The 57,671-nt window shown below is 41.9% G+C and carries 54 protein-coding genes (2 of these 54 running past the window's edge); 41 read left to right on the forward strand and 13 right to left on the reverse strand.

Annotated elements, in window-relative coordinates; translation table 11 throughout:
* Window positions 1–360: the 3' portion of a VOC family protein gene (locus ACNURT_RS07780; RefSeq protein WP_419701250.1), read on the forward strand. The gene continues 132 nt to the left of window position 1, outside the view; the window shows 360 of its 492 coding nt (coding positions 133–492); the start codon falls outside the window, past its left edge; its stop codon occupies window positions 358–360.
* A gap of 123 nt (window positions 361–483) precedes the next feature.
* On the opposite strand, the gene ACNURT_RS07785 is transcribed toward ACNURT_RS07780, so the two are convergent.
* On the reverse strand, window positions 484–1,218 hold the full coding sequence (locus ACNURT_RS07785) for a 3-keto-disaccharide hydrolase (RefSeq protein ID WP_419701251.1): 735 nt from the start codon (window positions 1,216–1,218) through the stop codon (window positions 484–486).
* A gap of 83 nt (window positions 1,219–1,301) precedes the next feature.
* Window positions 1,302–2,672, reverse strand: coding sequence for a Gfo/Idh/MocA family protein (locus ACNURT_RS07790; protein WP_370997574.1), 1,371 nt, complete (start codon window positions 2,670–2,672; stop codon window positions 1,302–1,304).
* A gap of 297 nt (window positions 2,673–2,969) precedes the next feature.
* Here ACNURT_RS07790 and ubiE point away from each other — a divergent pair, with 297 nt between their 5' ends.
* From ubiE to ACNURT_RS07930, 28 genes are all read left to right on the forward strand, one after another.
* Complete coding sequence (gene ubiE, locus ACNURT_RS07795) at window positions 2,970–3,701, forward strand: bifunctional demethylmenaquinone methyltransferase/2-methoxy-6-polyprenyl-1,4-benzoquinol methylase UbiE (RefSeq protein ID WP_419701252.1); 732 nt, start codon at window positions 2,970–2,972, stop codon at window positions 3,699–3,701.
* A 2-nt stretch (window positions 3,702–3,703) separates the two neighbouring features.
* Window positions 3,704–4,447 carry an outer membrane beta-barrel protein gene (locus ACNURT_RS07800; RefSeq protein WP_419701253.1) on the forward strand — a complete coding sequence of 248 codons (744 nt, stop codon included), beginning with the start codon at window positions 3,704–3,706 and terminating at the stop codon, window positions 4,445–4,447.
* Window positions 4,448–4,722: 275 nt separating this feature from the next.
* Complete coding sequence (locus ACNURT_RS07805) at window positions 4,723–5,481, forward strand: SDR family oxidoreductase (protein ID WP_419701254.1); 759 nt, start codon at window positions 4,723–4,725, stop codon at window positions 5,479–5,481.
* A gap of 138 nt (window positions 5,482–5,619) precedes the next feature.
* Window positions 5,620–6,069 carry a GatB/YqeY domain-containing protein gene (locus ACNURT_RS07810; protein ID WP_166089923.1) on the forward strand — a complete coding sequence of 150 codons (450 nt, stop codon included), beginning with the start codon at window positions 5,620–5,622 and terminating at the stop codon, window positions 6,067–6,069.
* A gap of 223 nt (window positions 6,070–6,292) precedes the next feature.
* The gene (locus ACNURT_RS07815) at window positions 6,293–7,054 is read left to right on the forward strand and encodes an alpha/beta fold hydrolase (protein WP_370997578.1); all 762 of its coding nucleotides are present in this window, start codon (window positions 6,293–6,295) and stop codon (window positions 7,052–7,054) included.
* A gap of 4 nt (window positions 7,055–7,058) precedes the next feature.
* The gene (locus ACNURT_RS07820) at window positions 7,059–7,721 is read left to right on the forward strand and encodes a CBS domain-containing protein (RefSeq protein WP_370997579.1); all 663 of its coding nucleotides are present in this window, start codon (window positions 7,059–7,061) and stop codon (window positions 7,719–7,721) included.
* Between the two features lie 108 nt (window positions 7,722–7,829).
* On the forward strand, window positions 7,830–8,711 hold the full coding sequence (locus ACNURT_RS07825; RefSeq protein ID WP_370997581.1) for an NAD kinase: 882 nt from the start codon (window positions 7,830–7,832) through the stop codon (window positions 8,709–8,711).
* 9 nt (window positions 8,712–8,720) lie between these two features.
* Window positions 8,721–9,500: a DUF6089 family protein gene (locus tag ACNURT_RS07830; RefSeq protein ID WP_370997582.1), complete on the forward strand. Its 780-nt coding sequence runs from the start codon at window positions 8,721–8,723 to the stop codon at window positions 9,498–9,500.
* A 131-nt stretch (window positions 9,501–9,631) separates the two neighbouring features.
* On the forward strand, window positions 9,632–10,150 hold the full coding sequence (locus ACNURT_RS07835) for an ExbD/TolR family protein (RefSeq protein ID WP_419701255.1): 519 nt from the start codon (window positions 9,632–9,634) through the stop codon (window positions 10,148–10,150).
* A gap of 391 nt (window positions 10,151–10,541) precedes the next feature.
* Window positions 10,542–11,282 (forward strand): isoprenyl transferase, encoded by a 741-nt coding sequence (locus ACNURT_RS07840; RefSeq protein ID WP_370997724.1) that lies wholly within the window; start codon window positions 10,542–10,544, stop codon window positions 11,280–11,282.
* A 63-nt stretch (window positions 11,283–11,345) separates the two neighbouring features.
* Window positions 11,346–13,898, forward strand: coding sequence for an outer membrane protein assembly factor BamA (bamA, locus tag ACNURT_RS07845; protein ID WP_419701256.1), 2,553 nt, complete (start codon window positions 11,346–11,348; stop codon window positions 13,896–13,898).
* A gap of 15 nt (window positions 13,899–13,913) precedes the next feature.
* The gene (locus ACNURT_RS07850) at window positions 13,914–14,444 is read left to right on the forward strand and encodes an OmpH family outer membrane protein (RefSeq protein WP_370997587.1); all 531 of its coding nucleotides are present in this window, start codon (window positions 13,914–13,916) and stop codon (window positions 14,442–14,444) included.
* 47 nt (window positions 14,445–14,491) lie between these two features.
* A complete protein-coding gene (locus tag ACNURT_RS07855; protein WP_419701257.1) occupies window positions 14,492–15,004 on the forward strand; it encodes an OmpH family outer membrane protein in 513 nt (170 codons plus the stop codon).
* Window positions 15,005–15,160: 156 nt separating this feature from the next.
* A complete protein-coding gene (gene murI, locus ACNURT_RS07860) occupies window positions 15,161–16,000 on the forward strand; it encodes a glutamate racemase (protein WP_419701258.1) in 840 nt (279 codons plus the stop codon).
* Between the two features lie 161 nt (window positions 16,001–16,161).
* Complete coding sequence (locus tag ACNURT_RS07865; protein ID WP_419701259.1) at window positions 16,162–16,647, forward strand: hypothetical protein; 486 nt, start codon at window positions 16,162–16,164, stop codon at window positions 16,645–16,647.
* Between the two features lie 261 nt (window positions 16,648–16,908).
* Window positions 16,909–17,979, forward strand: coding sequence for a complex I subunit 1/NuoH family protein (locus ACNURT_RS07870; protein ID WP_419701260.1), 1,071 nt, complete (start codon window positions 16,909–16,911; stop codon window positions 17,977–17,979).
* 226 nt (window positions 17,980–18,205) lie between these two features.
* Window positions 18,206–18,793 (forward strand): 4Fe-4S dicluster domain-containing protein, encoded by a 588-nt coding sequence (locus tag ACNURT_RS07875; RefSeq protein WP_370997593.1) that lies wholly within the window; start codon window positions 18,206–18,208, stop codon window positions 18,791–18,793.
* Window positions 18,790–19,338, forward strand: a complete 549-nt coding sequence (locus ACNURT_RS07880) for an NADH-quinone oxidoreductase subunit J (protein WP_419701261.1) — start codon at window positions 18,790–18,792, stop codon at window positions 19,336–19,338. The genes ACNURT_RS07875 and ACNURT_RS07880 overlap by 4 nt, the downstream gene beginning before the upstream one ends.
* Window positions 19,335–19,640, forward strand: coding sequence for an NADH-quinone oxidoreductase subunit NuoK (gene nuoK / locus ACNURT_RS07885; protein ID WP_370997596.1), 306 nt, complete (start codon window positions 19,335–19,337; stop codon window positions 19,638–19,640). The genes ACNURT_RS07880 and nuoK overlap by 4 nt, the downstream gene beginning before the upstream one ends.
* Window positions 19,641–19,827: 187 nt before the next feature.
* Window positions 19,828–21,930, forward strand: a complete 2,103-nt coding sequence (gene nuoL / locus ACNURT_RS07890) for an NADH-quinone oxidoreductase subunit L (RefSeq protein ID WP_419701262.1) — start codon at window positions 19,828–19,830, stop codon at window positions 21,928–21,930.
* 163 nt (window positions 21,931–22,093) lie between these two features.
* Entirely contained in the window at window positions 22,094–23,698 is a 1,605-nt protein-coding gene (locus ACNURT_RS07895; RefSeq protein ID WP_419701263.1) for a complex I subunit 4 family protein, read from the forward strand.
* Between the two features lie 6 nt (window positions 23,699–23,704).
* A complete protein-coding gene (locus ACNURT_RS07900) occupies window positions 23,705–25,702 on the forward strand; it encodes a mucoidy inhibitor MuiA family protein (protein ID WP_419701264.1) in 1,998 nt (665 codons plus the stop codon).
* A 352-nt stretch (window positions 25,703–26,054) separates the two neighbouring features.
* Entirely contained in the window at window positions 26,055–27,554 is a 1,500-nt protein-coding gene (locus ACNURT_RS07905) for an NADH-quinone oxidoreductase subunit N (RefSeq protein WP_419701265.1), read from the forward strand.
* Between the two features lie 104 nt (window positions 27,555–27,658).
* On the forward strand, window positions 27,659–28,966 hold the full coding sequence (locus tag ACNURT_RS07910) for an ammonium transporter (protein WP_419701266.1): 1,308 nt from the start codon (window positions 27,659–27,661) through the stop codon (window positions 28,964–28,966).
* Window positions 28,967–29,326: 360 nt separating this feature from the next.
* Complete coding sequence (locus tag ACNURT_RS07915; protein WP_419701267.1) at window positions 29,327–29,947, forward strand: alpha-ketoglutarate-dependent dioxygenase AlkB family protein; 621 nt, start codon at window positions 29,327–29,329, stop codon at window positions 29,945–29,947.
* Between the two features lie 440 nt (window positions 29,948–30,387).
* Window positions 30,388–32,364, forward strand: a complete 1,977-nt coding sequence (locus ACNURT_RS07920; RefSeq protein WP_419701268.1) for an amidohydrolase family protein — start codon at window positions 30,388–30,390, stop codon at window positions 32,362–32,364.
* Window positions 32,365–32,387: 23 nt separating this feature from the next.
* Complete coding sequence (locus tag ACNURT_RS07925; RefSeq protein ID WP_419701269.1) at window positions 32,388–32,753, forward strand: hypothetical protein; 366 nt, start codon at window positions 32,388–32,390, stop codon at window positions 32,751–32,753.
* Window positions 32,754–32,865: 112 nt separating this feature from the next.
* Window positions 32,866–34,773, forward strand: a complete 1,908-nt coding sequence (locus tag ACNURT_RS07930; protein WP_419701270.1) for an amidophosphoribosyltransferase — start codon at window positions 32,866–32,868, stop codon at window positions 34,771–34,773.
* 167 nt (window positions 34,774–34,940) lie between these two features.
* Here ACNURT_RS07930 and ACNURT_RS07935 read toward each other — a convergent pair whose 3' ends face one another.
* Entirely contained in the window at window positions 34,941–35,597 is a 657-nt protein-coding gene (locus ACNURT_RS07935; protein ID WP_370997607.1) for a LysE family translocator, read from the reverse strand.
* A gap of 170 nt (window positions 35,598–35,767) precedes the next feature.
* On the opposite strand from ACNURT_RS07935, the gene ACNURT_RS07940 reads away from it, so the two are divergent.
* The 3 genes from ACNURT_RS07940 to ACNURT_RS07950 all read left to right on the forward strand — a co-directional run bounded on the left by ACNURT_RS07940 (window position 35,768) and on the right by ACNURT_RS07950 (window position 38,343).
* The gene (locus ACNURT_RS07940) at window positions 35,768–37,438 is read left to right on the forward strand and encodes an MFS transporter (protein WP_370997608.1); all 1,671 of its coding nucleotides are present in this window, start codon (window positions 35,768–35,770) and stop codon (window positions 37,436–37,438) included.
* A 92-nt stretch (window positions 37,439–37,530) separates the two neighbouring features.
* Entirely contained in the window at window positions 37,531–37,983 is a 453-nt protein-coding gene (locus ACNURT_RS07945; protein WP_370997609.1) for a deoxycytidylate deaminase, read from the forward strand.
* Between the two features lie 18 nt (window positions 37,984–38,001).
* A complete protein-coding gene (locus ACNURT_RS07950; protein WP_370997610.1) occupies window positions 38,002–38,343 on the forward strand; it encodes a DHCW motif cupin fold protein in 342 nt (113 codons plus the stop codon).
* A 19-nt stretch (window positions 38,344–38,362) separates the two neighbouring features.
* On the opposite strand, the gene cmk is transcribed toward ACNURT_RS07950, so the two are convergent.
* Window positions 38,363–39,037 (reverse strand): (d)CMP kinase, encoded by a 675-nt coding sequence (cmk, locus tag ACNURT_RS07955; protein WP_419702119.1) that lies wholly within the window; start codon window positions 39,035–39,037, stop codon window positions 38,363–38,365.
* Between the two features lie 167 nt (window positions 39,038–39,204).
* Here cmk and arfB point away from each other — a divergent pair, with 167 nt between their 5' ends.
* Window positions 39,205–39,612, forward strand: a complete 408-nt coding sequence (gene arfB, locus ACNURT_RS07960; RefSeq protein ID WP_419701271.1) for an alternative ribosome rescue aminoacyl-tRNA hydrolase ArfB — start codon at window positions 39,205–39,207, stop codon at window positions 39,610–39,612.
* 94 nt (window positions 39,613–39,706) lie between these two features.
* On the opposite strand, the gene ACNURT_RS07965 is transcribed toward arfB, so the two are convergent.
* The 3 genes from ACNURT_RS07965 to lon all read right to left on the reverse strand — a co-directional run bounded on the left by ACNURT_RS07965 (window position 39,707) and on the right by lon (window position 43,876).
* Window positions 39,707–40,657, reverse strand: coding sequence for a lipid A deacylase LpxR family protein (locus tag ACNURT_RS07965; RefSeq protein WP_419701272.1), 951 nt, complete (start codon window positions 40,655–40,657; stop codon window positions 39,707–39,709).
* A 120-nt stretch (window positions 40,658–40,777) separates the two neighbouring features.
* Window positions 40,778–41,191: a hypothetical protein gene (locus ACNURT_RS07970; RefSeq protein ID WP_419701273.1), complete on the reverse strand. Its 414-nt coding sequence runs from the start codon at window positions 41,189–41,191 to the stop codon at window positions 40,778–40,780.
* Between the two features lie 210 nt (window positions 41,192–41,401).
* On the reverse strand, window positions 41,402–43,876 hold the full coding sequence (lon, locus tag ACNURT_RS07975; protein ID WP_419701274.1) for an endopeptidase La: 2,475 nt from the start codon (window positions 43,874–43,876) through the stop codon (window positions 41,402–41,404).
* 402 nt (window positions 43,877–44,278) lie between these two features.
* Between lon and ACNURT_RS07980 the strand changes: the two genes are divergently transcribed.
* Window positions 44,279–44,887, forward strand: coding sequence for a tetratricopeptide repeat protein (locus ACNURT_RS07980; protein ID WP_419701275.1), 609 nt, complete (start codon window positions 44,279–44,281; stop codon window positions 44,885–44,887).
* Between the two features lie 195 nt (window positions 44,888–45,082).
* Here ACNURT_RS07980 and ACNURT_RS07985 read toward each other — a convergent pair whose 3' ends face one another.
* Both ACNURT_RS07985 and gpmI read right to left on the reverse strand, forming a co-directional pair.
* Complete coding sequence (locus tag ACNURT_RS07985; protein WP_419701276.1) at window positions 45,083–45,637, reverse strand: hypothetical protein; 555 nt, start codon at window positions 45,635–45,637, stop codon at window positions 45,083–45,085.
* 1 nt (window position 45,638) lies between these two features.
* Window positions 45,639–47,162, reverse strand: coding sequence for a 2,3-bisphosphoglycerate-independent phosphoglycerate mutase (gpmI, locus tag ACNURT_RS07990; protein WP_419701277.1), 1,524 nt, complete (start codon window positions 47,160–47,162; stop codon window positions 45,639–45,641).
* A gap of 187 nt (window positions 47,163–47,349) precedes the next feature.
* Between gpmI and ACNURT_RS07995 the strand changes: the two genes are divergently transcribed.
* From ACNURT_RS07995 to ACNURT_RS08015, 5 genes are all read left to right on the forward strand, one after another.
* Window positions 47,350–47,745: a DUF4783 domain-containing protein gene (locus ACNURT_RS07995; protein WP_370997622.1), complete on the forward strand. Its 396-nt coding sequence runs from the start codon at window positions 47,350–47,352 to the stop codon at window positions 47,743–47,745.
* Window positions 47,746–47,937: 192 nt separating this feature from the next.
* Window positions 47,938–48,780, forward strand: coding sequence for a carboxylating nicotinate-nucleotide diphosphorylase (gene nadC / locus ACNURT_RS08000; protein ID WP_419701278.1), 843 nt, complete (start codon window positions 47,938–47,940; stop codon window positions 48,778–48,780).
* A gap of 130 nt (window positions 48,781–48,910) precedes the next feature.
* Window positions 48,911–49,558 carry a glycerol-3-phosphate 1-O-acyltransferase PlsY gene (gene plsY, locus ACNURT_RS08005; protein WP_076374174.1) on the forward strand — a complete coding sequence of 216 codons (648 nt, stop codon included), beginning with the start codon at window positions 48,911–48,913 and terminating at the stop codon, window positions 49,556–49,558.
* A 5-nt stretch (window positions 49,559–49,563) separates the two neighbouring features.
* Window positions 49,564–50,364 (forward strand): M48 family metallopeptidase, encoded by an 801-nt coding sequence (locus tag ACNURT_RS08010; RefSeq protein ID WP_370997625.1) that lies wholly within the window; start codon window positions 49,564–49,566, stop codon window positions 50,362–50,364.
* Between the two features lie 125 nt (window positions 50,365–50,489).
* Window positions 50,490–51,233 (forward strand): YqjF family protein, encoded by a 744-nt coding sequence (locus tag ACNURT_RS08015; protein WP_419701279.1) that lies wholly within the window; start codon window positions 50,490–50,492, stop codon window positions 51,231–51,233.
* A gap of 46 nt (window positions 51,234–51,279) precedes the next feature.
* Here the strand turns inward: ACNURT_RS08015 and ACNURT_RS08020 are convergent, their stop codons facing one another.
* Window positions 51,280–52,560, reverse strand: coding sequence for an anthranilate synthase component I family protein (locus ACNURT_RS08020; protein WP_419701280.1), 1,281 nt, complete (start codon window positions 52,558–52,560; stop codon window positions 51,280–51,282).
* An 89-nt stretch (window positions 52,561–52,649) separates the two neighbouring features.
* On the opposite strand from ACNURT_RS08020, the gene ACNURT_RS08025 reads away from it, so the two are divergent.
* The gene (locus ACNURT_RS08025; protein WP_419701281.1) at window positions 52,650–53,048 is read left to right on the forward strand and encodes a type II CAAX prenyl endopeptidase Rce1 family protein; all 399 of its coding nucleotides are present in this window, start codon (window positions 52,650–52,652) and stop codon (window positions 53,046–53,048) included.
* A 157-nt stretch (window positions 53,049–53,205) separates the two neighbouring features.
* Here the strand turns inward: ACNURT_RS08025 and ACNURT_RS08030 are convergent, their stop codons facing one another.
* The 3 genes from ACNURT_RS08030 to ACNURT_RS08040 all read right to left on the reverse strand — a co-directional run bounded on the left by ACNURT_RS08030 (window position 53,206) and on the right by ACNURT_RS08040 (window position 57,362).
* Window positions 53,206–54,483: an adenylosuccinate synthase gene (locus ACNURT_RS08030; protein WP_419701282.1), complete on the reverse strand. Its 1,278-nt coding sequence runs from the start codon at window positions 54,481–54,483 to the stop codon at window positions 53,206–53,208.
* Window positions 54,484–54,521: 38 nt separating this feature from the next.
* Window positions 54,522–54,989, reverse strand: a complete 468-nt coding sequence (locus ACNURT_RS08035) for a Fur family transcriptional regulator (RefSeq protein WP_419701283.1) — start codon at window positions 54,987–54,989, stop codon at window positions 54,522–54,524.
* A 150-nt stretch (window positions 54,990–55,139) separates the two neighbouring features.
* A complete protein-coding gene (locus tag ACNURT_RS08040; RefSeq protein WP_370997634.1) occupies window positions 55,140–57,362 on the reverse strand; it encodes a RelA/SpoT family protein in 2,223 nt (740 codons plus the stop codon).
* 107 nt (window positions 57,363–57,469) lie between these two features.
* Here ACNURT_RS08040 and ACNURT_RS08045 point away from each other — a divergent pair, with 107 nt between their 5' ends.
* On the forward strand, window positions 57,470–57,671 hold the start of the coding sequence (locus ACNURT_RS08045) for a DUF4294 domain-containing protein (protein WP_370997636.1). Its footprint extends 416 nt past the window's final position; 202 of the gene's 618 nt are visible here — the first part of the coding sequence; the start codon lies at window positions 57,470–57,472; the stop codon falls past the right edge of the window.

Consider the following 57,671-nt stretch of genomic DNA (forward strand, 5'->3'; position numbering starts at 1 on the left):
GCTGCTTTTATCTCTGCCGGCGGGTATCATCACCATATCGGCCTGAATACCTGGCAAAGCAAAGGCGCGCCGCCTGCACCCGAATATGCACCCGGATTATATCATACCGCTATTTTGTACCCGGAACGGAAAGACCTGGCCATAGCACTACAACGGTTGATAGATGCCAAATATCAGATCACCGGCGCATCAGACCATGGCGTATCAGAAGCTATTTATTTAGATGATCCCGATAAAAATGGTGTTGAACTGTATTGGGACAGACCAAAAGAACAATGGCCCATGGACGAGAACGGTAATTTGGGCATGTATACCCGCAGGCTGGATATTGAAGGGTTACTGAACACGATTAAAGGATGATTAGAGATTTACAGGATTTTAGCCGTGTCAGAATTTATTGATATAAAAAAAGAGACTGGTCCAAATAGGAACAGTCTCTTCATAATTGGGATCGTGTAAATCCTGCTTAATTCTTTAATCGTGTTATAGTTCCCTTATCTTAATATCCTTAAAATAAGCTTTGTGGCCATGGTCTTGCAAAGCTATCAGGCCGGTTTTAGCATTGCCATAATCGGGATGGTCTTTCCATTTGCCTTCGGTTTTTTTCTTTTGCCAGTCGGCATCCCAGGCGGTGAATTCTAAAATTTTAGCCCCGTTGAGCCAATGTTCTACATGCCCTTTATTAAAAACAATTTTGCTGGTATTCCATTCCCCAACCGGCATGATCTTCTTTTTATCGTTGGGCAGGTGCATGGCGTAGTCGCAACCTGTTTTTTGCCAGTCTTCCAGTTTTTCGGGCCAGCCGTTATCGTCAATGATCTGGTACTCGGGGCCGGTTTCGTAGGTGGCAGGGTATTTGGGATCTTCTACCACATGGTATAATACACCGCTGTTACTTCCTTTATCAATTTTCCATTGCCAGGAGAGTTCAAAGTTAGCGTAGCTTTTATCGGTAACAATATCGCCGCCTGTATCACCCTGGGCAGCACCCAGGCAAACCAGCGAACCATCTACGATTGTCCAGTTTTTTACCGGGCCTTTTTTGTTAAAGCCATGCCAGCCTTTGAGGCTTTTGCCGTCGAACAAACTTACCCAGCCACCTTTAGGTACAACCTTTTTTACGGGTGCAGGGCCATTTACCGGGATACCCGAAGTTTGCACACAAACCAGGCCAGCCGCGGCCAGTATCAATCCGAATTTTTTTAGTCGTTGTTTCATGTTTAGTTGATTGAGTGAGTGGTTGATTGGGTGAGTGGTTGATGAAAAAACTCAATCAACTACTCACTCAATCAACCGCTCACTTACTTTTTAATCAATTGCATTTTTTCGGGATCCCAGAACATAGGGCTGTTGTTGTAATAACTATCGTTGCACAACAGGGCTGGAGCCGCCGCGCGGTAACCAAAAATGGCATCTTCAGTTACTTTGCCGTTATTACGGATCGCATTGAAAAAATTATTCATATGATCATACGGGCCACCCTTGTACCCTTTTTCGGCATCATAAACTATCTCTTCGGGTGGTACCATTTTTTTACGTTCGGCGTAACCGCTGCCTGCTTTTTTAAGCTTATCCAGGTAAAAGGGATCATCGGAGCCAAAGGTCTTGTTCCTTTTTAGGGTTACTTTATCCCAGGTAATATCCATGGAACCTTCGCTGCCTACCAGTTTCAGGTAGGTGGTGCCGCTGGTACCATCCACAAAGTTGCAGCGTAAGGATAGATTAAAGGCCGGGTGGGCTGCTGATTTACCATAATCAAAGGTACCTAACAGTACATCAGGAACTTCGCGGCCGTCGTTCCAGAAACGGAGCCCGCCTGCTGCATAGATCTTATTAGGGCCAACAGAATCGGTTATAAAATGAAGACTGGAGAACAGGTGTACAAACAGATCACCGGCCATACCTGTGCCATAGTCGGTATAATTGCGCCAGCGGAAAAAGCGCTTGGAATCATAATCGCGTTTCTTGGTATTGCTGATGTAAGTTTCCCAATCAACCGTTTGTGCAGAGGCATCATCCGGTATTGGGTATTGCCAAACTTCCAGCGGCTCACGGCGGGCCCAGAAACCTTCGGCGTAGTTTAGCTCGCCAATGGCCCCGCTTTTTAATAGTTCGTGTGCTTTCTCGTTACCTAATGATGATACGCCCTGGCTGCCCACCTGGAAAATTTTACCGGTTTCCTTTTGAGCTTTAATTACAGCAGGGCCTTCGCTTATGCCATGTACCATAGGTTTTTCGCAATACACGTGTTTGCCAGCGTGCATGGCATCAACAGATATTTGCTGGTGCCAATGATCGGGCGTACCAATAATTACCGCGTCAATATCCTTGCGGTTCAGTATCTCTTTATACACTTTTGTGGTGAAAATATCGGCGCCCCAGCGGGTTTTGGCATCTTTAAGCCGACCATCATACAGGTCGCAAACGGCCACCAACTTTACACCCGGAATTTGCAGCGCCACAATAGCATCTTGTGTACCCATACCGCCGGCGCCAATCAACGCGATGTTGATCTGGTCGTTTAAACTGTGCCCTAATGGCCTTTTTAGTATGGAAAAAGGTTTTAGCGGATGGTCAGCAGCAAACACGCTGGTACCCGCGGCAACGGCAGCTGTGGTAGTGGCTAACTTTTTAATAAAGCTGCGGCGCGACGATTCTTGTTTTTCTTTCATAGATCAGGAAATGAATTTTATAACAATAATTAATTTAAAGAGCACTAATGAACACCGGTTATCTTTTAAGGAGAATACACCTGTTCACTTATTTTGGTAATAATTGGTTTTTAAAATTAATGAATTGAGTTAACATTTACACAACTTTAATTGGTTCATTAGTTCATTAGTTCATTTGCCAATTGGTTAATTGGTCTTAGCATAAAGTCTTATCAGGCGTTGGAAGCCACTAATGAACTAATGAACAAATGAGCCAATGAACCAACAACAATCATTATCTTTGCCCTCATTATACAAATGAGCAAAACTATAACTCCCTACCACGATCAGCAGGCCACCAAAAAAGAACAGGTGGCCGATATGTTCAACAATATATCCAAAACTTATGATTTCCTTAATCATTTCATGTCATTGGGGATCGATATCATCTGGCGTAAAAAGGCTATCAACGAATTAAAAAAGGATAAACCCAAACTGATACTGGATGTAGCCACCGGTACCGGTGATTTCGCTTTTGAGGCTTTAAAAGCGCTTAATCCCGAAAAAATAATTGGTGTTGATATTTCGCGCGGAATGCTGGATATTGCCGAGCAGAAGATACAGAAACGTAACCTTGGCGACAAATTTGAAGTAAAACTGGGTGATTCGGAAAAGCTGCCTTTTGAGGCCGATGAATTTGACGCGGTTACGGTAGCTTATGGTGTGCGTAATTTTGAAAACCTGGAAAAAGGCCTGGCCGATATACAAAGGGTGTTAAGACCCGGAGGTAAAGCAGTGGTGCTGGAATTTTCAAAACCCCGCGTGTTCCCGGTAAAACAGTTGTATAATTTTTATTTCAACTATATTACGCCTGGAATTGGTAAGCTGTTCAGTAAGGATGCAAGGGCTTATTCCTACCTGCCGGAATCGGTAGCGGCTTTTCCGGATGGAAAAAGTTTTGTTGGTTTAATGGATAAAGTTGGTTTTAAAAATACTAAACACCGGCCATTGCTGTTTGGTATATGTTCTATATATACAGGCATTAAATAAAAATGAGTTTAAAACGGTACCTGATTGTATTTATACTGATGCTTGGCAGCAATTTATTGTTTGCGCAAGATAGGGTACCTGCATGGGGTGGTGGTGCCGATCTGCAGGATTTTAGCTTTGGTTTTAGTTTTACTTATGTAAGCAGCGATTTCAAGATCGTTAAAAAACCAAACTGGCGTACTCCGTTTATCAACCCTGATAATGGCCAATATTTAACCAGTCCTTTAAACAGTATCAGCTCCAAAAGTACGCCCGGTTTTGCGGTTGGCTTTGTTACCCGTTATAGCTTAACCGACCACCTGGAAGTGCGTTTTACACCATCACTGGTTTTTGCCGACCGGGATCTGACTTATACCTATCAGGACCCCACCCAAAACCCGGATGTTACCAAGAAGGTTCAAACAACCACGGTTGATGCGCCTTTGTCGTTTAAGCTAAAATCAGACAGGTTAGGTAATTTCAGAGCCTATATGCTGGGAGGGGTTAAATACTCCCACTCCATCGCAGCAAAAAAGAATGACGCTAACTTTGACCTGATGGATAAGCTGGTTAAAAATGTGAGTGGTTATGGTTCATACGAAGCCGGTTTAGGCTGCGATATCTATTTTGAGTTTTTTAAACTTTCGCCAGAGATCAAGATATCCAATTCCTTTGGTAATGTGCTGCTCCCCGAAAATCAGCCATTCTCGGCACCTATCAGCAAATTATCCCTGCATACCATTATGTTCAGCCTATTTTTTGAATAGTTAGCCCACACACGCTTTGTATAAAAATCATGTCATTGCGAGCGAAGCATGGACAACCGACCGTAGGGAGCTCATTAATACCTAAAAAACAATTAACAACATTAATAATCTCCTCGGATTCTTATCGAGAAGAATAGCTACGAGATTGCTTCGTCGTCCCTCCTCGCAATGACATAAAGGAAAGTTAGCGATTTCCCAACCCAACATCATTACCCCTGCCCGACAATAGTTTAAAGTAAAAAACATAATTTCGCCGCAATAGTTATTTACGTACCATGACTAAAATTGCTTTGATTACAGGAGCTACCGCCGGTATTGGCGAGGCTTGCGCACATGTATTTGCCCGCGAAGGCTATAATTTGATATTGACCGGTCGCCGGCTTGACCGCCTGGAAAAGGTTGCCCATCATTTAAATGATAAATATAATGTGGAGGTTGCGGTATCGTCATTTGATGTGCGCAACCGGGAACAGGTAGTGGAAAACCTGGAAGGCTTACCTGTCGAATGGAAAAAGGTGAATGTATTGATCAACAACGCCGGATTGAGCCAGGGACTTGATCCTATACAAAATGGTAGTTATGATGATTGGGACACCATGATTGATACCAATGTGAAAGGTTTGCTTTATGTAAGTCGTGTAGTATCCAACTGGATGATCGGTAACGGCTATGGCCATATCATTAACCTGGGTTCTATAGCTGGTAAAGAAGTGTATGCCAATGGTAATGTATATTGTGCAACCAAACACGCGGTTGATGCTTTAAATAAAGGGATGCGTATTGACCTGTTGCCGCATGGTATAAAGGTTACAGCGGTACATCCGGGAGCGGTGGAAACCGAGTTTTCAGAGGTCCGTTTCAAAGGAGATAAAGACAGGGCTAAAAAAGTATACGAAGGTTTCCAACCGCTTGCAGCAGATGATATTGCCGAAACTATATGGTTTGTAGCCTCGCGCCCGGCACATGTGAACATTAACGATATGGTGATTATGCCAACCGCGCAGGCCACGGCGGGCAATATATTCAGAAAATAAGAGGTAGGGAAAGTCCGGAAGTCGAAAAGTCGGGAAGAAATAATGTACCCGATGCTTCAAAATAAATTTTAAAGTGAAACAAAACTTCCGGACATTCGGTCTTTCCGACTTCCGGACTCAAAATAAACTAATTATAAAATGTCATTAATAAATCAAATAGACCAGGATATTAAGCTGGCTATGCTGGCCAAACAGGCCGATCGTTTAAGGGGGCTTCGCGCAATAAAATCGGCTTTGCTGTTAGCTAAAACCGAAAAAGGGGCGGCTGAAGAACTTACTGCCGAAGCAGAGATCAAAGTACTTCAAAGGCTGATCAAACAACGTAAAGAATCGGCGGATATCTACAAAACTCAAAACCGCGAAGATCTTTACGAGATTGAGATGGAAGAAATGAAGGTGATTGAACCTTATTTGCCGCAACAGATGACCCGTTTTGAAATTGAAGGCTATCTGCAGGAACTGATCAGCCGGTTGGGTGCAACATCAACCAGCGATATGGGCAAAGTAATGGGAGCTGCCAATAAAGAACTTGCCGGTAAAGCCGATGGCAAAACCATATCAGAAGTAGTAAGGCAGTTGTTAGGTTAGTTTTAGTTCTGAGTGTTGAGTTTTAAGTCGCTAACATGCTTTTAAGCTCAGAACTTCAGACGCAGAACTCAAGACTCAAAACTTGTGACTCAAGACTTAGAAATTTATTGCTATAATTGTTGTAACTCATCCGTAATAAACTAATTTTATGCCGGAATAATAGAATTTATACTGAATTTGATTTCGGTATAGAAAATTTAAAAAATTAATATCAGAACATTATATGGATTTCGTGCTTAAAGAGGAACACGGGTTTAGTTATATAGATGAGGGCGAAGGTGAGGTATTGTTGTTGTTACATGGTTTAATGGGGGCGCTGAGCAATTGGGAAGATGTTGTTAAAGAGTTCAAGTCAGAATATCGTGTTATTATACCTATACTGCCAATTTATGATATGCCTCTTATAACCACGGGTGTAAAGAGTCTTTCAAAATTTGTACATAAATTTATAAAGTTTAAACAGTTAAGCAACATAACGGTACTTGGTAATTCGCTGGGCGGGCACGTGGCTTTGATTTATGTTTTAGCTCACCCTGAAAATATTAAGGCCATGGTATTAACCGGTAGTTCTGGTTTATACGAAAACGCGTTTGGGGGCTCGTTCCCAAGGCGCGAGAGCATTGATTTTGTAAGGGAAAAAGTGCAATATACTTTTTATGACCCTGTTGTGGCAACCGATGAGCTGGTTAATGACGTATATAAGTTAATTAACGACAGGCACAGTGTGGTAAGGTTGCTGGCTATGGCAAAATCGGCTATCCGTCATAACATGAAAAAGGATCTGCATAAAATGGATCTTCCGGTATGTTTGATATGGGGTAAGGATGATAAAATAACGCCGCCCGAAGTGGCTTTAGAGTTTAATGAGTTTTTGCCTAATGCCGAATTACATTGGATAGATAAATGCGGACACGCGCCAATGATGGAGCGCCCGCAGGAGTTTAACAGGTTGTTAACTGGATTTTTGGAAAAACTAAAAGTTTAATATCATGATAGCAATTGAACTGATGGCAGACACGATTCCGCCGGTACACACTTCTGATACGATACAGAAAGTACTTGACCGCATGGTAGAGTTCCGCATCAGGCATTTGCCTATTGTGAATGAAGAGCAGTTTTTGGGCCTGGTAGCCGAGGACGACCTGGTAGGGGAAAGCGATTACCAAACTGCTGTTGGCGCACTGGCCTTATCGCAGGTAAACCCGTATGTGCTCGAAGATCAGCATATATACGATGTAATACGCATGTTTTATGAGCGCCAGCTTACTGTTATACCGGTGCTTGATGCTAAGCGTAACTATCTTGGGCTGATATCCATTAATGCTATTACCGAATATTTTGCAAAGATCACAGCGGTGGCTGAGCCAGGCGGTATCATTGTATTGGAGATTGGTAATAAAAATAATTCATTGGCTCACATGGCACAAATTGTAGAGTCGGACAATGCCCAGATACTCAGTTCATACGTGCAAACTTTCCCCGATTCCACCAAGATGGAAGTGACCCTAAAAGTAAACAAACAGGATATTTCGGCTATAATAGCCACCTTTTTGCGTTACGAGTACGATGTAAAAGCTACTTTTAACAATACCGATAACAACGATAACGCGAAAGACCGGTACGACTCACTCATGAATTACCTTAATTTGTAATTAGTTCATTGATCATCGTTCATAGTTGATAATAAAAAGAATAATTTTCAACCCGTAGCTACCATGAACGATGAACCATCAACCATGAACAAACCCAAACAATCATAAATGAAGATAGCAGTTTACGGCAGACCGTTTAATGATCCGTCTGTAATACCATATATTCAGCAGGTATTTGATAACCTGGCACAGCATAATGTCGACATATATGTCCATCACCAGTTGCATGAATATCTGCAGGATAAAATAAGCAGTGTAAAATATAATGTGCTCGAAAATACCAATTCCATAAAAGGGTTTATTGATCTTTTTTTAACCCTTGGCGGAGATGGTACCCTGCTGGATATGGTAACGGTTATCCGCGATTCTGGTATTCCGGTGATCGGCATCAATTTTGGCAGGCTCGGTTTTCTGGCCAGTATCAATAAAAATGATATCACCGCGGCTATACACGCGGTGGTAAACAAAGAATTTTCTCTGGATTGCCGCGAGTTGCTGACCATTGATTCAACTATGAAAATTTTTGGCGACGATAATTTCGCGCTCAACGATGTAACTATCCATAAGCGCGATGATGCCGCTATGATCATTACCCACGTGTTTTTGAATGACGAATTTTTAAACTCCTATTGGGGCGATGGTATTATTATATCAACATCAACCGGGTCAACCGCTTATTCATTAAGTTGCGGCGGACCTATTATCTTTCCGCAATCAAACAGTATTGTGTTAACACCGGTATCGCCCCATAACCTGAATGTAAGGCCTATCATTATACCCGATAGCAGTAAATTATGTTTTGAGGTGGAGAGCCGCAGTACAAATTACCTGGTATCATGCGATTCGCGCGTGGCTGCATTGGATCAAACTGTTAAATTCCACGTTCAAAAAGCTGATTTTCAGCTGAATTTGGTACGTTTAAATAATGAAAGTTACTTAACCACGTTAAGAAACAAATTATTATGGGGCTTAGACGCCCGTAATTACTAAATTTGCTTAATGCCCAAATTTTTAACACTTCTATTTTTTTTATTGATATCCTATCAATTACAGGCTCAAACCTGGGAAGTTGGCGGTACTCTCGGCGGTGCAGGGTATATCGGCGATCTTAACCCAAACAACCCGGTTAAAATAAGCGGTATCTCAGGCGGCTTATTTGTAGCACGCAATTTCGATGGTTATTTTTCGGCAAAACTGAATTTTACCTACGGTAAGATCAGTGCCGATGACAGCAAATCAAGCAGTCAGCAGTTCCGTGACCGTAATTTGAGTTTCAATGATCCTTTAAAAGAGCTTAGTCTTGTTGGCGAGTTTAATTTTATGAATTACATCCCCGATGCAGGTCCGCATAAATACACACCCTATATATACACGGGTGTTGGTATAACCTCTTATGCCCCACGTGCTAATTATAACGGACAATCATACGGGTTAAGACAATTAAGAACAGAAAATGAACCCACATACGGTAAAAACACTATTGTAATTCCGTATGGTGTGGGTATAAAATATAATTTTAATACTAAATGGACGGTTGCCGGCGATTTGGGTTACCGCTACACTTTTACCGATTATCTGGATGATGTAAGCGGTAAGTACGCCAATCCAGGACAATTGCCAAATGATTACTCCAGAGCCCTGGCCGATCGTTCGGGTGAAGTAGGCAAGCCTCAAAACGCGATAGGCGTCCAGCGTGGAGATTTTAAGCCCCGTGATACTTATTTCTTTTTAGGCTTTACCATCTCCTATACCTTTGTTACGCAGCGCTGCTACTATTAACTTGTATGGTTTATTACATATAAAACAAAATTTAATTTTGTTTTATATGTAATATTGGAATTAAATTTTACGTTTAATCTATAAATACTAATTATAGTTGGTATTTATGTTTAACCTTAAACTTTAAGATCATGGCCGAGTTAAATCCTTCAACACCAAAAGCAGGCGGGGCACACAAACGAAAAAAAATGAACCTTCGGGTTGACCTTACCGCTATGGTTGATCTGGCGTTTCTGCTGATCACCTTTTTTATCATGACCACCACCCTGGCAAAGCCCAAAGCGATGGATTTGGCCATGCCCGTGGGCTCAGGTGATCCAGTGCCGGCAAGCCGCAGCCTTACGGTATGCCTGGGAAAAAACAACCAGTTGATGTACTACCTGGGCGAATTGAAAAGTCCGCTCATTGCGCCAACTGTTACGGGCTTTAATAAAGAGGGTATCCGTAAAGTACTGCTCGAGACCGGTAAATCAGTATATGACAAAACAGGTAAAGGTATGATCGTACTGGTAAAACCATCCGATCATGCAGTATATAATAACCTGGTTAATGTTTTAGATGAGCTTACTATAACCAATGTGTCTACCTATGCTATTGTGGATATTGATCCGCACGACACCGACATGCTCAAACAAAAAGGAATTTATTAGCACCATCCGTTTTACGACCTAAAATAAGCAGATTTAAAGGCCGGGCATCATGATCATCCGATGATTTTTGATGCCCGGCTTTTAAATTTGAGGTTTAAATAAGTGTAATAAATCCCCACTTAACCTGTTATTTGTGTGCTTTTTGTATCATTTTAGTACATTATTGATAATAACATTTTCTTTTCCTGCTGCATACTAAAAAAATACAAAGTAAGTTTTACCTTTGTACCCTGAAAAAACCGGCAATTTGAATTTTTACAATTGTGTGGTCAGGTGCTATTTTTGAGTATTTGCGTTAAACAACTATTTAGTTAGTCACAGTATTGATAAAATTGAAACATCAGTATGTCTTTTGCAGACATTCACAGAGTAGCTTTTGATAATGAACAGTATGGGATATTTGGATCAGATTGATTTGTTAAGGCTACCAAAGCATGTTGCCATTATTATGGATGGTAATGGTCGTTGGGCAAAAGAAAAAGGCAAATTAAGAGTATTTGGCCATCATAATGGTGTAACATCTGTTAGGGATGTTGTTGAAGGCGCTGATAAATTAGGTATAAAATACATTACGCTCTATACATTTTCATCCGAAAACTGGAACCGGCCCAAGCTGGAGGTTATGGCCATTATGGAATTAATGGTAAGTACTATTCATAAAGAAATAGCCGGGTTCATGAAAAATAACATTAAACTAAATGCCATAGGTGATCTGGATATGTTACCCGAAAAATGCATTAGGGAACTTAACAGTGCAATGGAAAAAACGGCGGGAAATACAGGCGTAGTGCTTACGCTGGCACTAAGCTATAGTTCGCGCCGCGAAATTGTACGTGCAGCCAAAAATATAGCCGTAAAGGTGCAAAACGGCGAATTGGAGATTGCTGATATCAATGAAGATGTTTTTGAGGATAACCTCTTTACCGGTGACATGCCCGATCCTGAATTATTGATCAGGACAAGCGGCGAATACCGCATAAGTAATTATTTATTATGGCAAATTGCCTACGCTGAGCTGTATTTTACACCTAAGTTTTGGCCCGACTTTAGAAAGGAAGATTTGTATGAAGCTATACTTGATTATCAGAAACGGGAGCGCCGTTTTGGGAAGACAAGTGAGCAAGTTAACTAAATTTTTTCTTTTAACACTTTTTAACAACTGTATAAATTAATTTTAGCCCACTAAAATATTCGAATGTATAAATTTCTTTTTGCTATTCTTTTCTCTGTTTTTGTTACCTCCGCGTTTGCCCAGGTTTCCAATCCTCAGAGAGCACCATTGACAAAATCGATACCGGCTGATAGTTTAAGTTATCTTAATCCCCGGGATTATATTATTGGAGGTATTTCTGTGAGTGGGGCAAAATATCTGGATAAGGATATTTTGATACAGCTTTCAAAATTAACCAAAGGCGATCGTATCAACCTGCCGGGCGAACGTAATGCCGAAGTTATAAAAACATTATACTCCCAGGGCTTATTTGATGATGTGCAGTTAAACATTACCAAAATTAACATGGATACCATTTACCTGGAGATAGCTGTTTCTGAGCGGCCGCGTTTATCGCGCCTGCATATTACAGGTATACGTAAAGGTGAAATTGAAGATGTACAGAAAAAGCTGAATGATCGTACCGGGAAAATCGTTAACGAAAATTTAATAAATACAACAACCGCCATCATTAAAAAACATTTTGGCGAAAAAGGTTTCCTGAACACAACTGTAAAACTTACCCAGCGTAAGGATCCGGGAGATGCCAATAGCGTAATATTGGATGTGGCTATTGATAAGAAAACCAAAGTGAAAATAAATCAGGTTGTTTTTGAAGGCAACAAGGCATTTTCATCAAAAAAGCTGAAGGGTTTTCTGAAAAAAACACGGGAGCGCAAATGGTATAATCTGTTTGGTTCTAAAAAATTCAAGCAGGATAAATACGAAGAAGACAAGCAAAGCCTGGTGGAATCAATGCAGGGCAAGGGTTACCGCGACGCGGAGATCGTGAGCGATTCTGTATGGAGCCATGATGCAACCACAGTTAACGTAAAAATTAAGGTTTACGAAGGTCCTAAATATTACTTTGGTAATGTAAAATGGTCTGGTAATGCCAAATACTCTACCGACTTATTAAACAGGATACTACACGTTAAAAAAGGTGATGTATTTAGCGAAGATGAGCTGAACAAAAGATTGGTAGGCCCAACCCCAAGCAACGATGATGTTTCATCATTATATCTTAATGATGGCTACTTAACCTACACTGCCGATCCGGTGCAGGTTAAAGTTTATAATGATACGGTTGATCTGGACATTCGGGTTTATGAAGGCCCGCAATACACCATTAACCGTGTAAGCTTAAAAGGTAACGATGTAACCAATGATAAAGTGGTTATGCGCGAAATTCAAACCAAGCCAGGTCAAAAATTCAACAAGGAATTATTGATCCGCAGCTCACGCGAAATCGGTCAGCTGGGTAACTTTGATGAGCAAAAAACAGAACCGAAACCGGTTAACATCAATCCGCAGGATGGTACGGTTGATTTGGTTTACAATGTAGTTGAAAAACCATCAGATCAGATCGAGTTATCGGGCGGTTTCGGTGGCGGCCAGCTGGTAGGTACGCTGGGTTTAACTTTCAATAACTTCTCGTTAAGAAACATCTTCAACCTCAAAGCATACAAGCCACTGCCAAAAGGCGATGGTCAAAAGCTGAGCTTACGTGGGCAGTCAAGCGGTCGTACCTATCAAAACTTCTCGTTCACCTTCTCTGAGCCTTGGTTAGGTGGTAAAAAGCCTATTTATTTTGCCTTATCAGCTTATACACAAGGTAGCTCAACCGGGCAATATTATGCTAAAACAGATCCAAGGTATAACAACCTGCGTATTAACGGTATTGGTGTAACATTGGGTAAACGTTTAAAATGGCCCGATAACTACTTCCAGTTAAACTACTCGTTAAATGTTGACCATTACAACCTGGATAACTATACCGGCTATTTATTTACCAATGGTACCTCATACAATATTAAATTAACCCAGGAATTAAGCCGCAATTCTATTGATGTGCCTATTTTTCCAACACAGGGTTCAAATATGAAGCTTACCATACAGGCAACACCGCCATACTCATTGTTTAATAATATCAACTACAAAATAGCAACTCCCGAAGAGCGCTATCATTTTGTGGAATATTATAAATTTAAGTATGATGCGCAATGGTTCTCCAAACTGGTTGGTAAATTCGTACTGATGTCGCAGGTAAGGTTTGGCTTCCTGGGCATGTATAATAAAGATGTAGGCCCTTCGCCGTTTGAGCGCTTTAAATTAGGTGGTGATGGTATGCAAAGCTACCAGTTTTTACAGGGTAGCGAGATCATCGGCTTAAGAGGTTATCAAAACTTCTCGATTGTACCGGAAGGTTCAACTGAAAATGACAACACTAACACAGGTAGTACCATCTACAATAAATACACAATGGAGTTGCGTCACCCGGTAATTGCCAGCCAGTCGGCCACAATATTCTTACTGGCTTTTGCCGAAGGTGGTAACGTTTGGAATAACTTTAGTCAGTTCAATCCGTTTAACGTAAGGCGTTCAGTGGGTGTTGGAGCAAGGATATTTTTACCTATATTTGGCTTGCTTGGATTAGATTATGGCTACGGATTTGATAAAATACCAGGGCAGCCTGACGCAAACAGGGGCCAATTCCATTTTACAATTTCTCAAAGTTTATCCGGCGGATTTAATTAATTTGCACAGCGATATATGAAGAAGATAATTTTAATAGCGTTTTTAACGTTAACAGCAATTACGGGAGCTTATGCGCAACGTTTTGCTTACGTTGATTCGGAGTATATATTAAAACATATGCCCGAATACGCCTCATCACAAAAACAGCTGGCAGCATTATCTGATCAATGGCAAAAAGAAGTTGACAGCCGTTTTCAGGAAATTGACCGTCTGTACAAAGCCTACCAGGCCGATCAGGTTTTAATGACGGCGGATATGAAAAAGCGCCGTGAGGCCGAAATTGTTGATAAAGAAAAAGCCGCTAAGGATTTTCAACGTCAAAAATTCGGACCCGATGGGGAACTTTCACAAAAGAGTAACGCTTTGATTAAACCAATCCAGGATCGGGTGTCTAAAGCTGTACAAGCAATTGCCGAAGGCGATAACCTGGATATGATATTTGATAAAAACAGCGAAGTAATTATGCTGTACGCTAACCCTCGCTACAACAGGAGCGATGATGTAATAACCAAATTGGGGCTTAAACCCGGAGTATTTGCTAAATAAATTTTTGATTAAATAAACAGACTATTATTAAACACAGGACAAGAAAAATGAAAAAACTATTTAAAGTTGCTTTAGTTGCAGTAGGTATGTTATTTGCGGGCAACTTTGCCAATGCGCAGACTAAGATCGGGCATATTAATTTTAATAAATTAATTGATATGATGCCTGAAACTAAAACTATACAAACCACAATGGAGGCTTATCAAAAAACTTTTATTGATCAGTTAACCACCATGAACAATGAATTGACTACAAAAGGCAATGATTTCCAAAAAAATCAAGCTACTATGACAGATGCGGTGCGTAGCGCAAAAGGAACTGAAATACAGGATATACAAAAACGTATGCAGGATTATCAAAATGATGCCCGTCAGAAAGTTGAGCAAAAACAACAGGAACTGACTAAACCATTAATTGATAAAGCCACTACTGCTATTACTGCTGTTGCCAAAGAAAAAGGATACGCTTACGTATTGGATTCTTCACAAGTAAGTTTATTAGTATCTCCGGATGCTGACGACCTGCTGGCCGCTGTAAAATTGAAATTAGGATTAAAATAAATATCAATTATTAGTCATTTAAAAAAAGCGTCGCGTATTTACGTGGCGCTTTTTTTATTTTTGTGTATGTCTGAATCAGAATTTTAGAATTTTAAAATAATTCTGATCATTTTAAAATGCTGCAAATTCGATTCAGATAAATAAATCACTAATTGGATGCGTCAACCTATAGGTATTTTCGATTCGGGCTTTGGCGGCCTTACTGTTTTTAAATCAATTATTGAACAGCTTCCGGAGTATGACTATATATACCTGGGCGATAATGCCCGGGCTCCGTATGGTAACCGCTCGTTTACCACTATTCACCAGTATACCTGGGAATGTGTACAATGGCTTTTTGAACAGGGCTGCCCACTCATCATCGTAGCATGTAATACCGCTTCGGCTAAGGCCCTGCGCACTATACAGCAGCAAGACCTTAAAACTGTTGATCCTTCCAAAAGAATACTGGGTGTGATACGCCCAACTGCCGAGGTTATAGGCAATTACAGCAGCACTAAAGAAATTGGCGTACTGGGCACTAAAGGCACTGTGCAATCTGGCTCTTATCTTTTGGAGATCCAACACTTTTTTCCGGATATTAAAGTTCATCAGCAGGTCTGCCCGCTTTGGGTTCCGCTGATCGAGAACGGGGAGTATGATCAGCCCGGAGCCGATTATTTTGTGAAATTGTACCTGGATCAGATCATGGCACAATCACCTCAAATTGATACCATTTTACTGGCCTGTACCCATTACCCCCTTATCCAACAAAAAATAGAGGCTAACCTGCCCGCTCATGTTAAAGTGGTGGCCCAGGGCGATATCGTTGCTAAAAGTCTGGTTGATTATCTACAGCGCCATCCTGAAATGGAAAGTAAGTTAACACGGAACAAAAACCAGGCGTTTTTTACCACTACAGATGATACCGCCGATTTTGATCATCATGCCTCCGTATTTTTCTCGGCCCCGGTAAAATCAACTTTTATATCAGCCAATGACCTGGTGAAATGCTAGTAGTTGACTTTGTCTGAACCGGAATTAAACGAATTTAAGGATTACTATTTTCTGGTTTTAAATCAAATCGTGAAAATCCTTTATCCCATAAATCCCGGTTCAATCAATCATTCCCCACTGGCGGAAGTATATCGGGTATGAATCGTTTAATAAACTAAATTATGACAATTAAGTATTTGATTCAACTAAATAATTATCCATCTATAATAGGTTTCGCAATTACTAAAACTTTGGAACCGATTTCAATGGAAGAAATCATCAGTCTAGAGAATAGCTATAATAATAGACATCCATTTCCTATAGCACTACGGGAATTACTTTTTCTGGCTGGTAAATACTGTTATGTTCTGGACTATGGCTTAACTGAATCGCAGCAGGAAATGCAGGAGTGGGCCAGGAGAGGGCTTACAAAATATAACCGAAACCTTAGTATAAGTCGCCCGTTTTTTGTAATTGATATTTATAACGCCAATGATCAGTTTGTTTTTGTTTACTTAGATGATGGAGAAAATCCTATGGTTTATGAGGCTTTACTTTTTGAGCTTAAACCGGATGAAGGCCCATGGATTCATAGCTTAGGTAAGAGGCTATCTGAGTATATTGACTCTGGAATAGCAAAGCTATTAAAAGGTATTAACCCATTTTAAACATTATTGTAAATAAAAGTACTTCAGAATCGCATTAGCCCAATATAAAGATCATATACCAAATTGTACCCCGAAGATACTATCTGTGCTGGCGCAAGTATGTAGCAAGAGGGGGTGCAGCGAATACTTGTGACAACAAATACTTACTGCTTTTAAGAAAAGGTTTAGTGTCACCCAACTTAGCCTATCAACTTAATATAACTTACCGGCCTAAAATATTATAACATTTAGTAAGTTTGCGGTTTAAGCAAAACAGGCCTCTTGAATACTTATCTCATATATTTTATTGTAGCTATTGGGTTGTTTAGTTTTTCGGCCTTTTTTGCGCTGTTTGGTGTTTACGCCGAGCGTAAAATTTCGGCATTTATACAAGACAGGCTGGGGCCAACGGAAACCGGTAAATTTGGCTCGCTCCAAACGCTGGCCGATATATTAAAAATGATCCAGAAGGAGCTCATCATTCCGGCTGCTGCCGATAAGTGGTTGTTTATGCTGGCGCCGGCAGTGATTTTTATTGCTGTTTATATGGGTTTTGCCGCCCTGCCCTGGGCTCCGGGTCTTATCCCCTCCAAAATAAATCTGGGTATATATTACATTTTTGCCATTATCTCTGTGGAAACATTGGGCATCCTGATGGCGGGTTGGGGATCAAACAACAAATATTCTATTTTGGGCGCTATGCGCTCTGCCGCGCAGATCATCTCGTATGAAATACCTGCAGGCTTTGCCATTATATCGGTGGTAATGATAGCGCAAACGCTCAACCTGCAGGATGTAGCCATGCAGCAAGGCATCCTGGCGGGCGAAAAAATAAAGTTCGCGGGCTTTTGGGATGTTTCGAAAATAGGTGGTTTGTTTAGCTGGAACATATTTCGTGCCCCGCACCTGATCATCGCTTTTGTGATCTATTTTATAGCCTCACTGGCCGAAAGTAACCGTGCCCCCTTTGATATTCCCGAAGCAGAATCGGAATTGGTGGCAGGTTTCCATACCGAATTTACTGGCATCAGGTTTGCCCTGGTGTTTTTGGCCGAATATTCGATGATGTTCCTGGTATCTATGATCGGGGTTATCCTATTCCTGGGGGCCTGGAATACACCATTACCTAACATAGGGCCAGCACATCTGGCCACGTGGACAACAGGCATGGCCTGGGGAATATTCTGGGTAAGCCTGAAAACGCTTGGCCTGGTAGCCGTACAAATGTGGATCAGGTGGACACTGCCCCGTTTCCGGGTAGACCAACTGATGAACCTCTGCTGGAAGGTGCTTACACCACTGGCATTTGCCTGTATGCTAATATCGGGCGTGTGGCGTTTGTGGCTAATGTGATTATGAGAGTAAGTATTTTTGGAGCAAGGAATAAAGACTTTTGGAACAAGGACAGAAAATAAAGAACAAATAAAAAGAAAGAATCAAGATAATCCCTGAATCCAATAAACGGCGAAGCCCTCTTGAACACCAATAAAAATAAATAATAGTTCAAAATCAAGGTTCAGACAAAATCAAGATTCAAAAAAATCAGCGAAATCAACGTAATCATACAAATCAACGGTCGATGTTTAAAAGATTAATTAACGGTTTTACTACGGCATGGAAAGGTTTAAGCCTTACCGTGAAGCATCTTTTTGCCTCCAATGCGGCCAGAAAGATCACGACCGTAAGTGACGATAATTACTTTAAACAATTGGAAGGCACCAACACTATTCAATATCCCAAGCAACAATTGCCCGTTCCCGAAGTAGGGCGTTATCAGTTGGATGTGGAGATGGATGATTGTATCGTTTGCGATCTGTGCGCCAAAGTATGCCCGGTGAACTGTATCGACATCGAATCGATCAAAGCCACGGAAGCCATCGGGCAAACATCTGATGGTACCACCAAACGCTTGTATGCCGCCAAGTTTGATATCGATATGGCCAAATGCATGTATTGCGGCCTGTGTACTATTGTGTGCCCTACCGAGTGCATCGTGATGACCAACCAGTATGATAAAACGGTATTTCAGCTGAGCGATCTCACCTATCAGTTCTCGGACATGCCGCCGGAAGTTGCTGCCGAAAAACGAGCCTTGTTTGATCAGCAGCAAGCCGAAAAGCAGGCAGCTAAACTGGCCGCCATGCAAAAAAAGGAGGGCGAAGCATGACCCTGGTACGTGTACTTTTTTATTTTCTGAGTTTTATAGCTATAGTTTCTGCACTGTACGCGGCTTCCAGCAAAAATCTGGTGCGCAGCATATTTGTATTTTTTGTTACCCTGTTTTCGCTGGCCGGTTTATATGTGCTGGCCCTGGCCGATTTTGTGGCCGTAACCCAGGTGGTGATCTATGTAGGAGGCATACTGGTGCTTATTTTGTTTGCCTTTATGCTTTCTGGAAAAGAAACCCTGAACGTATTGCAAAAACAGGAAGGGAAGTTTTTTAGTATGAAGAAATTGCCCGCGGTACTTTTGGCAGCTGCATTTTTTATTGTATTGATTAATGTGCTGTTTAAAGCTGATGCGAATAATCTGCCATGGGTTAGGGATGCGATCAGCCTTAAAAACGAGATTACTCCTAAAGATATCATGATCGATAATATCGGGGTGAATTTAATGACCCGGTACCTGTTGCCTTTTGAGGCCATATCCATCCTATTGTTGGTAGCTTTGGTAGGGGCGGCCCATTTATCACGTAAGGAGGGCAAAGCATGATCACACTAACGGATTTTTTGGTAGTAAGCGCAGCCCTGTTTTGCATAGGCTTGTACATGACCGTTTCTAAACGCAATGCCATACAAATATTGATAGGTATTGAACTGATCCTGAACGCTGCTATTTTAAATCTGGTTGCCTTTGGTAAATATGATAAAGTAAATAACAGCGGACAAATATTTGCCCTGTTTGCCATTGTGCTTGCAGCAGCTACAACAGCAGTTGCACTGGCTATTATCCTGAACGTATACCGCCGGTACAAAACCATCGATCCAAATGATATTAATAAATTGAGGGACTGAGTTTGATATCGAGTAGTTAGTATCAAGTATCAAGACAGAAAATGCATGGTTTTAAAGAATTAAAGATTTGGAAAGCAGTAGTTTAAGTATTTAAAAAGATATATGATTTAAAAAATATAAAAACATGAACAAAAGATTGACAGATAAAGTCGTGATACTTGATACTAACTACTTATACTAATATAAATTGGACAACTTTTTACACGCCATACAAAGTTTAAACTATACGGTTGCAGCCGTAGCATTGCCGCTGCTTGCTGCTTTGATAAACTTTTGTATGCCCGTAAAAAGCAAAGCGGCGGGTTGGATCTCAACCATAGCCATTTTATTAAGCTGTGTATTATCGGCCAGGGTATTTGCAACGGTATGGAATAATCCGCAGGTACATGCACAGCGCATCTGGTTCACCATTGGTGAAACCCAGGTTTATGCTGGTATCCTGCTTAATAATCTTTCGGTATTGATGTTGTTGCTGGTGTCGGTTATCGCTTTGCCGGTACATATTTATTCAACGGCCTACATGAAGCATGATGAGCGATATAGTCGTTATTTTACCTACCTGAGTTTCTTTTGTTTCAGTATGCTGGCCTTGGTGGTGGTGGATAGTTTGATACTGTTCTACGCCTTTTGGGAACTGGTGGGCTTTTCGTCATATCTGCTTATCGGTTTTTGGTTTACGAAGGATAAGGCCGTGCAAGCCAATAAAAAAGCGTTCATCATGAACCGGATAGGTGATATCGGCTTGCTGAGCGCCATCATTATCCTGTTTGCTCAATTCCATACTTTTGATATTGATACCATATTTGGCCAAAACGGATTGGCGCATCTCATGGGTGTACAGGATGGAAAATGGACTTTGGCTCCAAATCACTTGCCTGATTCAGTAGGCTCTGTTTGGGGACATGCAACAATGACCGCATTACCAGCCCTTTGGCAATATGTGGCCTGCGCCGGTATCTTCTTAGCTGTAGCAGCCAAATCGGCTCAGTTTCCGCTGCATACCTGGCTGCCCGATGCGATGGAAGGCCCCACCTCGGTATCAGCCCTCATCCATGCGGCAACCATGGTGGCCGCCGGTGTATTTTTGCTGGGCCGGGTGTACCCCATGTTCACCGGAACCGAGCTCACCATACTAGCCTGTATCGGTTGCTTCACAGCGTTTATGGCGGCAACCATCGCGCTTACACAAAACGATCTCAAACGAATCCTGGCTTACTCTACCATATCGCAGTTAGGCTTTATGATATTGGCCATGGGGGTAGGGGCTTATGCTTCATCGCTATTCCACCTGGCTACACACGCGTTTTTTAAATGCTTGCTGTTTTTGGTAGCCGGTATTGTGATCCACCAGATGCAGCACATTAAGGATGATAACAACCTGGATATCGATCCACAGGATATCTCTAACATGGGTGGCTTGCGTAAAAAACTACCGATTACTTTTGTAGCAGCTGTTATAGGAGCATTGGCCCTGGTGGGTTTGCCGCTTACTTCTGGCTATCTGTCAAAAGATGGTATCCTGATCCAGGCCTTTGAATGGAGCGACGGCCATAATGCCTGGTTTAAGATTATCCCGCTGATGGCCCTGTTGACCAGTTGGCTTACCGCATTCTATGTAGCCCGGCTCATATTTAAAGTTTTCTTTGGCGAGTTCCGTCTGCTTAAAAATAATCCGGATGTTAAACTTCACCTGAGCGATGGCAACTGGCCGTATACTTTGCCTTTGGTATTACTGGCTATTTGCTGTTTATTTCCGCTGTTTTCCTTTAATCCATTCTCCTATGAGCATGCCTGGTTGTTTGAGGGTTTAAAAACATCAACCCGTACCGCCGGTGAGAGTATATACCATAGCCTGATACCTATTAGTGTTAACCTGATCAGCTTGCTGGTATTGTTTGCAGCTTATCGTATATATGCAGGGGACGGTGGTTTCGCCTTCTCCCAAAGAGGATATTTCTACCGCTTATCTTACAATCAATGGTATATAGATGATTTATATAAACGCGCTATTGTAAACCCGGTATTGCATTTGGGAAGCGTTTGCTTCTGGATCGACCGTACAGTTGTGGATGGTTTTTTACATCTGCTGGCGCGCATCAGCGGCGCTGTAGCCAAATTAACCGCCTGGACGGATGAGTATATCGTCGACGGATTTTTGCATTTATTAGCCGCTATAGTGCAAAGTATTGGCAATTTTGCACGTAAGTTTCAAAGCGGTAAAGTACAGTATTACCTGTTTAGCATGCTGGTAATTGTACTGCTATTGTTTATTTTAAAAATACTGATATGATGAAAGAAGAGAGAGAATCAAGAGATAAGAGTCAAGAGATAAGAGTCAAGAATCAAGAGCCGGGAGGCTGGTTAAAATTGGAATATAATTACCAACTATTATTTTCTTGATTCTTGACTCTTATCTCTTGATTCTTAATTCTTGACTCTGATATTTAATTCGCATGAATATATTAACCTTACTATTACTGGTACCTGTACTGTTCGGCCTTATCATTATGGTGCTGCCGTCGTCTGTGCGGGGCAGCTTTAAGTACCTCGCGCTAACGGCCACGCTTATACAATTAGGCATCAGTATATGGATGTATCTGCATTTTAAAACGGGCGCGGCTTACGGTGGTATTAATCACGAAGATCAGTTTCAGTTTGTACAAAAACTCCCCTGGATCTCCCTTAATCTGGGCAGCATGGGCAAAATGCAGATCGATTATTTTGTAGGTATCGATGGTATGTCCATCAGTCTGCTGGTGATGACCTCACTGGTATTGGTTATCGCTACGCTGTCGTCATGGGAGATCAAGAGTAACCTCAAAGGGTTTTTCCTGTTGTTTTTACTGCTGGACATGGCCGTAATCGGTGTGTTCTGCGCGCTCGATTTCTTCCTGTTTTACCTGTTTTATGAGCTGATGCTGTTACCGCTGTACTTCCTCATCGGGATGTGGGGCGGCGCGCGCAGGGAATACGCGGCTATCAAGTTTTTCCTGTATACCTTATTCGGTTCGGTATTTATGCTGCTGGTGATGGTGGGCTTGTACCTTTCGGTTACCGATCCTGCAACAGGTAATCATACGTTTAACATCATTCAAATGATGAACCCGGCTAATTACAGCGGACAATCTATATTCTCTATAGCCGGTCATCAAACCATATTGGGCATGCCGGCTCGCACGGTTGGTTTTGTGGTCTTGTTTATCGCCTTTGCCATTAAAGTGCCGGTTGTGCCCCTGCATACCTGGCTACCCGACGCGCACGTAGAAGCGCCAACCCCGGTATCTATCATACTGGCAGGCATCCTGCTCAAAATAGGAGGGTATGGTATCATCCGTATCTGTTTAGGCATCTTCCCGGAAGTAGCCACTACCGGCGCGTTCTGGCTGGGACTGCTCGGTGTGATCTCCATTTTATATGGAGCCTTCAATGCTCTGGCCCAGAAAGATCTGAAACGGATGATCGCTTATTCATCCGTATCGCACATGGGTTTTGTACTGTTAGGTATCGCCTCCCAAACCGCCGAAGGTGTGAGCGGGGCTGTAATGCAAATGGTGAGCCACGGGTTTTTATCAACCATGCTGTTCTTTTTAGTGGGCGTATTGTACAACCGGGTGCACGACCGTGGCATCAACCATTTCCGGGGACTGGGCACGCTGATGCCGCAATACACTGCTTTTGTGATGATCGCGTTTTTCGCGTCCTTGGGCTTACCGGGCTTTTCGGCATTTGTGGCCGAGGCGTTTTCTTTAACCGGAGCCTTTAAATCGCCATCGGTAAATGGTTTGTTGCCTTACTGGATGGCCGTTTGCGGCTCAGTAGGTATATTGCTGAGTGCAGCCTATTTCTTATGGACGTTACAGCGCATGTTTTTCGGTACCGAATCATTAAAAGGGGGCCACGTTTGGAAGATAGCTCTGACCGACCTGAACCTGCGCGAGAAATTAACACTGGCCCCACTGGCGCTGATAGCCCTGGCTTTAGGTATTATGCCCTCGCTGGTTTTTGATAAGATCAATGATTCGGTGCTGGCCTTCGTTCAGTTTTTACAGCTTAAATAAATAATGGTGAATAAGCATCAATGCTTTTATGGAAAAATGCATAGCCATGCATCTTTAGTTTACCCCGCCGGTTTAATACAGGGCGCGGGCCAATTAACAGATGATATGTATTTAACCGAAAACATGATGTTCAAAAAATTATCTACCGCCGCAATCCTTCTTTTTATGGCGCTGGCATCCCAAGCCGATGAAGGACAAAAAATAGCGTCTAAAGTTCAAAAGGTTACCGTTTTCTTAAATGGCGCGCAAATAACGCGCACAGCCCTGGTCAGTGTGAGCTCGGGTACTTCTACATTGGTGTTCGGTAATATGTCGCCTGGTATGGATGTACAGAGTTTGCAGGTGAGTGCCGGTGGAGAGTTTACCATCCTTTCTGTTAAGCAGGAGCTCGATAACGCCAACGATGAGCTTAAACAAAAGGAGATCCACGACCTGGAAGCCCAGTCAAAAGCCATCAATTATAAAATTGCCTTAAAAAATAGTCTGATCCCGGTTTACGAAGAAGAGAAAAATATGCTGGGCAAAAACCAGGTGGGCGGCGGCGAAAAGAACGGCCTGGATGTTATCAAGTTAAAGCAGGCGCTTGATTTTCAAACAGCACGCTTAACCGAAATAAAACAAAAAGAACAGGATATCAATGATCAGGTTACTGCATTAACCGAGGAACTGAACAAGATCAATCAGCGAATAGCAGGTATCATTAACGGTCGCAGCAAAATAACCAGCAACGTTTTGGTAACGATATCGGCTAAAAGTGCTTTGCAATCAACCTTTACCCTGAACTACGTGGTGCAAAATGCCAGCTGGTACCCAACCTATGATATCCGGGCAAAAGACGTAAACAGCCCTATCAGTATCACCTATAAAGCCAATGTATCGCAACAAAGCGGCGAAGACTGGAAAAATATTAAAGTAACGCTATCTACCGGCAATCCAACCATCAGTGGCAACAAACCCGAGCTTACACCCAATTATTTGAGCCTGGGTATGTATTCCACCGACAAAAGCGGACCTATTACCAAAGTAACCGGTAAGGTATTTGAAGCCGGTACAAGTAATGGCTTGCCCGGTGTGAGTATCAGGATTAAAGGAACATCCATCGGTACAGTTAGCGACGCCCAGGGGTTTTATAGCCTGCAGGTACCGCCAAACAGCCCGGATCTTGCTTTTAACTACATTGGGTACGAAGCAGTGGAAAGACCGGCCAATATGCCGCTCATCAATGTTACGATGTCGCCTTCGGCCAATAATTTGAGTGAGGTAGTAGTAGGAGGCTATGCAACCGAATATAAACGTAGTTTAACCGGAGCCGTAGCCAGCATTGCGCCGGGCGTTCGTATACGCGGCGTAGCCAGTGTACAATCTATCCCGGTAGAAGTTAAACCGGTTGAAAACCAAACCAATGTGGAGTTTAATATCGCCAATCCATATTCTGTACCGAGCGATGGTAAACAATATGCTGTAGAGATTGGTCAGTTTGACCTGAATGCCAGCTACCTGTATTTTGTAGCCCCCAAGGTAAGCACCGATGTGTTTTTAACCGCGCAGCTCACCAACTGGAATAAGTATAATTTCCTTTCGGGCGAGGCCAACCTGTTTTTTGAGGGGACGTTTATCGGTAAATCGCTGATCAATACGCAGGCTACGGCAGATACGCTAAACCTGTCCTTAGGTGCCGATAAAAACATTGTGGTGACCCGTACCTTGCAAAAAGATCTTACCGAGCGCCAATCATTCGGCTCCAATAAAAAAGAAACGCGCAACTGGCTCATCGAGGTGAAGAATCGCAAAACGCAACCGGTGAGTTTATTGGTAGAAGACCAGGTACCGGTTTCGCAAAATTCAGCCATCGAGGTTGATCAGCAGGAGATCTCCGGTGCAAAATTGGATGCCCTTACAGGCAAGCTTTCCTGGAATTTCATGCTAAATTCGCAGGACAATAAAAAAATACAATTAAAATACCAGGTTAAGTACCCTAAAAATCAATCAGTAATAGTTCAATAAAAATAAAAAGATAACAATTTATGCGGGAAGGAATAGTGGGAATCCCGTCTTGAGAGGGTAATAGCCCATGAGTAGACATAACGGACAAATAATATTAAAAAGGGGCTGTCACCCTGAGCTTGTCGAAAGGGCGTGCGCAGAGGCCTGCCCACCATGCTTCGACGAGCTCAGCATGACACCCTTTTTTGAACAAATGTCTAATGATGGGCTATTACTCTTGAGAGGGGCGGAGGGGTGTGTTTATGGAAGCCGAATAATAGATAACGAGCTTTTAGAATAACACACCCCTGCCATTGCTTAACCCAATGCACCCCCTCTCAAGAGGGGATACAAAAAAATAATAATAAACTAAATGCACGATCTGCTACCCCATATATCCGCGTCTCTATCATCTGTTTTTGGCAGCATAGCCTTTTTTATGCCCGAGGTTTACCTGGCAGCGCTGTTTATTGTGGTGATGATAACCGACCTGATATTTGGTAAGCACTCCCTGAAACTATGCCGGATAGTAGCCTGCGCAGGTTTAGTACTGGTGATGTACCTTGACCTGAAACAGTTTGCACTGGTGGTTGACGGCGGGCATTTGATATTCAGTAATATGCTGCTGCTTATTCGCAGCGGCATATTCTTTAAACTGATCATTGATCTGCTGTCGTTTATCCTGTTGTTATATTTTACCTTGGACAATAAGCTCAACGGTCATCAAAAGGGTCTGTCTGATCTGTATTCTATAGCCATAGCATCCATATTCGGATTACATTTAATGGTGATGGCGGTAAATCTGTTATCTATTTACCTGGCTATCGAGATGGTTTCTATAGCCTCGTACCTCATGGTGGCTTATCGTACAGAAAATGCTTTCAGTACCGAGGCCGGTTTAAAATATGTATTGTTCGGGGCGGCGTCATCAGCTATGATGCTGTATGGTATCTCGTTATTATATGGCTTTAGCGGTTCTTTGGATATTATATTCCATCATACCATTGAGCAGCTGTCGGGTGTTAATCCCATTAGTACCTCCTTTGCTATGATCCTGATTTTAATAGGCATTGGGTTTAAATTATCCTTTGTGCCTATCCATTTTTGGGTGCCCGATGTGTACCAGGGAGCAAGTACTCCGGTTACAGCCTATCTGTCAACCGTGCCTAAAATAGCTGCCTTTGCCTTGCTCATCAATTTCCTTTCGCCCTTTATGTTTACCGGGCTTTGGATAGGCTTTAATCTAAGCATGGCGCTTTCTGTTATCGGTATTATTACCATGATTGCCGGTAATTTCGCAGCGGTGCTGCAAACCAATATTAAAAGGATGCTGGCCTACTCCAGCATTGGCCATACGGGTTTCGCGCTGATGGCGGTTGTTGTTCTATCATTACAAAGTGTATCGGTATTAACATATTATTTACTGGTGTACGCGCTGGCGAATATTGGCGCCTTGGCGCTGGCTACTTATTTTTCCAATGAAACCGGTGCCGAAGATGTGGAAGACTATCGCGGGCTGGGTCTTAAATACCCAATAGCATCCGTTTGCTTTGTGATCATCCTCATTTCATTAACCGGTTTACCGGTAACCGCCGGTTTTACCGGGAAGCTGTTTGTGTTTTCGGCAGTATATGGTGTTTATCAGCAAACCCATAACATTTGGTTAATGTTGCTGATGGTTGCCGGGGCCTTAACTACGGTTGTTTCGCTGTTTTACTACATCAAGATCCCTTTGAATTTATTTTTGAAAAGAAAGGAAATGGCCGAAATAAGCAACAAAAAATCTGTGAATTTGCTTGTTTTATCAATATTCATAAGTTTTATCCTGATTTTGCTTGGTATTTTTCCTCATTGGGTGCTTCAATTCCTCTAATTTTTCAATTTTCGTAATTTTTTAACAAAAACTTAATATTCTTCGTTTTTTTATAATTAAAATCATACTTTCAGGCCGTTTTACAAAGCAATTCTAATATTTCCATGAAGCGGTATTTTCCTTTCTTAGTAATTCTTGTCATTTTAGTACTCACTTTTCTTTTTCCTTCTGTAGAATTCAAAAAATCCGGAGATCCTCATTTTAATACCGGCGATATTGCCTGGATGTTGATGTCGACGGCCCTGGTTTTGATCATGACGCCGGGTCTTGCTTTCTTTTACGGGGGGATGGTTAATAAAAAGAATGTGATATCAACCATGTTGCAGAGCATCGTTTGTATGGTGATCATTACGGTATTGTGGGGCATATTTGGTTTTAGTTTGGCCTTTGGCGATAGCATTTATGGTATCATCGGTAACCCCTCCACCTATTTTATGATGAAGGGTATGCTGGGTAACGCCACCTGGAAAGCCGCGCCAACCATACCGCTGCTGTTGTTTGCTATGTATCAGCTGAAGTTCGCTATCATCACTCCAGCGTTGATCACCGGTGCTTTTGCTGAGCGGATCCGTTTCAACTCCTACATCATTTTCCTTTGCTTGTTCTCGATATTTATATTTTCGCCATTGGCACACTGTACATGGCACCCTGATGGCATCCTGGCCAAATTTGGTGTGCTGGACTTTGCCGGCGGTACCGTAGTACACATGTCGGCCGGATGGGCGGCATTAGCTTCGGCCATCTATTTAAAACGCCGTAACGAGGCTAACCACTCACCTGCACGTATTACCTATGTGATGATCGGTACGGGACTGTTATGGTTTGGCTGGTTTGGCTTTAACGCAGGCTCAGCATTTGGCGCCAACGCTTTAGCCGTTACCGCTTTAGCAACCAGTACAACAGCATCTGCCGCGGGCGGTATTACCTGGATATTTTTTGATATGCTGCGCGGACGCAAACCTTCAGCTATGGGTACCTGTATTGGTGCTGTAGTGGGCCTGGTAGCCATTACACCAGCCGCCGGGTTTGTTACCGTGCCGCATTCACTTGCCATTGGTATTATATCGGCTGTAGTAAGTAATTTGGTGGTGGAATGGCGCACCCGTACTTCTATTGATGATACGCTGGATGTATTCCCTTGCCATGGCGTTGGCGGTATGGTAGGTATGTTGCTTACCGGCGTTTTTGCCAACCAGCATGTAAACGCGGGCAATACAACCGGTAATGGCCTGTTTTTTGGTGAAACACATTTGTTTATAGTGCAGTTGGTGGCTTTGATTTGTGTTTCCATATTCTCGTTCTTTGGCTCTTTACTGTTGCTTAAAATTACCGATATGATATCGCCATTAAGGGTTTCGGCCGAAGACGAAGTTTTAGGTCTGGATATCAGCCAGCATGGCGAAAAGCTATAATTATTGAATTTCAAACCAATTACATAAATATGAGAGGTCCGGCTGCAAAGCCGGATTTTTTTTGGGGTAAGGATTTTTGGAATAAGGATTTGGGGAGCAAAGAAAAAACACGCTGTTCGAAGTCTCTGACTTCGGACGACTATGTTCGTAGTCTTTAGACTACATGAAGCAATATCGGTAGTTGCAAACTACCAGCATAATTGTTCGAAGTCAGGAGACTTCGAACAGCGCTGGAAAAAAATAACAAGTATGTGTATCATATTAAACTGTGATCCATATTCCTTGTCTAAATTTGTAGATGTGGAACTCATGGAGCCTTGTCTTGTTTCTTGGCTCTTGATTCTTGCCTCTATTTAAAAAATGATCGCCGATAATCAATTGAATATATTTAGCCCTGCCCGTCATAACCTTTTGCCGTTTGATGGGGAGGTATTCTTATATCCCAATTTTTACCAGGAGGACGGTGTTTACAATGTGTTTGATGAGTTGAAACATACCATTCTTTGGAAACAGGATAAGATGAAGATCTATGGGAAATCGGTCAATTTTCCGCGACTTACTTCCTGGTATTCCGATAGTGGCAAAGTTTATACTTACTCCGGCGTAGTGAATACACCCCTGCCGTTTACCCCCTTATTGCTCCAGATCAAAGAAGCCGCCGAACAGCAATGCAATAAGCAGTTTAACTCAGCCCTGCTTAACTTTTACCGTAATGGCGAAGATAGCATGGGCTGGCACAGCGATAATGAAAAAGAACTGGCCGGTAACCCGGTTATAGCGTCGGCATCGTTTGGGGCTACACGCGCTTTTCAGTTTAAACACAAGCAACAGAAAAACGCCAAAGTATCCATAGCGCTCAGTAACGGCAGCCTGTTAATTATGCAGGGCGAAACGCAGCACCACTGGCTGCACCAGGTCCCTAAAACTACCAGCGAGGCGGGCCCTCGTATCAATATTACTTTCAGGGATATTATATATTAACAGGGCTTTTAAGACGGTTGGATTTAAGCGTTAATTTTCGTATCTTTATGTCAATACCAGCCCGGTTTTTTCTGAAAAAGAGAAAACCGGGCTGTTTTGTTAAGGGAAAAGAGATGCAAAAATGAATTTTTTTGTATTTAGTTATTTGACAATCAAATATTTTAATGCTTTTTAAAGTTTTTAAAACGCATCAAAATCGTGTTGAAATTTGTTAAAAAGTGTTAAAATCGATGGTTTTAAATGAATTTTTAACTGTTTTTACGCTGTTTTCGACCGGAAATTTGTTAAAATTTAAGGTTTAAAAAGTTTTGCGACGTCAGTACTCTCCGGATTTTCTTGATGTCGTACGCTCCGCAAATTCGCCAGTATAAAAGTTATTTTTTAGTTATCTTTAAATTTCGTCGTACATTTATTATACCTGTTACTATACCTTTCCATCTATGAAAAAGCCTATCCTGTTTATTATTATTTCCCTGTTTTTTGTACATGCACAGGCCCAAACTAATATTCCCGCGGATAGCGGCACTTTCTTTTTGCACAAGTTTGCGCAGAAAATAGGTAAAGAAACCTATGTGGTGCATAAATATAAAGATGCCATCCAATATAGCATCGACTTTAAATTTGTTGACCGGGGTTCGCCGGTGCCTTTAACGGCAGAGTTAAAAGTAAACCCCGTCAATGATCCACTGGAACTTACTATAAAAGGCAGTACTTCCAGGTTCTCCAAGGTAGATGATAAGATTACCATACATGGCAGCGAAGCCTCTATCCGGGTTAATGACTCATCCTATACGCAAAAGGTATTACCCTCCAGCTTTACTGTAGCCGGATATTCGCCCGGAACAGTACAGCAGGTGCTGCTTCAGTACTGGAAAAAACAACATGAACCCGAAATTATCCACACTCTACCATTTGGTTCGGTTCAAATAAAAAATGAAGGAACGGATGAACTCAGCTTTAATGGTAGTTCATTAACCCTCGACCGGTTCACCATCAGCGGCTTGGTTTGGGGTAATGAATTGCTTTGGGCTGATAGTAAAGGCAACCTGATCTGCCTGATCACTAATGACGCGGAAGGTGATAAGCTGGAAATGATGCGTGCCCAGTATGAAGCATTACTGCCTCAGCTGATCAGCAAGGCGGCTACTTACGGCATGCAGTTGTTTGCAAAAGCCACCGGGAAAGCCGGCACAGCCGATGAAACAATAGCTGTAACGGGCGGCAACTTATACGATGTGGTAACTGGTACAATTATTCCGGACGCGGTTATAATCATTAGTAAAGGCATTATTGTACGAACCGGAAAAGCCGGATCGGTAACCATTCCGGCTGGTGCAAAAGTGATTGATGCTAAGGGCAAAACTATTTTACCGGGCTTATGGGATATGCACTCCCATTTTGAACAGGCTGAGTGGGGGCCGGCTTACCTGGCCGCCGGAGTTACAACCGTTAGGGATTGCGGTAATGAGTTTGAATATATCAACGCGATTAAGGATGCCATTGATAACGAGAAAGGTATTGGCCCTAACATATTAAAAGCCGGTATTATTGACGGTAAAGGTCCAATGGCTTTGGGAATTATACAGGCCGATACCAAAGAAGAAGCCATAAAGGCAGTCGACCGCTATAAAGAGAATGGTTTTGTCCAGATAAAAATATACAGTTCGGTAAAACCGGAAATAGTGAAGGTAATTTGTGATGAGGCCCACCGTCTTGGATTGACGGTAACCGGGCACATACCCAATGGGATGACCCTGCAGCAGGGCGTTGATTCGGGGATGAACATGGTGAATCACATTCAGTATGTTTATTCGATTATGAAACGAAATGCAGATCGCTCTGTTGATTTTGATGACCCTAAGAGCATAGCCGTTATTGACTTTATCAAACAGCACCATGTGGTTATCGACCCCACAGTAGGCGTTTATGAGCTTTTCTTCCGTAACTTAAAAGATGATATAACTCAATTGGAGCCTGCATTTTATAATTTGCCTTTACCGTTGCAGTCGTTATTTAAAAACATGGGTGAGGAGCCGGAGCAGGCCATTAAAGCCAAGCCATTAATGGCAAGTATGAAACAGGCGGTAAAGAAACTGTATGATGCAGGTGTACCCATTGTAGCCGGTACGGATATGGGTTTTCCAGGTTATAGTCTTGATAGGGAGTTAGAGCTTTATGTGGAAGCCGGACTTACACCAGCGCAGGCTATAAAAACGGCTACTATTGTGCCGGCCACCGTGATGAAGATGGATAAGCAAACCGGATCTGTTGAAGCAGGCAAACAAGCCGATCTGATCATTATTGATGGCGACCCGGTAAAAAATATCAGGGATATACGTAATGTTTCGGTTGTTATAAAAGGCGGTCGGGTTTATGATCCGGTAAAATTGCACCAGATGGTCGGCTTTGCAAAATAGGATAGTTTACTTAAATTAGTAAGGTGCAAGCAAACGAAATAATAACGTTATACCGACCGGTTGGACCTAAGGAACTTAAATTGATAGAAGAGTTTGATTGGAAAAGATTCCCGAAGAGATTAGCTGAGCAACCAATCTTTTACCCTGTGATGAATGAGGATTATGCTATACAGATAGCAAAGGATTGGAATGTCCCAGCATCAGGATCGGGTTTTGTTACCAAATTTAGTTTGCCTGCAGATTTCTTAAAAAAATACGAAGTACAGAATGTTGGCGGCCGTATTCACAATGAATTATGGGTTCCGGCCGAAGAGTTGGAGGATTTTAATGATCACATTATTGGAAAAATAGAAATTACACAATCTTTCTATCCCCGGAGGGGTAAATGATGTGTACAAAAAATTAACGTTGCGGTAACTTATCCACAAACTACCCTTTAATGACAATTGATATGGGGATAGTTCATTATAAAATGATACCTTTGCAGCCTCATTCCAAATCATGAGCGATCAGATTAAACATGAATGCGGTGTGGCATTTATCCGCCTCTTAAAGCCACTGTCTTATTATCAGAAAAAGTACGGAACAGCTCTGTACGGCCTGAACAAGCTTTACCTTTTAATGGAGAAACAACATAACCGCGGCCAGGATGGTGCGGGAGTTGCTACCATTAAACTGGATATTGAGCCTGGCAAGCGGTACATCAGCAGGCACCGGTCAATGGCATCAAATGCTGTTGCTGATATTTTTGAATACATCCAGAAGAAATTCGCGGATATTCAGAAAGAAAGCCCTGAAAAACTGGCTGATACCGAATGGTTGAAGGAAAATGTAAGCTTTACCGGTGAAGTTTTGCTTGGGCACCTGCGTTATGGTACCCATGGTAAAAACAGCATCGAAAGCTGTCACCCGTTTTTAAGGCAAAACAACTGGATGACCCGTAACCTGGTGATTGCCGGTAACTTTAACATGACCAATGTTGATGAGTTATTGCAGCAATTATATGCCTTGGGGCAGCATCCTAAGGAAAGAGCTGATACTATAACCGTTTTGGAAAAAATAGGTCACTTCCTGGATACAGAGAATCAAGGCTTATTTGATCAGTACAAACGTGAAGGCTTGGATGATAATATGGAGATCAGTAAGCTAATAGCCAATGATATGGATGTAGCCAAGATCCTTCGCAAATCAGCCAAAAACTGGGATGGTGGTTATACTATTGCCGGTATTATTGGGCATGGTGATGCCTTCGTTATGCGCGATCCGGTGGGTATCCGTCCTGCATATTATTACTATAATGATGAGATAGTTGTTGCCGCTTCAGAGCGCCCGGCTATCCAAACCGCCTTCAACATACCTGTTGAAGATATCAAAGAGATCCGTCCTGGTCATGCACTTATCGTTAAAAAGAATGGTAAAATAACCGAGGATATGTTCAGCGAACCGCTGGAAAAGAAGGCCTGCTCCTTTGAGCGAATCTATTTTTCACGCGGCAGCGATTCATCCATCTACCGCGAGCGTAAACAATTAGGCAGGTTGCTTTGTCCGCAGATCTTGAACGCGGTTAATAACGACATTAAAAATACCGTATTCTCTTATATCCCCAACACTGCAGAGGTTGCCTTTTATGGTATGGTTGAGGGGATACATAAATACGTTAAAAAGTACCAGCGCGATAAACTGCTTAACCGCGAGGATAAGATAAGTGAAGAAGAGTTGACAGAGGTATTGCAGATGGCACCGCGGGTGGAGAAAATTGCCATTAAAGACGTGAAGCTGCGTACCTTTATTACCCAGGATGCTGATCGCAGCGAGATGGTAGCCCACGTATATGATACCACTTATGGTTTAATCAAAAAGAATACCGACACATTGGTAGTACTGGATGATTCGATTGTACGCGGTACTACACTGAAACAAAGTATCCTGAAAATATTGGACAGATTAGGTCCCAAAAAAGTAGTGGTAGTTTCATCTGCTCCGCAGATCCGTTACCCTGATTGTTATGGTATCGACATGTCGCGTATGGGCGAGTTCGTAGCTTTTGAAGCAGCCATCAGTCTGTTGAAAGAGATGGATCGCGAAGATATTATTCTGGATGTTTACCAGAAATGTAAGGATAGCGCCAAATTGCCAAAAGAAGATGTTGAGAATTACGTAAAAGAGATCTACTCTTTATTTACCGATCAGCAGATCTCCGATCGTATAGCACAGATCATCACGCCAAAAGATATTAAATGTAAGGTTGAGGTTTTATACCAAACCTTAGATAACCTGCACATAGCCTGTCCGGATCATACCGGCGACTGGTATTTCAGCGGTGATTATCCAACCCCAGGCGGTAACAAAGTAGTTAATCGTGCCTTTGTAAACTGGATGGAAGGTAAAAACCAAAGGGCTTATATGTAACCCATAGCCCTCTGAAGGGGAATACGATATTCAAGGCGGTGAGTTGAAAAACTTATCGCCTTTTTTGTTTATACCCGATTTCAGCTGAAACTTAACTGCTAACTGAGAAGAAAAATAACAAACTCAATAATTCACTAAATCACTAATTCAATAATTAAAGAAGGGGGCTAACTCCCCGCTGGAGCAGAAAATACAAAGTGGGTTACAAGTTTATCCACCAATATTAATGAAGCTATGATCAGTGCTATACCTGCTACTTCATTAAGGCGATGAACCAGTTTAACGGAGATCTTGTCGCGCAGTTTATTGGCATAAAAAGCTTTGGTAACATCCATCCCGAACTGTACGATGAGTACGGTAGCAAACATTACCGCGATTTTAAAGGAGCGATGTGCTACACCTTCATGAAAAACAGTACTCGCGGTACCGATCACGGTGATCCAATGAAATAGGAGAGTGGGGTTAAAAATGCACATCAAAAACCCTTTCAAAAAGTAGCCTGCACGATTAATACCCGAGGGAACTTTGTTTTCATAATTCACCTCGCCTTTTTTAAACAGGTAGCGTATACCCACACTAAATAATATAATGCTGCCTACCACACCCGCTACGGTTTTGGTATGGTTAGATATATCAAAATATTGAGAGCCAAATAAAATTGCTCCCACGAAAACCACATCACTGCTAACTACGCCGAGTGCTAATGCCACACCGGCATGAAAACCTTTTTCGATGCTGGTTTTAATAAGAGCAAAAAAGACCGGGCCAGTCAAAAACGTTAACACTAATCCTATCCCCAATCCCGAAATAACAGCTTCTATCATTATTTAGGCTTATGTTCCAAAATTTTGAACCATGCGAATATGCAATTTTATCTCTTAAACAACGAAACTTAAAATTGTGATTTATTTAATTTGAAAAAGAATAATAACATTTACAAAAATTGAATTATGTTTAGCGATTCAAAATACATTCTGTATAACTAAACTTAAAAATGGAACAAAAAGACAATAAAAATTACAGTTCGGCATTATATACGCTGATTACTGTGTTTTTCTTCTGGGGCTTTTTAGCCGCATCTAACGGTATCTTTATACCATTTTGTAAAACGCATTTTCATCTCACTCAATTCGAATCACAGTTGATCGATTTTACCTTTTATGGAGGATACTTTATAGGCTCATTGATACTTTATTTTGCTTCGCAAGCCAGTAAGGTTGATATCATGAATAAGTTGGGTTATAAAAATGGTATTATCTTAGGTTTAGTTATATCGGCTGTAGGTGCATTAGGTATGATACCCGCTGTTGCCAGCGGTGCTTTTGGGTTTATATTAGCCGTATTTTTTATCATTGCTGTTGGTTTCTCCTTGCAGCAAACTGCCGCGAACCCTTTTGTGGTAGCCTTAGGCCCTGCCGAAACAGGCTCCAATCGTTTGAATTTTGCCGGTAGTATCAATAATATAGGCGCCTTATTAGGCCCGATTGTAGTGAGCGTTGTTTTGTTTGGTACTGCAAATTCTGAGGTTAAGCCAGAGGTTAAAATATCGTCTATTAATAACCTTTACTATATGCTGGCGGCCTTATTTATAGCCGTAGCTGTATTCTTCTGGTTTTCAAATCTGCCAAAGGTTACCAGCGACGAGAAAATTGAATCAAGTAAAAAAGCGAATACTCCGCTTTTCGTAATGTTTTTGGCGTTTTTATTGATACTTGCGGCCGATCCGTTAAGTGCTGCTATTAATAAACTATTGTCATCTAATCCAGAACACGTAGTCGACATAATTAAAAGCCAGTATTTTGTTTACGCTTCATTAGCTATTATCGTATTTACCCTTGTAGGGACTATTTTTGCCGCTAAACAAAGTAAAGAAGGCTGGGGCGCTATGCAATATCCGCAATTGATTTTGGGTATGCTGGCTATTTTTACCTATGTAGGTACCGAGGTTACTATTCAAAGTAACATGGGGTCCTTACTAAAAACACCTGAGTTTGGATCGTTCAATGAGTCGGACATTGCGCCATATATATCTTTATACTGGGGTAGCTTAATGATTGGTCGTTTTGCAGGTTCAATTGGGGCGTTCAATCTTTCAACATCAACCAAATACGTTTTATACGTTCTTGTTCCGTTTGTAGCGTTTGGCCTGGTATTACTGGTAAATGCGGTTACCGGTGTAAACGTAAGTAACTTGTATGTTTACGCGGTTTGTGTGGCCGTACTTATTGTGGCTTTCTTTATTGGCCGGCAAAAGCCTACACGTACCTTATCTGTATTGGGTATACTGGGCGTTATATTTATGCTGATAGGTTTGTTCACTACCGGCAGGGTAGCCACTTTCGCTTTCATTAGCGGTGGTTTATGCTGCTCTATCATGTGGCCATCCATATTCTCGCTGGCCATTACCGGTTTGGGTAAGTACACCAGTCAGGGTTCGGCATTTTTAATCATGATGATCCTGGGTGGTTCGATCATTCCGCCACTGCAAGGTAAAATTGCCGATGGTGCAGGTAACGTTGTACCAGGCATGAGCGGTATCCATTTCTCCTATATTGTACCGGTAATAGGTTTTGCTTACCTTGCGTATTTTGCCTGGAAGGTGAGCCGTGAACTTCGCAGCCAGGGTATCGACCTTGACCATGTGGAAGTTTCGGGCGGACATTAATATTTAGTTCATTAGTTCAATGGTTCATTAGTTTATTGGTGCCAAATTTGCCAATCCTAATGAACCAATGAACGAGTGAACCAATAAACTACATGAAACCAAGTTTCGATCATATTTTTATGAACCTGGCCACTGATCTGGCCAAGCGTTCACACTGCGTTAAAGCCCAGGTAGGCGCTGTTTTAACCCGTGATACCCGTATTATATCCATTGGCTATAACGGGCCGCCTGCACATACCCATAATTGCGACGAGGAATGGCCCGGCGAGGGCTGCCCCCGTGATTCAAAAGGGAGCTGTTCTCTGGCACTGCACGCCGAAGAAAACGCTATATTATATGCTGTAAAAAATGGCGCTAAACTTGAAGGAGCTACATTGTATACCACCTTGTCGCCCTGTCTGCCATGTGCCCGCCTTATATTTTCGGCCGGTATTAAGCACGTATATTTTGATAAATCATACGCCGAATACAAAGGTTTAGCCAGCGATGAAGGGGTTGATTTTTTAAACCACTTTGGCGTTAAGGCAGAAAAGTTTGCAGGCTAAATCGCTCAATTCTCAAACATGTACAATATACCTTTTCAAACTATTGATTGGTCATCAGTAGAGAAAACAGAACATCGGGGCGAAACCGGCACCGCATTCTGGCAAACATTACTGCTTGATGGTCTTAGGCTGCGCTTGGTGGAATATTCTGCTGGTTACCTGGCCGATCATTGGTGTCAGAAGGGCCATATCGTACATTGTTTGGAAGGTGAGTTCGTCAGTGAATTACAGAACGGCGAAGCCTTTACCTTAGCCAAAGGCATGACCTATATCGTATCGGACGATCTGAGCTCGCACCGGTCGGTATCCACCGATGGTGTAAAGCTGTTAATTATAGATGGAGACTTTTTAAAACCCTGAACAGACCTGACTCGAAAACCTAAACAATAAGTGGTTTTACCCTTTCCAAAGCAAAGTCCAGCTGTTGTTGTGGAGTGAGGTTGGTATTATCCAATATAATGGCATCATCGGCCCTTACAAGCGGACTTTCCTCGCGGGTGGTGTCCTGGTAATCACGATGAGCTATATTCTCAAATACTTCTTCTAAGGTAATTTCGGGATTCTTATCCTTGATTTCCTTGTAGCGTCTTTCGGCACGCACTTTAGGGTCTGCCGTCATAAAGATCTTTATATCGGCATCCGGGAAAACGGTAGTACCTATGTCGCGCCCGTCCATCACAATATTTTTAGAATGTCCCATGCGCTGTTGCTGCTTAACCATCTCTTTACGTACTTCGCGAATGGCCGATACTTCACTTACTTTATCAGATACAGGCATCAGGCGGATCTCGTCAGATACCTCTTCTCCGTTTAGGGTAATATGTGTCTGATAATCGCGCGAGTGAAAATTAAGATGGATGTTTTTTAAGGCCTCGTCAATTTGATTGTGATTGGTCAGGTCGATATTGTTGCGTAAAAAATACAAGGCAACAGCGCGGTACATTGCGCCGCTATCCACATAAATAAAATGAAGTTTTTTAGCTAAAGCTTTGGCCAGTGTGCTTTTACCGCATGACGAATAGCCGTCAATGGCCACTACGATGTTTTTACTCATAAGCGTAGCTAAAGTACAAAATATGTTCATTAGTTCATTGGTTCAATTGTGCATTAGTTCACTGGTTTATTGGTATCGGATGTTTATCTCGCTAATTGATTTGTACATTGTTTACAAATAAACTAATGAACAATTGAACTAATGAACCAATCAATTACCTTTGCCCAATGAACCTTACTAAATCAGCACTGCAAAAAGAAATTACTTATAAAACCTCGCGTAGTGGGGGTAAGGGCGGCCAGAATGTAAATAAAGTATCGAGCAAGGTGGAGCTTTTATTTAATGTAGACAGCTCTGAACTGTTTACCGAAGAGGAGAAACTATTGCTGAACGATAAATTGCAAAACCGCTTTAATAAAGATGGTTTGGTACAGGTGATCTGTGATGAAGAGCGCAGTCAGTACCTCAACAAAGAGAAGGCTATTGAACGATTGATATTATTACTAACCCGGGCATTGCAGAAACCTAAAGCGCGGAAGCCCACCAAAGTAAGTAAGGCAGCAAAAGCCGCCCGCCTGGATGACAAAAAGAAACACTCCGCCAAAAAGGAAAACCGGAAGATTGATTTTGATTAGTTTGTCTGAATCAGAATTCTCAGAATTCAAGAATTAACAGAATGAAAATTAATTCTGAAAATTTATAAATTATGAGAATTCTGATTCAGACAAATTATTTAAACCGGTAAGCTCCAGTAATACTGGCCCATTGATGCGACCTTAGCATCTGCTCCACATCTTTAGTGTGGAAAATGGCTGCTATATCAAAAGTGAAACGACTGGTTGTAAATGCTACTCCCACCTGGTTGCTGAATATAAAAGGCTTTTTGTTTAAGGTAACCTCCAGGCTGTTAGGATCATTGTTTTTGTTAAACAGGGGGCCTTGTATAGTGGCGTCGTAAAGTACACCATTTATCTGCGGTTTATAGTAAAAAAAGATCTCGTGGGCATGTAATAAGCCGCTTTGATCGGCAGCGGATACGGTACTTTGCGTACTAACCGAATTGAAAAGCTGGTTAAAATTACCCAGACGGATCAAAGGCCCTGCACCGGCACCAGTGAAGCCATTACCCAGATTGGCGTACGAGGTCAAACTTACATCTATCCATGAAGCCCTTGCCAAAAGTTTATTATACTCGGCGCCTAAATTAAGTTCTACATTGTTTTTTATCTGGTATTGCCAGCCATTTAAAGAATAAAACCCGAAAGTGTTATGAATAAATTTCTGTATGGGTTCGCCTTGTGCGGCCGGGCCTACTATGCCTAACTGTGCGCTCAGCTTAATGTTGCTTTCGTTTTTATATAAAAAGTTGAGTGTTGAACCAATGTAGGAGTAGGCTGCAAAAGGCCTGTCGATGTACGAGGCATTAGGTACGTAGCCCGATTGCGGATTGTACATTTTCTGGCCAAACTCAAAACCTAAAACCTTATTCTGGAGATCACCGTCGGCTTTTAAAGCTTTACGGTAATAAAAGAAGATGCCATTGGTGTAATACCTGTCTGAGCCTTGGCCCAGGTACCCATCATTATCAGTTTGTATAGCAATTTCGTGACCGCGGGTTTGTGCAAATAGATTGATAGAACCAAAAAGGCACAACAGTGTGAGGAATAGTTTATTAAGCATTAGGTTGTAAAATATATCAGCGCCTAATATAGAAAAATTGAGCTGATTTATATGCACAAAAAAAGGGGAGTGTATCAGTTTGAGATTATTTTTTCATGAAATAATCTCTCTATAAAAATATCATTTTTTGGAAATTGGATGTCCTCCAAAAGGCACAAAAATGGTGGTTACTATAAATGGAGAAAGAATACAAACCGCAACTACAATAATTGAAATTGTAACACTATTATCTTTGTTTGGAAACCTATCAAACATTGGAGTAATTAACCCATATCTATTCTTTTTTATATAAATATAATCATACAACCACATTATACCTAACCCTAACAATAGAAACAGAAGCTTCGGAAAATGAAAGTCAGTATTATTTGATTTAGTGATTTCAATTATTTGTGTTATCGAATAAATCAAAGCAATTGTTCCTAAACCAAGTGCATATGAAGATCTTTGCAATGGGGTACTCCAACTAAGTTTATCTTTATTATTATCGAACCAGTATGTCAAGTAGTAAAACAAAAAATCCAGTATTATCATTAAATGGTTTAAATTAAAAATCCACTTGTTAGGTGGCTAAAATATACGAATAAGTTGGCTTTTTAATCCCCTAATCTTACTATTTTCTCATTTGTCATTACGTCTTTATATAACCCTGATTCCATTGCAGGCGCAACCCTTAGTATTTTATGAATTTTAGCGAAGTTGTAATAAAAAGAGGGGTTAAAAATCATTTTTAACCCCTCTTTTTTAATTTGCTATCGCTTTCTCGTCCTCTTTAACGGTAAGATCAATCGGGTTACTTACCTTTTCATTCAAAAGAGCAAGTGCGATAACCTCGCGCATATCCGCCACATAATGGAACTTCAGATCCTTGATATAATCTTCTTTGATCTCCAGAATATCCTTCTGGTTGGATTTACATAAGATGATCTCTTTGATGTTGGCACGTTTGGCAGCCAGTATTTTTTCTTTGATACCACCTACAGCTAAAACGCGACCACGCAGGGTAATCTCGCCGGTCATGGCCAGGTTAGGTTTTACCTTGCGCTGTGTAAATGCCGAAACAAGGGCAGTAAGCATGGTTATACCAGCCGATGGGCCATCCTTTGGGGTAGCGCCTGCGGGTACATGCACATGCACATCCCATTGATCAAACAATTTGGGGTTGATGTTAAAGTAATTGGCATGTGCCCGCAGATAGGCCAATGCGATAGTTACTGATTCCTTCATCACATCACCCAGACTGCCGGTTAGGGTTAAACGCCCTTTACCCGGACTTAAACTGGCCTCAATAAACAAGATATCGCCACCAACCGATGTCCATGCCAGGCCTGTAACTACGCCGGCAACATCGTTACCTTCATAAAGGTCTTTATCATAAATAGGTGCGCCCAGTATTTTTTCGATATCTTTTTTATTCACCACAGGATTGTATTCCTCTTCCATGGCAATATTTTTGGCTACCCCACGCACTACCGAGCCTATTTTTTTCTCCAGTGCGCGTACGCCCGATTCACGGGTGTAATCAACGATGAGCTTCTCCAATACGTCGGTTTTAAGACTTACATCTTTTAATTTTAAACCATGGGCTTCGCGCTGCTTGGGCAACAGGTGTTGTTTGGCTATCTCTATCTTTTCTTCAATGGTATAACCATTCACTTCTATGATCTCCATCCTGTCTAAAAGAGCAGGTTGAATAGTACTTAGTGAATTGGCTGTTGCTATGAACATCACGTTTGACAGATCAAAATCCATTTCTACATAATGGTCATAAAAAGTACTGTTCTGTTCAGGGTCGAGTACTTCCAATAAAGCCGATGACGGATCTCCCCGGAAATCGTTACCCACTTTATCAATTTCATCTAAGATGAAAACAGGATTGGCCGCACCGGCTTTTTTAACCGATTGTATGATACGACCCGGCATGGCGCCAATATAGGTTTTACGGTGCCCCCTTATTTCGGCTTCATCGCGGATCCCACCCAGAGCCATACGTACATATTTACGGCCAAGTGCTTTAGCAATTGATTTCCCTAAGGATGTTTTACCAACCCCCGGAGGGCCCACCAGGCAAAGGATGGGGGCTTTCATATCGTGCTTTAATTTAAGTACGGCCAGGTATTCGATAATGCGCTGTTTTACTTTATCCAGGCCAAAATGGTCTTTATCCAGAACTTTTTGAGCCCGTTTCAGATCAAAATTATCTTTGGTGAACTCGTTCCAGGGCAGATCAAGCAATAATTCAAGATAATTGATCTGTACCGAGTAATCAGCTGCTGCCGGGTTGGTTCTGGCCAGCTTTTCAAGCTCTTTGGCAAAATGATCTTTTACTTCTTTGGCCCATTTCTTTTTAAGAGCACGTTGACGCAGGTCGTCGATCTCCAGGTCGGGTGAGTTACCACCTAATTCTTCCTGTATGGTTTTTAGCTGCTGATTTAAAAAATAATCGCGCTGCTGCTTATCCAGATCAACACGTACCTTGGTTTGGATCTGGTTTTTAAGCTCCAGCATCTGCAGATCAAGCGTCAGGTGTTCTAATACCATGTTGGCCCTTTCGCGCAGGTTAGCAACCTCCAGCAGGCGTTGTTTAGCCGCCATATCAGCATTCATATTTGATGATATAAAATTGATCAAAAACGAAGTGCTTTCAATATTACGGATAGCTATACCGGCCTCACTCGGAATATTGGGCGATAATTGGATAATGTTCATGGCCATGTCTTTAATAGACGATACCATGGCTTTAAATTCTTTATCCTCTTTAGCCTTTATTTCTTTGAAAGGTTCAACAGTAGCTTTTATATAGGGCTCGCTTTGTACCTCATCTTTTAAAACAAAACGCTTTTTACCCTGAATAATAACGGTGGTGTTGCCATCGGGCATTTGCAGCATTTTTATGATAAGAGCAATGGTGCCAATTTTGTTCAACTGGTTAAAATTAGGGTCTTCTATCCCCACATCCTGTTGCGCAACTACCCCAATCATACGATTGCCCTTGTTGGCATCGCGTATCAGTTTAATTGATTTGTCTCTGCCAACCGTTATCGGTATTACCACACCCGGAAATAGAACGGTGTTACGCAAAGGCAATATGGATAATACCTCTGGCATTTCTTCATTGTTCATTTCTTCCTCGTCTTCGGTAGACATTAAGGGAAAAAACTCTGAGTCTTCGTTTATAACCGGTAGTGTATTTTTAAAATCGAATGGATCAAAAGTCATTAATTATATTTTATATATAGATAAAACCGTCATGTTGTCAGCCTGCATAGTCTCCAGGCCTTTAATTACAGGTAAAACCGCGGTTGTTACTTGTTGCAACCTATGTTTCAAGAGCTGTGCCAAGTTATGGTTATAATGCTTAACAAGCAATATGGCAGTACAATGGTTTGGTTATTTGTTTATTACAAGCCACTTATAAGCTTAACAATTAAATAAGAATTAATTGATAAATATGAAAAAAAGTCATACTATAGCCTTTTGGAATTTTTTTGAAAACAATATCTTTTTGAAGAAAAGTGCCGTTTGGCATAATAATTCGATATAATGGTAGTTATTATAATACCGTTTCTGTTTCACTATTAATCACTAATGAAGTTATCGGTCATTGTATCTTTTCTGATTATGTCCTCGCTTGAATCGGCTGTGGCACAAAGCGCCTATGTAAAAATGGGGCAGCAGGCCTTGATGGATGGCGATTTCAGATCGGCGGTATCACACCTGGAGAAGGCTTGTATCACAGATTCAACCAATGCCAACGCGCTGTGGATGCTGGGCTACTCTTATTACCATAGTGATAATTATAAAAAATCAATAGCTGCCTATACCCGTGTTATCGCCATAAAACCGGCAGATGCCTCGGCCTATTATTACCGGGCGAGGGCAAAAAGCTACCTGGGGAAGGATAACCAGACATCACCCTCGGATAAAGAATTGTACCTGTTAGGCGCGATTGTCGACTTGACCAAGGCCATATCTATCAACAGTGATCCTAACGACAGTAAATTTTACCAGAACAGGGGGATTGCTTACCGCGATTACGGCTTGTTTAAACTACAGAACAACTCACACTTTTATGATCGTGCAAGGGGTATCAATTCTCTGAAAGCATCTATAACCGATCTTGAAAAGGTACTGAACGATAATCCCGGAAGAATGGATATTGCTAATCTGATCGATCAGTCAAAAGATAAACTCACACAGGCTATCGGCCCTGCAGTAGCCCGTCACTGATTTAGTATCAAGTAGTTAGTATCAAGACTAAAGCACCTTGATGATTCCGTGTTTTTTGATGTAACCCGATTCCTTGACTCTTTATTTTTTGATTCTTATTAATATGCAGTTTAAGGGCCTGCATTTGAACTTTACTTTAGGTAAGCGTCGACGCTTAAATATGTGATGTTGATTAGTCGTGATACTTGATACTAACTACTTGATACCCTTAACCAAAACCCCTTCGATCCTGTAATTGTTTTGACCCATTAACCTAACGTGCTGCCATTTCTCGATAAGATAAGCCGAATCCGGGAAGTAACTTAGCTTCTCCCTGGTTTCATACAGCAGGTTTTTGGTGTGGTTAAAAATGAGCACCCATTTTATTTGAGTACCATTCTTTTTGATCACGATGCGGGTAGTGCGCAGGTCCGGATATTTGGACTGGTATACTATTAAGCTGTCGGTAGTTTGAACCCTGTAGCTGTTTTTCCAGGCTGGGCGGTTAATATCTGATTGTATGAACAGATTTAGTTCCTGCCCCCAGTTGGTGATATGTAAGGTTTTATTTTCTGTTACACCGTTATGGGTTACGGTTTTATTAACCAACGGATTGAGTTTGGTGAGTTTTGCAGTATCTGTCTTGAAGAAGCCGCTGATATCGGCATATTTAAGTACAGCGCCGCTTTGCTTGATATCCGGCCTGCATGATGGCAAGCCGGATATGAGCATGATGCCGCCTAAAAAAGCGGTTATGGGTAATAATTTCAATTTATACCAATACATTCCCGGTCATTTCCGCAGGGATAGCTACGCCCAGTATACTTAAAATGGTAGGCGCTATGTCGCCCAGTTTACCATCCTTTACCTGTTTTACATCTTTATCAATAATAATACAAGGCACCAGGTTGGTGGTATGCGCTGTATTAGGCGAACCGTCTTCGTTGATCATATAATCGGCATTGCCGTGGTCTGCCAGGATGATGAAGGAATAGCCATTGGCCAAACCAGCTTCAACCACCGCTTTGGTACAGGCATCGGCAGTTTCAGCAGCCTTAACCACCGCGCTAAAAACACCTGTATGGCCCACCATATCAGTATTGGCAAAGTTAAGACAAACAAAATCGGGCCAGCCGCTTTCCAGTTCCGGAATGATAGCGTCACGGATGCCTGCCGCGTTCATTTCGGGTTGCAAGTCATAAGTAGCTACTTTGGGCGATGGCGCCAATAAGCGTTTCTCATTATCAAACTCTTTTTCGCGGCCACCCGAAAAGAAGAAGGTTACATGTGGGTATTTCTCGGTTTCGGCTATTCTGATCTGTGTTTTGCCCGCATTCTGTAAAATCTCGCCCAATGTTTTGGTCAGGTCCTCTTTGTTAAACACCACCTGTACGTTTTTAAATGTTTCGTCGTATGGGGTCATGGTGATATAACGGATAGCCAGCGGATGCAAATTATATTCAGGGAATGATTTCTGTGTTAAAGCTATACTGATCTCGCGGCCCCTGTCTGTACGGAAATTGAAGCAGATCACCACATCACCCTCTTTAATAACAGCTAATGGTTTGCCATCAGCATCAACGCTCACAATTGGTTTTATGAATTCGTCGGTTACACCTTCGTCATATGATTTTTTAATCGCATTTGTAATGTGTTGGGTTGCTTCTCCCTCGCCGTTAACCAAAAGGTCGTAAGCCAGTTTTACACGCTCCCAACGATTATCACGATCCATGGCATAATACCTGCCAATAGCCGATGCGATTTTTGCATCAGATCCTTCGATATATTGCTCCAGATCGGTAACAAAACCCAATCCCGATTTAGGATCGGTGTCGCGTCCGTCTAAAAAAGCATGGATGTATACATTTTTAACCTCCAATTGCTTTGCAGCATCGCACAAACCTTTTACATGCCTGATGTGGGAGTGAACCCCGCCATCAGATACCAGGCCGATGAAATGTACATCGCGGTTATTTTGTTTGGCATATTCAAAAGCATCTTTCAACACCGGGATGGTTGGCAGTTCATTATCGTCAACAGCTTTATGAATGCGCCCCAGTTCCTGGTAAACTATACGGCCTGCGCCCAGGTTCATGTGCCCAACTTCTGAGTTGCCCATTTGTCCGGCAGGTAAACCTACCGCGGTTCCGGATGCTTCGAGTTTGGAATTTGGATATTGTTGCAGCAAACTATCAACAAAGGGTGTATTTGCAGCAAGTATAGCGTTCGACTGGTCGTTACGGCCATAACCCCAGCCATCAAGAATAATTAATGCGAGTTTTTTTTGATTTTCCACATCGCAAATATAACGGCAACGCTGTACTTTATATGATTATTTTTTTAATTTCGATTTGCGGAATATACTATATCATGATTTGATAATAATTGCGGATAAAAACAGTTATATCTTATTCGAAGATCAATAGCCCCGTTGATTTTATTAATAATCCGTGTTATTAAAATTCTGTTTATTAAATAAATATATGAAACTGGTGTGTCTGTCGTCTTTTATTATGCTATTTCTTTTGCCAGGTTTTACACCCGCCGATCCGATAGATGATGCAGCCAATCTCATCAAACAGGGCAATACCAAGGAATTGGCTAAATCATTTGCCTCCAGTGTTGAGATCACGTTGATGAATGAGGAAAATATTTACTCCCGGGCACAGGCTACATTAATACTGGATAAATTTTTCTCAAAGAATAAGCCCAAAAGCATCAAATTATTACATAAGGTAAACTCCAGCGCCAATTACCGCTTTGGTGTATTTATTTTAACTACCGACACCGGATTATACCGGGTTGCCCTTACCCTGAAGGACGCCGGTGGTAAAATGTCAGTTATTGAACTCCGGATTGAAAACGAGAAAGTGAAATAATAGATGTGCGAATGAACATTGATGTGCAAATATGCAGATTTCAAATGTGCAAATGAGAAACTGCTTTCCAAGCTTTATCGATACCCATCGTTAAAGAATTTTCATTTACATATCTGCACATTTGAAATCTGCACATCAATTTTCATCTGCACATCTTTTTTTCATTACTTTTGAGGTTTAAATTGAATACTCTTGGATAAGGAATTAATACACCATTTTATAATTGAGGCTTTAAAGGAAGATGTTGGTGATGGCGACCATACTTCTTTATCAACTATTCCTGCCGATAGCACCGGTAAAGCAAAACTATTGGTAAAAGACGAAGGCATATTGGCCGGAGTTGAGCTGTCATTGGAGATTTTTAAAATTGTTGATGCCAACCTGAAGGTAAATGTGTTTTTAACCGATGGCGCTGTTATAAAACCTAAAGACGTGGCCTTTGAGGTAGAGGGCAATTCGCAAAGTATTTTAAAAGCCGAACGTTTGGTATTGAATTGTATGCAGCGCATGTCGGGCATTGCTACTAAAACAAGGCAGATAGTTGATCTGTTAAAGGATACTCATACGAAAGTTCTGGACACCCGTAAAACCACTCCGGGTTTACGATATCTTGAAAAATGGGCAGTAAGGATCGGAGGTGGTGTTAACCATCGTTTTGGTTTGTATGATATGATCCTGATCAAAGATAATCATGTTGATTACGCGGGGGGGATAAGACAAGCCATTGGAAGAGCCAATCAATACCTTATTGATAACAACAAAAAACTGGCTATTGAAATAGAAGTGCGTAACCTGGATGAGCTTGATCAGGTTTTGCAAACCGGCCATGTGAACCGTATATTGTTGGATAATTTTAACTTTGCCGACCTAAAGCAGGCTGTTGATATTATTCAGGGCCGCTTTATTACCGAGGCATCGGGAGGGATAACCATTGATAATATACGCGGTTATGCCGAGTGCGGGGTTGATTATATTTCGGTAGGTGCATTAACTCACTCTGTTAAAAGTCTTGACCTGAGTCTTAAAGCTATCTGATTTCGGAACTGAGATTAACTTCGTTGAGAGCTTCGCTGTTTTCGATTTCGGATTTAGAGTTTAAAGTTTCGGATTTAGAGTTTATAATTTAACCCTTAGTACCATATCAATTTCGTAATATTGCAGGGAAATGATAACCGTTTATTCAGTTTCAGCGCTCATTCTGGCTTATCTCTGCGGGTCTATACCTACGGCCGTTTGGATAGGGCTGGCTTTTTATGATATTGATGTTCGTGAGTACGGCAGCGGAAATGCAGGCGCAACCAATACTTTCAGGGTGTTGGGTAAAAAGGCCGGTATCCCAGTAATGCTGTTGGATATTTTAAAAGGATGGACAGCCACCAATCTGGCTTATTTTATTGGTGTATCAACCACAGGGCCGTCTAATTCTATAGCTTATACTAATTACGCGCTTGCTTTGGGTATTGCCGCGGTAATGGGTCACCTGTTTCCAATTTTTGCGGGTTTTCGGGGAGGGAAAGGTGTAGCTACCTTATTTGGAATGATTTTGGCTATTCATTTACATGCCGCTTTATTATGTGTCCTGGTATTTGTAATAGTGCTCTTAACTACGCGTTATGTATCGCTTAGCTCTATAGCCGCAGCTTTTACATATCCTATCGGAGTTTCGTTTATTTTTCCAACGTCTATCCGGTCGGTAGTTATTTATGGTATGTGCATCTGTTTGCTCATATTGGTAACGCACCAAAAAAATATCGAACGCTTACTAAAAGGCACGGAGTCAAAAGTTAATTTTTTAAAGAAGAAAACTACCTGATCATCATGAAAAAATTCAGACCTGCCCTTGCTCTGATCTTTATCATTGCATTGTATTCCTGTTCAACAGTACCGTTAACAGGTCGTCGTCAATTAAGCCTGGTAGGCGATGCCGAAGTAAACCAATCGGCAGCTGCCAGCTACAAACAATTATTGACAGACCCTAAAACCAAAGTTGTTAGCAATGGAACCGACGCGCAACGGGTTAAGAGGATAGGCAGTAAACTGGCTGCAGCCATTGAGCAATATCTGCAACAGAATGGTTATGCCAATCAATATAATTTTCAATGGGAATTTAACCTGATACAAAGCAGCGAGGTAAATGCCTGGTGTATGCCGGGAGGAAAAGTGGCTGTATATAGCGGCCTGTTACCAGTTGCTAATACCGACGCCTATCTGGCCGTTGTAATGGGGCATGAGATTGGTCATGCTATAGCCAGACACTCTGCCGAGCGTATATCTCAGCAAACATTAGCGCAATTTGGAGGATCACTGGCCGGTATTGCTGTATCCAAGCAATCGCAGGTAATGCAGGGGCTTTTTAGCCAGGCATACGGCGTGGGCACGCAAGTAGTTTTACTAAAATACTCCCGTGACCAGGAATCGGAAGCTGACCGCTTAGGGCTTACTTTTATGGCCATGGCAGGTTATGATCCGCATGAGGCTGTAGGTTTTTGGCAGCGTATGGCAGCTCAAAATAAAGGCGGCGCTCCGCCTGAGCTGCTCAGCACCCACCCTTCTGATGCCACCCGTATCGCGAATATCCAGCGCCTTATACCCGAGGCTATGAAATATTACAAGAAATAAAGTAGTGAATAGTGAGTAGTGAGTTTTTTTTAGCGTGGACAAATCCGCTTAGGAAATAGGCTAATATTCATTTTTACTCATAACTCACTATTCCCCATTCACCCTTCACTACTCCCCACCTCATCATGGCTAAGCGTCAATTTTTACGGGCACAGTGGAAAAACCTGGTGATGCAGAATTACGAGGTTGATCCGCAAATACTGGATGCTTATTTGCCGCCCGGAACGGTACTTGACTTATGGCAAGGAAAAGCTCTGGTAAGCATGGTTGGTTTTGTATTTGCCAATACCCGTATGCTGGGCATCAAATGGCCCGGGCATGTAAACTTTGAGGAAGTAAACCTGCGCTTTTATGTAAAATATTTTGAAGGTAAGGAATGGAAACGCGGTGCTGTTTTTGTAAGTGAGATAGTGCCCAAAAGCATGATAGCACTTATCGCCAACAACCTATATAAAGAACATTACAGCGCAATGCCTATGCGCAGTTCAGTTACTTTGACCGGAGACGGGCATACCCAATTTTTATATGAATGGAAATTCAAAGGCAAATGGAACAAATTGGGCGCCACGGCGAATAACCAATTAATGAATATTGAACCTGGCAGTGCCGAGGAATTTATCCTTGAACATTACTGGGGCTATAATAAGCTATCTCATTTTAGTACGATGGAGTATCAGGTTGAGCATATTTCCTGGCAAACGGGTACGGTTAAAGATTATGTTTTTGAAGCTAACGTAGCCGGGCTTTACGGCGAAGCTTTTGAACCTTATCTGAAAAAAGAGCCAGTATCGGTATTTTTTGCTGCCGGATCTGATATTAAGGTGAGGATGGGGGATAAGATAGTGGTGAAAAGTAAGTCCGAAGTCTAAAGTCTTTAGTTCTAAGTAAAGAAAATAATGACGTGAGACTGTCGACTTACGACTTACGACTGCCAATTTTCCCCAGAACTTCCATAACCGCTTGTGCTTTGAGCAGGCATTCTTCATACTCTTTTTCCGGATCAGCATGGTATGTGATCGCGCTCCCTGCGTGGAACGAGAGGTATTGTTTTGATGAGTTGTACAGGAGGGTACGGATAACCACATTCAGATCAAAATCATTATCCGGACTTAAATAGCCGATAGCACCAGAATATACCCCCCGCTTACTGCGCTCATATTGCTCCATCAATTGCATAGCGCTGATCTTAGGTGCACCTGTCATGCTGCCCATAGGGAAGGTGTTTTTGATGGCCTGTATGGCCGACAAGCCTTCCTGAAGCTCGCATACCACCGTTGATATCATTTGGTGTACATACTGGAAACTGTGTATGCCAAATAGCTCTTCGGTTTTAACAGTGCCTTGCTTGGCGGAGCGAGTCAGGTCATTTCGTACCAGGTCAACTATCATTACGTTTTCCTGGAGTTCTTTGGGGTGGTTACGGAGTTGTTGTTTGATCAACTCATCAGTCTGTTCATCTGTACCCCTTTTAGCAGTCCCTTTTATGGGCTGGGATATCAGCTTAGTGCCACGTTTGGCCAGGAAACGTTCAGGCGATGCTCCCAGTATATAGTTGTTCTTCCATTTAAAAAAAGTGCTGAAAGGATTTGGTGAGACTGCATTTAACTGTGTAAATATGGCCAGCGGATCTATCGCGGCTTGCTCCGCAAAAAACTCCTGGCAAAAATTGGTCACGTAAATATCGCCGCGGTTGATGTGCTCCTGGATACCTTTTGCGGCATCAATATATTCTTTCCGGCTAAAGCGGGATTTTAACGCGATAGCTGGCTGTTCCTTGCGGATAATTAGTTCCTGTTGAGCAATCAGATCGAAAACATGTTCAGGCTCATCGCTGATGATCTCCACTTTACCATCCTTAATGATAATTAAGTGCAGAGGTGCGAAAAAATAAAGATCTGGGAATTGTAAGCCATCCGGATTGACAGATGATAGCTGTTCTGTTTCATTCTTCAGATCGTATCCTAAAAAACCAGTTATCCATCCTTGATTATTTTGACGGAAAGCTTCCAGTTGATCAAAAGCGCTCCCAACCTGTGCCGTTACCTCATCTTTTATCCCAATAGCTATCAGCGTATCAAATTTACCATAGGGGTCATTAAACCCGTTAGAGTCAAGGTAACATACCGTATCAAATGATGAAGCCCATTGTAAGGCTTTTTGTTTAAACAGGGGAGAATCTTGAACGGGAATAATCACCCGGCAAAAATAAGCAAGTAAAGTAAAAAGGCTGCATGAAGTGTCTTTTTGTTATTCTATATTGGGTGAATAAATGCGAAGCTTATTCAATGCAATTACTGGTGTATCATTTTAAAGAAGGGCTAATCTCGGGTAGGATCAAATTTTACTATGTTTTTTTGGCTTGTTTGATTTTATCTTTTCTGAATAGCCTTTTCTTTGCCTTTATTGCAGACCATTATTTTCCGGAGTCTGACTTGCTCAATAACCCTATCGATAAAGAGTCAGTTCCAGAACAGTTGTTGGTAGCCTGCATTTTTGCGCCACTATTGGAAACCTGGTTGTTTATCAGTTTGCCCAATCAATTGATGAATAAATTCGGGATAAAAAATTTATATCTGCTGATCATTATCCCCGCATTATTATTTGGAGCAAACCATTATTATAATCCGCTTTACATGATCGCTATGTTTTTTAGCGGAGTGATCATGAGTTTTCTTTACATTTAGTACAAGCGGGTAAAGAACGGCCATCAGGCATTTTTATATGTTGTGTTGTTGCACGCCTTATATAACCTTTATGCTGTTTTAGCCAGATACCTTTAACCATAAATAACAAAAAAAGCCCTGCATCTATAGATACAGGGCTTTTGAATAGCCGATGCAATTAGTGCATTACCAGCGTTTGTTTCCTGTCTGGCCCTACGGATAGGTATTTAACAGGAACGCCTAATTCTGCCTCTAAATAATCAATATATGATTGTAGTTTGGCCGGTATCTGGTTTAATTTAGTAATTCCGGTCAGATCTTCGTTCCAGCCGTCAATTTCTTTCAAAATTGGCTCAGGGCTTACCGAACAAATATCGTAAGGCATGTAATCGATCTTTTCGCCCAGATAGTTGTAGTGGGTACAGGCATATATTTTATCAAAGCCGCTTAATACATCGGCTTTGGTCATTACCAGTTGGGTAACACCATTAAGCATTATAGCGTATTTTAAAGCCGGCAGGTCGATCCATCCTGTACGGCGTGGCCTTCCGGTGGTCGCGCCAAATTCATGGCCTGTTTGGCGTAATTCTTCGCCTGTTTCGTTCTCGAGTTCGGTTGGGAATGGTCCGCCGCCAACACGGGTACAATAAGCCTTAAAAATACCTATCACCTCACCAATTTGTTGTGGTGCTATACCCAAACCTGTGCAGGCTCCGGCTGCGGTTGTATTTGAGGAAGTAACAAAAGGGTATGAGCCAAAATCAATATCCAGCATAGCGCCTTGTGCGCCTTCTGCCAGTACTTTTTTACCTTGTTTTATATAATTGTTAACTAAATGCTCAGAGTCAACCAATGGAAACTGGCGCAGTAGATCAAGCGCTTCAAAAAATGCGGTTTCGCGCTCAGAAAAATCAGCTACTTCGCCGTATAATGATTGCAGCATAGATACATGCTTGTCAACCAGTTTCTGGTAGCGTTCCTTAAAATCGGGCAGGGTAATATCACCTATACGCAAACCATTACGACCAGTTTTGTCCATATAAGTTGGACCGATACCTTTTAAGGTTGAACCAATTTTGCCATCGCCCATCTTTTTTTCATTAGCGGCATCAAGTAACTGGTGCGTTGGTAATATGAGGTGGGCTTTTTTAGCTATCAGCAAATTCTTTTTCGCCAATAGATCATGCCCGGCATCTTTTAGTTTTTCTAATTCTTTTTTCAGTGTGATCGGATCGATCACTACACCATTACCGATCAGGTTCATGGTGTTCTCAAAAAATATACCTGAAGGAATGGTATTTAAAACGAATTTTTTACCGTCAAATTCCAAAGTATGCCCGGCATTGGGGCCGCCCTGGAAACGTGCTATCAGGTCATAACCTGCACTAAGCACATCAACAATTTTTCCTTTACCTTCATCGCCCCATTGGAGGCCTAATAATACGTCAACAGCCATTTATGTAAATTCAGAGTATAATATTAAGGGGGGCAAAGTTATGCTTTTCTGTCACAATTACCGTCTCTTAATTTGGTGCAATTGCCATAAAGATTAAGGGAGTGGTGTTTGATATCAAATTTCAGGATGTCGCCCATCATGCTTTGTATCTGCTGTATGCGCGGGTCGCAAAACTCAACCACTTTGCCGCAGTCAATGCAAATAATATGATCATGCTGCTTATAGCCGTATGATTTTTCAAATTGTGCCATGTTTTTACCAAACTGATGTTTGGTAACCAGGTCACATGATACCAGTAATTCCAGGGTATTATAAACGGTGGCGCGGCTTACACGGTATTTTTTATTTTTCATGTGGATGTATAATGACTCCACATCAAAGTGATCGGTACGCGAATAAATTTCTTCAAGTATAGCAAAACGCTCGGGCGTTTTACGCAGGTTTTTGTTTTCGAGGTAAGCCTCGAAAATTTTTTTAACCAACACTATTGTATCCTGCTGAGGCATAATTATCTATTAAAGAGTCAAAGTTATTAATAAAAGATAGAATCAGGAAATAAGAATCAAGAGGATAAGAATCAAGAAGTGAGGGTCAAGAATCAAGAAAGAAGATGCATCCGGTTTTTCTTGATTCTTGTCTCTTGATTCCTGGCTCTTTTATGATGCTTTTTCAATTGCCGAATCGAAACGGTTTACAGCGGTGATACCCTTAACCATTTTCAGGTTTTTGATCAGGTTATCCAGATGCTCAGTATCATTTACATATACCATGAGCGAACCTTCAAAAATGCCATTGTCGCTATCAACCGTAATAGAGCGGATATTTACCTTAAAATCCTGTGATATTACCGTAGTCAGTTTATTGATCAATCCCACGTCGTCAATACCGGTAATGCGCAAGCCGGTTAAAAATGCCAATTCCTGTTGGTTTGTCCAGCGGGCCTTTACAATCCGGTAGCCATAGTTGGCCATCAGTTTGGCCGCATTAGGGCAGTTGGTACGGTGTATCTTGATGCCATCGCTTACGGTAACAAAACCAAACACATCATCACCAGGGATAGGGTTGCAGCAATTGGCCAGTTTATAGTCAATCTTTTGCATATCCTCGCCAATGAGCAATATGTCGCTATCTTTAGCTTTGATGTTGCGCAGCAGGCTATGTACCTGCTCCTGCTCAATTTTATCCTGTGGTTTATTTTCAATTACTTTTTCTGAGGCCTGGTACTCCTTCAGATCTTTCATGTCAATGATGCCTTTGGCAATATTGTAAAACAGGTCCTGGGTTGTTTGCAGTTTAAAAAAGTAACTCAGCTTATGTATGTTTTCAGAGTTGTAAGTGATCTTGAGCGATTTTAACTTGCGCTCCAGTATCTCCTTGCCATCTTCGGCAATTTTCCGTTTTTCTTCTTTTAACGCCGATTTTATTTTGGCTTTTGCCTTAGCGGTAACCACAAAGTTCAGCCAGTCTTCCTTAGGCGTTTGTTTGCCCGAAGTAATGATCTCTACCTGGTCGCCATTCTGCAGTTTATAGCTCAGCGGTACCAGTTTGTGATTTACTTTAGCGCCAATACAACTGGCGCCCACATCGGTATGTATCTCGAAGGCAAAATCGAGCGCTGTAGCGTTTAAAGGCAATTGGATCAAGGCGCCTTTAGGTGTAAAAATGAAGATCTCATCGCTGAAAAGGTTCATTTTAAAATCATCCAGAAAATCGAGTGCGTTGGAGTCGGGATTTTTAAGCATATCCCTCACCTTTTGTACCCATTGATCAAGGCCGCTGTCGGTAGTCGATTCTTTGTACTTCCAGTGCGCGGCAAAGCCCTTTTCGGCTATCTCATTCATCCGTTTGGTACGAATTTGCACTTCAACCCATTGACCGCGGGGACCCATTACAGTGGTATGCAATGATTCGTACCCGTTAGCTTTGGGCGACGAGATCCAATCACGCAGCCTGTCGGGATTAGGACGGTAGAGATCGGTAACTATCGAATAGGCTTTCCAGCAATCAGCTTTTTCATTTTCAGGCGTACTATCCAATATCACCCTGATGGCAAAAAGATCATATACCTCTTCAAAAGGTATCGATTTTTTCTTCATCTTATTCCAGATGGAGTGGATGGATTTAGGGCGGCCAAAAATATCGGCCTCCAGGCCCTGGCCCAGCAACACCTTTTTTACCGGCTCAATAAAATCGCGGATAAACTTTTCACGTTCGGTCTTTTTCTCGTTGAGCTTAACTTTTAAAAACTGATAGGTTTCCCGCTCCATGTATTTCATAGAAAGGTCTTCCAGCTCAGATTTTATGGTGTATAAACCCAGCCTGTGTGCCAGCGGGGCATATAAATAAACGGTTTCTGACGATAGTTTAAGCTGCTTATCGCGCGGCATAAACTCCATAGTCCGCATGTTATGCAGGCGATCAGCCAGTTTGATCAAAATCACCCGCACATCATCGGCCAGGGTAAGCAGCATCTTGCGAAAATTCTCGGCCTGTAATGAGCTGTTGGTGTCAAATACGCCCGATATTTTGGTAAGCCCATCAATGATTTTGGCTACCTTTTTGCCAAACTCCATTTCAATATCGTCCAGCGTCATGTTGGTATCTTCAACCACATCATGCAGCAGGGCACACACGATGGAGGTGGTACCCAGGCCTATTTCTTCGGCCGCTATTTGTGCTACGGCAATAGGATGGTATATATAGGGTTCGCCGCTTTTACGGCGCATGTCTTTATGGCTTTCCAGGGCCATATCAAATGCTTTACGGATCATGCGCTTATCGCCCTTTTGCAGGGTCGACTTACAGGCGCGCAGCAAAGCCCGATATCTTTTTAATATCTCATTTTTTTCCGCTTCCAGGTCAATCACTAACTCTTTCATATGCTGATATTAATGGTATTACTTGATAAACTTGTAATTATAAATTATTATTACAGATTAATTGAAATACCACAAAAAATTGCTTTAATTTTGTTTTAAGTAAAATTATGAAATTTATTGGTTTTCTGTTCTTGTTTTGTTTCGGCATCGTGGGCGCGCTAAAGGCCCAGACAGATAAACCAGCACCTGTAACTTTAGGCAAAAATGATACCATCAAAACGGCCATGACCGATCTTGACGGAGAACTCGTACCCTGGATAGTTACGCCCGAAGTAAAAATTGTTGATACACGTATATTTGCCAGTGAAG

The organism is Mucilaginibacter sp. NFX135, assembly GCF_048565145.1.
Lineage (GTDB): Bacteria > Bacteroidota > Bacteroidia > Sphingobacteriales > Sphingobacteriaceae > Mucilaginibacter.

Excerpts from the sequence above, each read along its gene's own strand:
- ACNURT_RS07785 (WP_419701251.1), bottom strand. The coding sequence starts at position 1,218 with ATGAAACAACGACTAAAAAAATTCGGATTGATACTGGCCGCGGCTGGC.
- ACNURT_RS07790 (WP_370997574.1), bottom strand. The coding sequence starts at position 2,672 with ATGAAAGAAAAACAAGAATCGTCGCGCCGCAGCTTTATTAAAAAGTTA.
- ubiE (WP_419701252.1), top strand. The coding sequence starts at position 2,970 with ATGAGCAAAACTATAACTCCCTACCACGATCAGCAGGCCACCAAAAAA.
- ACNURT_RS07800 (WP_419701253.1), top strand. The coding sequence starts at position 3,704 with ATGAGTTTAAAACGGTACCTGATTGTATTTATACTGATGCTTGGCAGC.
- ACNURT_RS07805 (WP_419701254.1), top strand. The coding sequence starts at position 4,723 with ATGACTAAAATTGCTTTGATTACAGGAGCTACCGCCGGTATTGGCGAG.
- ACNURT_RS07810 (WP_166089923.1), top strand. The coding sequence starts at position 5,620 with ATGTCATTAATAAATCAAATAGACCAGGATATTAAGCTGGCTATGCTG.
- ACNURT_RS07815 (WP_370997578.1), top strand. The coding sequence starts at position 6,293 with ATGGATTTCGTGCTTAAAGAGGAACACGGGTTTAGTTATATAGATGAG.
- ACNURT_RS07820 (WP_370997579.1), top strand. The coding sequence starts at position 7,059 with ATGATAGCAATTGAACTGATGGCAGACACGATTCCGCCGGTACACACT.
- ACNURT_RS07825 (WP_370997581.1), top strand. The coding sequence starts at position 7,830 with ATGAAGATAGCAGTTTACGGCAGACCGTTTAATGATCCGTCTGTAATA.
- ACNURT_RS07830 (WP_370997582.1), top strand. The coding sequence starts at position 8,721 with ATGCCCAAATTTTTAACACTTCTATTTTTTTTATTGATATCCTATCAA.
- ACNURT_RS07835 (WP_419701255.1), top strand. The coding sequence starts at position 9,632 with ATGGCCGAGTTAAATCCTTCAACACCAAAAGCAGGCGGGGCACACAAA.
- ACNURT_RS07840 (WP_370997724.1), top strand. The coding sequence starts at position 10,542 with ATGGGATATTTGGATCAGATTGATTTGTTAAGGCTACCAAAGCATGTT.
- bamA (WP_419701256.1), top strand. The coding sequence starts at position 11,346 with ATGTATAAATTTCTTTTTGCTATTCTTTTCTCTGTTTTTGTTACCTCC.
- ACNURT_RS07850 (WP_370997587.1), top strand. The coding sequence starts at position 13,914 with ATGAAGAAGATAATTTTAATAGCGTTTTTAACGTTAACAGCAATTACG.
- ACNURT_RS07855 (WP_419701257.1), top strand. The coding sequence starts at position 14,492 with ATGAAAAAACTATTTAAAGTTGCTTTAGTTGCAGTAGGTATGTTATTT.
- murI (WP_419701258.1), top strand. The coding sequence starts at position 15,161 with ATGCGTCAACCTATAGGTATTTTCGATTCGGGCTTTGGCGGCCTTACT.
- ACNURT_RS07865 (WP_419701259.1), top strand. The coding sequence starts at position 16,162 with ATGACAATTAAGTATTTGATTCAACTAAATAATTATCCATCTATAATA.
- ACNURT_RS07875 (WP_370997593.1), top strand. The coding sequence starts at position 18,206 with ATGTTTAAAAGATTAATTAACGGTTTTACTACGGCATGGAAAGGTTTA.
- ACNURT_RS07880 (WP_419701261.1), top strand. The coding sequence starts at position 18,790 with ATGACCCTGGTACGTGTACTTTTTTATTTTCTGAGTTTTATAGCTATA.
- nuoK (WP_370997596.1), top strand. The coding sequence starts at position 19,335 with ATGATCACACTAACGGATTTTTTGGTAGTAAGCGCAGCCCTGTTTTGC.
- ACNURT_RS07895 (WP_419701263.1), top strand. The coding sequence starts at position 22,094 with ATGAATATATTAACCTTACTATTACTGGTACCTGTACTGTTCGGCCTT.
- ACNURT_RS07905 (WP_419701265.1), top strand. The coding sequence starts at position 26,055 with ATGCACGATCTGCTACCCCATATATCCGCGTCTCTATCATCTGTTTTT.
- ACNURT_RS07910 (WP_419701266.1), top strand. The coding sequence starts at position 27,659 with ATGAAGCGGTATTTTCCTTTCTTAGTAATTCTTGTCATTTTAGTACTC.
- ACNURT_RS07915 (WP_419701267.1), top strand. The coding sequence starts at position 29,327 with ATGATCGCCGATAATCAATTGAATATATTTAGCCCTGCCCGTCATAAC.
- ACNURT_RS07920 (WP_419701268.1), top strand. The coding sequence starts at position 30,388 with ATGAAAAAGCCTATCCTGTTTATTATTATTTCCCTGTTTTTTGTACAT.
- ACNURT_RS07930 (WP_419701270.1), top strand. The coding sequence starts at position 32,866 with ATGAGCGATCAGATTAAACATGAATGCGGTGTGGCATTTATCCGCCTC.
- ACNURT_RS07935 (WP_370997607.1), bottom strand. The coding sequence starts at position 35,597 with ATGATAGAAGCTGTTATTTCGGGATTGGGGATAGGATTAGTGTTAACG.
- ACNURT_RS07940 (WP_370997608.1), top strand. The coding sequence starts at position 35,768 with ATGGAACAAAAAGACAATAAAAATTACAGTTCGGCATTATATACGCTG.
- ACNURT_RS07945 (WP_370997609.1), top strand. The coding sequence starts at position 37,531 with ATGAAACCAAGTTTCGATCATATTTTTATGAACCTGGCCACTGATCTG.
- ACNURT_RS07950 (WP_370997610.1), top strand. The coding sequence starts at position 38,002 with ATGTACAATATACCTTTTCAAACTATTGATTGGTCATCAGTAGAGAAA.
- cmk (WP_419702119.1), bottom strand. The coding sequence starts at position 39,037 with ATGAGTAAAAACATCGTAGTGGCCATTGACGGCTATTCGTCATGCGGT.
- arfB (WP_419701271.1), top strand. The coding sequence starts at position 39,205 with ATGAACCTTACTAAATCAGCACTGCAAAAAGAAATTACTTATAAAACC.
- ACNURT_RS07965 (WP_419701272.1), bottom strand. The coding sequence starts at position 40,657 with ATGCTTAATAAACTATTCCTCACACTGTTGTGCCTTTTTGGTTCTATC.
- ACNURT_RS07970 (WP_419701273.1), bottom strand. The coding sequence starts at position 41,191 with ATGATAATACTGGATTTTTTGTTTTACTACTTGACATACTGGTTCGAT.
- lon (WP_419701274.1), bottom strand. The coding sequence starts at position 43,876 with ATGACTTTTGATCCATTCGATTTTAAAAATACACTACCGGTTATAAAC.
- ACNURT_RS07980 (WP_419701275.1), top strand. The coding sequence starts at position 44,279 with ATGTCCTCGCTTGAATCGGCTGTGGCACAAAGCGCCTATGTAAAAATG.
- ACNURT_RS07995 (WP_370997622.1), top strand. The coding sequence starts at position 47,350 with ATGAAACTGGTGTGTCTGTCGTCTTTTATTATGCTATTTCTTTTGCCA.
- plsY (WP_076374174.1), top strand. The coding sequence starts at position 48,911 with ATGATAACCGTTTATTCAGTTTCAGCGCTCATTCTGGCTTATCTCTGC.
- ACNURT_RS08010 (WP_370997625.1), top strand. The coding sequence starts at position 49,564 with ATGAAAAAATTCAGACCTGCCCTTGCTCTGATCTTTATCATTGCATTG.
- ACNURT_RS08015 (WP_419701279.1), top strand. The coding sequence starts at position 50,490 with ATGGCTAAGCGTCAATTTTTACGGGCACAGTGGAAAAACCTGGTGATG.
- ACNURT_RS08025 (WP_419701281.1), top strand. The coding sequence starts at position 52,650 with ATGCAATTACTGGTGTATCATTTTAAAGAAGGGCTAATCTCGGGTAGG.
- ACNURT_RS08030 (WP_419701282.1), bottom strand. The coding sequence starts at position 54,483 with ATGGCTGTTGACGTATTATTAGGCCTCCAATGGGGCGATGAAGGTAAA.
- ACNURT_RS08035 (WP_419701283.1), bottom strand. The coding sequence starts at position 54,989 with ATGCCTCAGCAGGATACAATAGTGTTGGTTAAAAAAATTTTCGAGGCT.
- ACNURT_RS08040 (WP_370997634.1), bottom strand. The coding sequence starts at position 57,362 with ATGAAAGAGTTAGTGATTGACCTGGAAGCGGAAAAAAATGAGATATTA.